Source organism: Streptomyces sp. NPDC052079, from assembly GCF_040680275.1.
Classification (GTDB): Bacteria; Actinomycetota; Actinomycetes; order Streptomycetales; family Streptomycetaceae; genus Streptomyces.
The window spans coordinates 56,026-106,084 of the sequence record NZ_JBFAWL010000022.1 but is presented as its reverse complement, the minus strand read 5'-3'; the positions used below and the strand labels follow the sequence as shown (position 1 = coordinate 106,084).

Here is a 50,059-nt window from a genome sequence, read left to right as displayed (position 1 = left end):
GCTGTTGAGTTCTCAAGGAACGGACGCTTCCTTTGTACTCACCCTCTCGGGCTTTCCTCCGGGCGCTTCCCTTCGGTGTTTCCGACTCTATCAGACCCTTTCGGTTCCGAAATCCCGGCCGGCGGGTTTTGCCGTCGAGCCCCCGGCTTTCGCCGTCGGCCTTTCGACATTCACTACGTTAGCCGATTCCCTCGCCCGATTCATAATCGGGCTCTGCGGTGCTGAATTCCGACATGCGGACATGACGAATTCGGCCCCGCTGAGGGGTGATCGTAGGTAGTGGGTTGGCCGCTTCGGGCTGCTGGCGATCGCCCTACCCGGTTCAAGCGGCTCGGGCTACATTACGCACCTTCCAAGGTGGAGTCAACCCCGTCGGCGCCGCGGGACGTGGGCCCGGTACGGGCTCACCGTGGCGTCGTCGGCGATCCAGTAGCGCCAGCGGTGCACGGCTCCCTCGCCGGAGACTCCCGTGCGCGGACCGTTCCTGATCTGCTCGGAGGGTGTGGCGGTGCCGGTCAGGATACGGAGGGGGGTGTCGCCGGTGGCGCAGGCGTCGGTGCCGTTGAGAGCACGGCCGACGCCGAGGGCTGTCGTCAGGCGGGCCGGGCCTTTGGCCAGTTCCTTGTCATTGCGGGCCGAGAGTCGGCGGGTGCGGGCCAGCTCGGCGCCCTCGATGATCTCGCCCGCCCGCAGCAGCACCGCGCTCGCCCGGCCCTCGGGACCGCAGACCAGGTTCATGCAGAACCACATGCCATAGGTGAAGTAGACGTACACATGGCCGGGCGCACCGAACATCACCTCGTTGCGGGCCGTGCGGCCGCGATAGGCGTGGGAGCCGGGATCGCTCTGCCCGTCGTAGGCCTCCACCTCGGTCAGGCGGAGCGCGATCGGACCGTCGGGGGTGCTGCGCACCAGGATCCGGCCGAGGAGGTCGGGGGCTACCTCGAGGACGGGGCGGTCGAAGAACTTCCTGGGCAGGGGCGTACGGTCGGGGGTCGCGATCATGCCGTCCGAGGGTACTGGAGACGGCCTGTGCCGCGGGGTGGTCACCGGGCCCCGCACTTGTCAGGGTGAGGGGCGAGGGAACCGGCCACGGCCGGATCGCGTTGTTAGGGATCAAGGGTCCTAGCGAAGCGATAGCGACAGGGCGACAAGGGGAGAGACATGGCGTTCAAGAAGCTGCTGGCGAGTCTGGGTGCCGGCGGGGCCTCGGTCGAGACCGTGCTGCACGAGGTCAACGTCGTTCCGGGCGGTGTCGTCCAGGGCGAGGTGCGGATCCAGGGCGGGTCCGTCAACCAGCAGATCGAGGGTCTGTCGGTCGGGCTGCAGGCAAAGGTCGAGGTGGAGAGCGGCGACCAGGAGTACAAGCAGGACATCGAGTTCACGAAGTCGCGGCTCGGGGGTGCCTTCGAGCTCCAGGCGGGTGCCGTGCACGCGGTGCAGTTCGGTCTGGAGATCCCGTGGGAGACGCCGATCACGATGATCGACGGCCAGCCGCTGCGCGGGATGAACATCGGTGTGTCCACCGAGCTGGAGATCGCGCGCGCCGTGGACTCGGGCGACCTGGACCCGATCAACGTGCACCCGCTGCCGGCGCAGAAGGCGATCCTGGACGCCTTCATCCAGCTGGGCTTCCGGTTCAAGAGCGCCGACATGGAGCGCGGCCACATCCGGGGCACCCGGCAGAAGCTGCCCTTCTACCAGGAGATCGAGTTCTTCCCGCCGCAGCAGTACCGCGGGCTGAACCAGGTGGAGCTGAGCTTCGTGGCCGACGAGCACGCCATGGACGTCGTGCTGGAGATGGACAAGAAGCCGGGTCTGTTCAGCGAGGGCAGTGACACCTTCCGGTCCTTCAAGGTGGGGCTGAACGACTACCAGGGGACCGACTGGACGGCGTACCTCAACCAGTGGCTGTCGGAGGTCGGCAGCAAGCGCAACTGGTTCTAGGCTCGGTTCCGACCGAAAGCCGACGATCAGGAGGTACCGAGGTGACCGAGCTCAGGCGGCGGCCGCTCCCCCACGACTTCCATCCGCCCGTGCCGTCCTTCACGGTGACGAGTGACGATGTGAAGGAAGGGGCCACGCTCAACGACGCTCAGGTTCACGGGGCCGGCAACACCTCACCGCACCTGCGATGGGAGGGCTTCCCGCCGGAGACCAAGAGCTTCGCCGTGACCTGCTACGACCCGGACGCCCCGACGGGCAGCGGGTTCTGGCACTGGGTGCTGTTCGACATCCCGGCCTCGGTCACCGAGCTGCCGGCGGGCGCGGGCAGCGGCTCGTTCGAAGGGCTGCCGGAGGGCGCGGTCCACGCGCGCAACGACTACGGCAGCAGGGAATTCGGCGGTGCCGCGCCGCCGCCCGGGGACGGGCCGCACCGGTATGTGTTCACGGTGTACGCGGTGGACCAGGAGAAGCTGGGTCCGGACGCAGACGCGTCTCCTGCCGCCGTGGGCTTCAACCTGCGGTTCCACACGCTCGCCCGCGCCCATCTGATCAGTGAGTACGAGGTGCCCGCGGAGTCCTGAGCGGTCCGAGTGGCTCCGGATCGTTCATGGAACGTTTGCCCGCCCCTGGTCTTGGAATTGATCAGGGGCGGGCATTTTTGTTGCCGGGGGTCGCGGGAGTCACCTCCCGTACGAGCAGCAGATATTGCGTTGTCCATCTCGGCGTGCCCGGCCAGAGTTGATCCCAGCCCGCCGAGGGGTGGGCCGGTGCACACGGGAGGTGGGCTGGTATGCGGGACACGCTGGTGCTGAACGCGAGCTTCGAGCCGTTGTCGACGGTGACGCTGAACCGAGCCGTCGTTCTGGTGCTTCAGGACAAGGCCGTCGTCGAGCAGGCCCACCCCGAACTGCGGATGCGCGGAGCCGCGGTCGACATACCGGCGCCTCGGGTGATCAGGCTCTGCCAGTACGTAAGGGTGCCGTTTCGAAGACAAGCGCCGTGGTCGAGGCGGGGTGTCCTGGTGCGGGACCGGCACCGGTGCGCGTACTGCGGGCGGCGGGCGACGACCGTGGACCACGTGGTGCCCCGGTCGCAGGGCGGGCAGGACACGTGGCTGAACACGGTGGCGTCGTGCGCGGAGGACAACCACCGGAAGGCGAACCGGACGCCGGAGCAGGCGGGTATGCCGTTGCTGCGCGAGCCGTTCGAGCCGACGCCCGCGGACGCGATGCTGTTGGCGCTGGGCGCGGAGGAGTTCGACGCGTTGCCCGAGTGGCTGGCGTCGGCCGCGGCGTGACGGCTTCGCCGTAGGGGCGTGAGCGGACACCGGCTGCGGGATGTCTGTCCGTCTGTCCGTTTTCTCGCGCCCACGCGGCGGAGCCGCATATCGATGGAGCCCCGCGCCCCTGAGGGGGTGCGGGGAACCCGTGATTTCGGCGTGCTCTCAGTCGATCGAGGGCTTTTCGCGGCGTTCCTGGGCGGGGACGGTGCCTGCTGCGGTGCCGTTGCCGCCCATGGAGCCGAAGTTGCCCACGGCTCCGGAGAGGCCCTTGAGGGCGTCGCCGATTTCGCTGGGGACGATCCAGAGCTTGTTGGCGTCGCCCTCGGCGATCTTCGGGAGCATCTGGAGGTACTGGTAGGAGAGCAGCTTCTGGTCCGGGTCGCCGGCGTGGATGGCCTCGAAGACCGTGCGGACGGCCTGGGCCTCGCCCTCGGCGCGCAGTGCGGCGGCCTTGGCCTCGCCCTCGGCGCGCAGGATCTGGGACTGCTTCTCGCCCTCGGCGCGCAGGATCTCGGACTGGCGGACGCCTTCGGCCTGGAGGATGGCGGCGCGCTTGTCGCGGTCGGCGCGCATCTGCTTCTCCATCGAGTCCTGGATGGAGGTGGGCGGTTCGATGGCCTTGAGCTCGACGCGGTTGACGCGGATGCCCCACTTTCCGGTGGCCTCGTCGAGGACGCCGCGCAGGGCCGCGTTGATCTCCTCGCGGGAGGTGAGGGTCCGCTCGAGGTCCATGCCGCCGATGATGTTGCGCAGCGTGGTCACGGTGAGCTGCTCGATCGCCTGGATGTAGCTGGCGACCTCGTAGGTGGCGGCGCGGGCGTCGGTCACCTGGTAGTAGATGACGGTGTCGATGTTGACGACCAGGTTGTCCTGGGTGATCACCGGCTGCGGCGGGAACGGCACGACCTGTTCACGCAGGTCGATGCGGTTGCGGATGGTGTCGATGAACGGGACGACGATGTTGAGGCCCGCGTTGAGTGTCCGCGTGTAGCGGCCGAAGCGCTCGACGATGGCGGCGCTGGCCTGTGGGATGACTTGGATCGTCTTGATCAGGGCGATGAAGACCAACACCACCAGAATGATCAGGACGATGATGATCGGTTGCATCGTCGGTTCCCCGAACCCTTCTTCGCCTCGGCGCCTACGGCAGATCCTGTGCCTGCGGAAGATCTCGCTGTTGAAGATCTTTCCGGTCGAGTCTGACAGACCATCGGTGCAACTGGGGAGTTGTTCGGCCCAGTTGTGTCGCGGCGGGTCACATGACGATCGCCGTGGCCCCCTCGATGTCCACGACGTCCACTTCCTGGCCTACGTCATAGGCGCGGTCGGCGTCGAGGGCGCGCGCCGACCAGACCTCGCCGGCCAGCTTGATCCGGCCGCCGGAGGCGTCGACGCGCTCCAGCACGACGGCCTGTTTCCCCTTCAGGGCGTCCACACCGGTGGCGAGTTGGGGCCGCTGGGCCCGGTGTCTGTTGGCGATGGGCCGTACGACGGCGATGAGCGCGGTGGAGACGATCGCGAAGACCGCGACCTGGGCGACCGCGCCTCCTCCGAAGAAGCCCGAGACCACTGCCGCGGCGACGGCACCCACCGCGAGCATGCCGAGTTCGGGCATCGCGGTGATCACGAGTGCGATGCCGAGTGCCGCCGCGCCGATCAGCCACCACAGCCATGCGTCGATGTCCACGTGGCCATGGTAGGACCGCGCACCCGGTCGCCGACAGGGCGCCGACCAGTTTGAACGCGCCGCGCGGCGCGCGTTTTTGCCGGGGAAGGGCTCAGGTCATCGGGAGGCCCTGGGCGGTCCAGCGGTCGCCGACCTGTTCCACGACAAGCGGGAGGCCGAAGCAGAGGGAGAGGTTGCGGGAGGTGAGTTCCAGCTCCAGCGGGCCGGCCGCGAGGACCTTGCCCTGACGGATCATCAGGACGTGGGTGAAGCCGGGGGCGATCTCCTCGACGTGGTGCGTGACCATGATCATGGAGGGGGCGATCGGGTCGCGGGCGAGCCGGCCGAGGCGGCGGACGAGGTCCTCGCGGCCGCCGAGGTCGAGTCCGGCCGCGGGCTCGTCGAGGAGCAGCAGCTCGGGGTCGGTCATCAGGGCGCGGGCGATGAGGGTGCGCTTGCGCTCGCCCTCGGAGAGGGTGCCGAACTTGCGGTCCAGGTATTCGGACATGCCGAGGCGGTCGAGGAAGGCGCGGGCGCGCTGTTCGTCGACGTCCTCGTACTCCTCCTGCCAGCCGGCGGTCATGCCGTAGGCGGCGGTGAGCACGGTCTGCAGGACGGTCTGCTTCTTGGGGAGTTTGTCGGCCATGGCGATACCGGCGATGCCGATGCGGGGGCGCAGCTCGAAGACGTCCGTGCCGGGTTTGCCGAGGGTCTCGCCGAGGATGGTGGCGGTGCCCTTGCTGGGGTAGAGGTAGCTGGACGCGACATTGAGGAGGGTTGTCTTGCCGGCCCCGTTGGGGCCGAGGATGACCCAGCGCTCGCCCTCCTTGACCGACCAGGAGACCTGGTCCACCAGAGCCCGGCCCTCGCGGACCACGGATACGTCCTGAAGCTCCAGAACATCGCTCATGAGCGCGTTGTCTCCCCTTGCAGTGTGGCCGGGTCTCGGCTGTCGCGTACGCCTGTGGGCTGGTCCGCCGCACCCGTGGGCGCAGCCCTCCATGAAATCTACGCCACCGGTCGTGGCGGGCATCCCATCGGTCCGGTTCTTGGGCTCTGTCTAGGGTGGACGCATGCTCTCGGAACCTCGCTCTGGACGCCTTGCCGCTTGGGGAAACGCCCTGCTTGCCGGACTTGTCCCGCCGGATGACGCCGTGGTCGCCATCGTCGGGGAGGACGCGGTGCACCGGGTGGAGGGGGTGCCCGGGGAGTCCGCGCCGGTGGGGCTCACGCTGGCGTTGGGGCGGCTGCGGGCGCTCGGGGCGACCGGGCTGCGGGTGGCGTTGCCGGCGCCGGGGCATCCGCTGGGGCTGAGCGGGCCGCCGGAGTTCAATGCGCGGGCGCTGGAGGCGGAGGAGGCGGTGGTCTGTTCCGGGGCCGCGCTGGGGCTGGTGCCGGAGGTGTACGAGGCCGGGCCCTCGGGTGATGTGCATGTGGAGGTGGTCTGGCACTGTCTGCCGGTGCGGGAGGCGCCGCCTGCGGATGTGCCGTCGCTCGGGGAGGCGGAGCGGGAGTTGGCGGAGGCGTTGCGGGAGGCGACGGAGGTGCTGACGCGGCTGGATGTGGCCGGGTCGGGGCCGGTGGCGGAGGCGGCGATCGAGGCGTATCGGGCGCGGGCGCTTCGGGGGCGGGAGGTGCTGGCGCCGGGGTATCCGCCTCGGGCGGTGCGGGTGCTGGAGTTGGCTCAGCGGGTGGGGGCGTTGGTGTCGCTGGCGGGGGCGCGGGGGCATGGGGGTGCGGTGAGTGCGTCGGAGATGGCGGCGCGGGCGGGGGCGTTGCGGCCGGTGGAGCGGACGGCTCGGCGGGCGCAGGTGGCCGCGTACAACTCCGTTGTGGAGGAGCGGGGGGTGGGGTGAGGGTGGCCCGGTGCTGTTGAGGTGCGCCGGCGTTGGTGTGGGCCGGGGGGTGTCTGCGCAGCCCGGCGCCCGCGGGGTGCCGTCGCGCCCACCCGTGCCGCCCCAGCGGCACGACTGCCCGCGGATCGCGGGAGCGGGCCGCGGGAGCGGTGGCGTGACCGCCCGCGGATTGCGGCAGCCCCGGCGCTCGGTGGGGGCGGGCGGCCGGGGCTGGGCGGGGGTGTGTCAGTGGTTGACGGCGGTGTTGCCGAAGGCCGGGTTGAGCAGGCCGATGACGTTGACGCTGTTGCCGGACACGTTGACCGGGACGTCGACCGGGACCTGGATGACGTTGCCGGAGACGACGCCCGGGGAGCCCACGGCCTCGCCGTGCGCGTGGGTGCCGTCGGTGGCGGAGGCCATGCCGGTACCGGCGGCGAGCAGACCGCCGGCCACCATCGTCACGGCCGCTGCCTTCTTCATGATCTTCACTTTCGGAGCCCTCCTTGCGATCGCTGCGGCAGGCGCCGCAGCGTGCACTGGAGAACGGTCGGCGCCGACGAGGGATACGGCCGTCCGGGGGACATTCCCACTACGGTATGAATCTCGGATCGGAGGGGAACCTTCCGTCCGGCCGCGGCGTCCGGGTCAGCCGCTGAGGCCGTGACGTACGGCCCACAGGGCGGCCTGGGTGCGGTCCGCCAGGTCGAGCTTCATCAGGATGTTCGAGACGTGGGTCTTCACGGTCTTCTCGGAGAGCACCAGGGCCCGGGCGATCTCCCGGTTGGCACGGCCGTCCGCGATGAGGCCGAGCACTTCGCGCTCCCGTTCGGTGAGGGAGCCCGGGCGTCCCGGGCCCGAGCCGGTCTCCTCCTGTGACAGCAGCGCGCCGGCCACCTCCGCCTGGAGCAGCACATGCCCGGCGTGCACGGAGCGGATGGCCCCGGCGAGTGCGTCGGGGTCGACGTCCTTGTACACATAGCCGGCGGCGCCCGCGCGCAGGGCCGGGACCACGGTGCGCTGTTCGGTGAAGCTGGTGACGACCAGCACGCGCGCGGGGTGGTCGAGTTCGCGGAGCCGGCGCAGGGCGTCGACGCCGTCCATGCCCGGCATCTTGACGTCCATGAGGATGACGTCGGGTCCCAACTCCTGCGCCAGGGCAACTCCTTCGGCGCCGTCCGCGGCCTCGCCGACGACCTCGATGTCGTCCTGCACCTCGAGGAAGGTGCGCAGGCCCCGGCGTACCACCTGGTGATCGTCGACCAGCAGAACCTTGATTGCGTCAGCCACCGGGGACCTCCATCTCGATCGTGGTGCCCTTGCCGGGCGCCGATTCCACGGTCAGCGTGCCGCCGACCCCGCTCGCCCGGTCCCGCATGGAGACCAGGCCCAGATGGCGGCCCGCGCGACGGACGATCCGCGGGTCGAACCCGCTGCCGTCGTCGGTGACCCGCAGGACCGCTCCGCCGCCCCGGCGGTCCAGGGTGACGTCGACATGGTCGCCCCCGGAATGGCGCAGGGCGTTGTGCAGCGCCTCCTGGGCGACCCGCAGCACCGCCTCCTCCTGGGCGGCGGGCAGGGCGCGCACGCCGTGGCCGGTGAAGGTCACGCGCGCGGTGTGGGCGCGGTCCAGAACCTGTATCTGGGTGCGGAGGGTGGCGACGAGGCCGTCCTCGTCGAGGGCCGCGGGGCGCAGCTCGACGACCGCCGCGCGCAGTTCGTCGGCGGCTTCCGCGGCCAGGGCGGCGACCTGCTGGAGCTCGCCCTTGGCTCGGGAGGGGTCCCGGTCGACGAGGCGGGCGGCGGCCTGGGCGGTGAGCCGCAGGGAGAAGAGCTTCTGGCTGACGGCGTCGTGGAGTTCGTGGGCGAGCCGGGAGCGCTCCTCGGCGATGGTCAGTTCGCGGCTGCGTTCGTAGAGCCGGGCGTTGGTGAGGGCGATCGCGGCGTGCTGGGCGAGGATGCCGAGCAGTTCCTCGTCGTCCTGGGTGAAGCCGCAGGTGCCCTCGGGCTTGGGGCACCGCTTGTTGGCCAGGAACAGAGCACCGATGACCTCGTCGCCGTCGCGGATGGGCAGGCCGAGGAAGTCGGCCAGGTCGGGGTGGGCGCTGGGCCAGCCCTCGAAGCGGGGGTCCCGGCGCACGTCGGCGAGACGCTGCGGGGTGGCCTCGTCGAGCATCGCGGCGAGGATGCCGTGCCGGCGCGGGAGGGGGCCGATGGCCTTCCACTGGTCCTCGCTGACGCCGTCGACCACGAACTGGGCGAATCCGCCGTGGTCGTCGGGCACGCCGAGAGCGGCGTACTGCGCGTCGAGGAGTTCGCGGGCCGAGGCGACGATCGTCTTGAGGACGTCGCGCACCTCGAGGTGCCTGCTCATGGCCAGCAACGCGGAGCTGACCGCGGCGAGGCCGGACCGGGGACCGTGGCTCATGTTCCTCACCGTACCGGCGGGCTGTGACAGTGCGGATCGGGCAGGTGGCGGCCCTCGGCCGGGCGATGGTCCTAGGTCCGCGGTCCCGCGTCCCGTCCGGTGGCGTAGGACCAGGGGCCCGGGGACGGCGGCGTAGGCCGAACGGACCCGGGTCGCTGCGTCCCCGGCCCGAGGCGACGGCGGGGGGCCGGTCCGTAGGTTGAGGGGCACGCCGATCACGCGGCGTCGACGACGAGGGGACGGGTGACCATGCCGGTTGCGATCATCACGGGGGCTTCGAAGGGGCTGGGGGAAGCGCTCGCAGGGGCGCTGGCGGAGCGTGGCTGGGATCTGGTGCTGGACGCGCGGAGTCCGGTGCCTCTGGCCGAGGCGGCGGGGCTGGTGTCGTCGCACGGCACGCGCGTGACCGCGCTGCCCGGGGATGTCACGGACGCCGGGCACCGCGCGGAGCTGGTGGCGGCGGCGTGGCGGCTGGGCGGGGTGGACCTGGTCGTGCACAACGCCAGCGCGCTGGGCGCCGAGCCGCTGGTACGGCTGGAGGACCTGCCGCTGGAGGGCCTGCGGCGGGCGCTGGAGGTGAACCTGGTGGCGGCGCTGGGGCTGGTGCAGGAGGCGCTGCCGCTGCTGCGGGCGGCGCCCGCGGGGGCGGTGCTCGCGGTGAGCTCGGACGCCGCCGCGGAGGCGTATCCCACCTGGGGCGGGTACGGGGCGTCCAAGGCGGGGCTGGACCAGCTGGCGGCGGTGCTGGCGGTGGAGGAGCCGGGGCTGCGGGTGTGGTCGGTCGATCCCGGCGACATGGCGACGGACCTGTACGCCGCGGCCGTACCGGACGACGACGATCCGCGGCCGGAGCCGGACCGTGTGGTGCCCGCGTTTCTGCGGTTGCTGGACGAGCGGCCGGCGAGCGGTCGCTACGCCGCTCCCGCGCTGCTGGAGGAGCGGCGGTGACGCTGACGGTCCGGGTGCCCAAGGAGCTGTCCGCGCGGGTGCCGGTGGAGCAGCGCGGGCCGGGGCTCGACCGGGACGCGGTGCGGCTGCTGGTGTCGCGGGGTGCGGAGGTGTCGCATCACGCCTTCGCGGAGCTGCCGGACCTGCTGCGCGCGGGGGACCTGCTGGTGGTGAACACCTCGCCCACGCTGGCGGCGGCCGTCGGCGGGTGGATTGGGCACGCGCGCGTGGTGGTGCACTTCTCCACGCGCGGTGACGACGGTCGCTGGGCGGTCGAGCTGCGGGATCCCGACGGACGCGGCACCACGCGTGCGCGCGCGGGTGCGCCCGCGGGTACGGAGGTGCGGCTGACCGGGGGCGCACGGCTGGTGCTGGAGGAGCCGCTGAGTGCCCGGGGCGAGCGGTTGTGGTGGGCGCGTGTGTCGCGGGACGTGCTCGGGCTGCTGCGGGAGCACGGGCGGGCCATCCGGTACGCCTATACGGAGCGGGACCAGCCGTTGTCGGCGTACCAGACGGTGTTCGCGCTGCCGTCGCCGGACGGTGCGGGCAGTGCGGAGATGCCGAGCGCGGGGCGTCCGTTCACCGCGCGGATGGTGGCGGAGCTGGTGAGCCGTGGGGTGCAGTTCGCGCCGGTCACGCTGCACACGGGGGTGGCGTCGGCGGAGGTGCACGAGCCGCCGTATCCGGAGCGGTACGCGGTGCCGGAGGCGTCGGCGCGGCTGATCGGCGCGGTGCGCGCGGGGGGCGGCCGGGTGATCGCGGTGGGGACGACGGCCGTGCGGGCCGTGGAGTCGGCCGCCGGGCCGGACGGGGTGGTGCGGGCCCGGTCGGGGTGGACCGGTCTGGTGGTGACTCCGGAGCGTGGGGTGCGGGTGGTGGACGGTCTGCTGACGGGGCTGCACGAGCCGGAGGCGTCGCATCTGCTGATGCTGGAGGCGGTCGCGGGGCGGGCGGCGATCGACCGCGGGTACGAGGAGGCGCTGCACGGGCGCTATCTGTGGCACGAGTTCGGGGATGTGCATCTGCTCCTTCCGGAGTGATCCAAACCGCTTACCGAGAGCATTGCTGGAGCAACTATCGGTGAGGGCCATGGGTGGCCCGTGTGAGGCCTGGCATAGGACGTACATCACGTACGAAGGGGAGTAGGAGAGACATACCGGGCATATGAGCGGGCCATACGGCCCGCTCTGACCCTGTTTGTCCCTCCCTGATCCACTACCCGGCTTCGTACGTCACACCTTTGCTCTGCCATTTTGCGACCGCTAAGAATGGCTGCGTCGCTCGGCGCCGTGGGTGGTGAACCCGCGGCGTTTGTGCCGGAAGCACCAAGTCCCCACCGGACGTTGAGCGACCTCCGCGCTATTCGAAGAGGTCCATTCCGCATGTCCAAGAACATCCGCATGTCCAAAAACTTCCTCACCCGTGGTCATAGTCGTGCCCTGACCCGTCACCACAAGCTCGCCGTTGCCGGTGTCGCCGCCCTCGGCGCCGCCGCGATCGGTGTCTCGGCCGTTCCGAGCGACGCGGCCACGACCAGCACGCCCAAGGCCTCCGCCGCTTCCACGGCGAACGTCACGTACAGCACCAAGCCGATCCAGGGCGTCAAGGCGGACGTCAACGACCAGCTCGCCGGCACCAGCGTGAAGGTCGAGCAGATCGCCGCCAAGAAGGAGGCCGCGGCCTCGGCCGCCGCCGAGAAGAAGGCCGCCGCGGCCGCCGCGAAGGCCAAGGCGGAGAAGGCCCGCCAGGTCAAGGAGGACGCGAGCCGCGCCGCCGAGCGCACCGCGGTGAAGAAGGCCGCCGCCAAGTCGTCCCCGAAGAAGTACAGCAACACGCTCGACGGCTGGATCCGTGAGTCCCTGGACATCATGAAGAAGCACGGCATCCCCGGTTCCTACGAGGGCATCCACCGCAACATCATGCGGGAGTCCTCCGGCAACCCGAAGGCGATCAACCTCTGGGACATCAACGCCCAGAACGGCATCCCGTCCAAGGGTCTGCTGCAGGTGATTCCTCCGACCTTCGAGGCGTACCACGTCCCGGGCACCCCGAAGGACATCTACGACCCGGTCGCCAACATCACCGCCGCCTGCAACTACGCGGCGGACAAGTACGGCAGCATGGACAACGTCGACAGCGCGTACTGAGGTCGGCGCGGACCTCTGACGCGAACACAGACGCCGAAGGGCGGCACCCTCCTGACGGGGTGCCGCCCTTCGGGGTCGTACGGCGCGGACTACTGTCGTACGGCCCGGACTACTTGCGCATGACCTCGGGCTCGTGGCGACGCAGGAACCGGGCCACGAAGAAGCCGCAGATCACGCCGAGCACGATGAGCGCGCCCATGTCCATCGCCCAGGCCCCGACCGTGTGCTCCCACAGCGGGTCGGTGTCCCCGGCCGTCTCCGGCGGGCTGATCTTGTTGAAGTCCAGCGTGGCGCCCGAGGCGGCGACCGCCCAGCGCGACGGCATCAGGAACGAGAACTGGTTGACGCCGATCGAGCCGTGCAGCGTGAACAGACAGCCGGTGAAGACGACCTGGATGATCGCGAACATCACCAGCAGCGGCATGGTCTTCTCGGCGGTCTTCACCAGCGCGGAGATGATCAGGCCGAACATCATCGACGTGAAGCCGAGCGCCATGATCGGCACCGAGAGCTCCAGCAGCGTGAAGCCGCCGAAGACCAGGCCCTCCTCGGGGATCTCCCGGCTGGAGAAGCCGATCACACCGACCAGCAGGCCCTGCAGCACGGTGATCATGCCGAGCACGAACACCTTGGACATCAGATACGCCGAGCGGGACAGGCCGGTGGCGCGCTCCCGCTCGTAGATGACCCGTTCCTTGATCAGCTCACGCACGGAGTTCGCGGCGCCCGCGAAACAGGCGCCCACCGCGAGGATCAGCAGGACCGTGGTCGCCGTGCCGTTCGGGATGATCCGGCCGGTCTGCGGGTTCGGCGGGTTGGGCAGCAGGCCCTTGTCCGCGTCGATGAGCAGACTGACCGCGCCGAGAACCGCCGGGAGGATCACCATCAGGGCGAGGAAGCCCTTGTCGGAGACGATCACCGAGACGTAGCGGCGCACCAGTGTGGCGAACTGCGACATCCATCCCTGCGGCTTGGGCGGCTTCATCGCCTGCATCGCCGGAACCTGTACGGACTGCGGCGCGACCGCGTCGATGTCCGCGGCGTACATCTGGTAGTGCTGCGAGCCCTTCCAGCGGCCGGCCCAGTCGTAGTCGCGGTAGTTCTCGAAGGCGGAGAAGACATCGGCCCAGGAGTCGTAGCCGAAGAAGTTCAGCGCCTCCTCGGGCGGACCGAAGTAGGCGACCGAGCCGCCCGGCGCCATCACCAGCAGCTTGTCGCAGATCGCCAGCTCGGCCACCGAGTGGGTGACGACCAGGACGGTGCGGCCGTCGTCGGCGAGGCCGCGCAGCAGCTGCATGACGTCGCGGTCCATGCCCGGGTCGAGGCCGGAGGTGGGCTCGTCCAGGAAGATCAGCGACGGCTTGGTGAGCAGTTCCAGGGCCACGGAGACCCGCTTGCGCTGGCCGCCGGACAGGGAGGTGACCTTCTTGTCCTCGTGGATGTCCAGCTTGAGCTCGCGGAGCACCTCGTCGATGCGGGACGCGCGCTCCGCGGCCGTGGTGTCGGCGGGGAAGCGGAGCTTGGCCGCGTAGGTGAGGGCCTTCTTGACGGTCAGCTCCTTGTGCAGGATGTCGTCCTGCGGGACCAGACCGATGCGCTGGCGCAGTTCGGCGAACTGCTTGTAGAGGTTCCGGTTGTCGTAGAGGACCTCGCCCTGGTTGGCGGGGCGGTAGCCGGTGAGCGCCTTCAGCAGGGTGGACTTGCCGGAGCCGGACGGGCCGATGACCGCGATCAGCGACTTCTCCGGGACGCCGAAGGAGACGTCCTTGAGGATCTGCTTGCCGCCGTCGACCGTGACGGTCAGATGGCGTGCGGAGAAGGACACCTCACCGGTGTCGACGAACTCCTCGAGCCGGTCCCCCACGATCCGGAACGTCGAGTGACCGACGCCCACGATGTCGGTGGGGCCGAGCAGTTGGGAGCCGCCCTTGGCGATCGGCAGACCGTTGACGTACGTGCCGTTGTGCGAGCCGAGGTCGCGGATCTCCATGCGGCCGTCGGGCGTCGAGTGGAACTCGGCGTGGTTGCGGGAGACCTGGAGGTCGGAGACGACCAGGTCGTTCTCCAGCGCACGGCCGATCCGCATCACGCGGCCCAGGGAGAACTGGTGGAACGTGGTGGGGCTGCGGTCGCCGTAGACCGGCGGCGCCCCCGCGCCGCTGCCGGGTCCCTGCTGCTGCGGGATGTGCGGCGCGGGCTGCTGCGGCGACGCCTGCTGCGGCTGCTGCCAGCCGGGCTGGGCGGGCGGCTGCTGTTGCGGCGCCTGCTGGGCCCAGCCGGCGTTCGCGCCCTGCGCGGCGTACGGCTGCTGCGGCTGGGCCTGCGGCGCGGCGGCCGCGGCGCCGACGCCGGACAGCGTCACGCGCGGTCCGTCGGTCGCGTTGCCCAGGTTCAGCACCGTGTCGGAGCCGAGCTCCAGATGGTGGATCCGTTGCCCCTGCACGAACGTGCCGTTGGTGCTGCCGTGGTCCTCGATGACCCAACTGCGCCCGTTGAAGCTGATGGTGGCGTGACGCCAGGAGACCCTGGCGTCGTCCAGTACGACGTCCCCCTGCGGATCACGTCCGAGGGTGTAGGCCCTGGACGGATCGAGCGTCCAGGTACGTCCGTTTGATTCCAGTACGAGTTCCGGCACTCCATGCCCCACTGAGTTGTCCCCCGAGTTTCCCCCATCGCAGGGAGTCTAGGGATGTCGAACATCGGGGGGAACTATTTCAGGCGCGGCCCTCTGACCGAAAGTCGGGCCTTGTCACGAGCGCGCACCAACGCGTCCACAGAGCGACTCCCGCGGGGTTGAAATCGGCCCGGAGAGTGGTAAACCACGCGAGGGGGACATGCGCGGTCTTCTCACCGCGCCGCGGATCGGGGGGTCTGCCATGAGTACTGCGACGGGTGTTGGCGCCGCGGGGGCCGGCACACGCGTGCCGTGGGTCGATGTGGTGGTGTCCGCGGTCGCCGCGGTGAGCTGGTCCCTGATCGGGATGGCGGGGACGGCGGCGGCCGGACTGCATCTGCTGGGCGCGGACGCGGCCGGGTCGCTGGGGCCGATGACGGCCGCGGTGGTGGCGCTGGGGGCGGGCGGCTCGGTCACGCCGTCCGGCGATGTGTCGGTGTTCGGGCTGTCGGGCGCGGAGGCCGCAACGGCCATCGATGTCACACCGCTGGGCGTGAGCCTGGTGGGGGCGCTGCTGCTGTCGACCTTCTTCCTACGGTCCCTGCGGGCGGCGGGAGTTGTGGTCTCCCCCGCCGAACTCCTCGCCCGCGCGGGCACGGTGGTGGCGCTGTTCGTGGCGATGACGGGCGGGCTGGTCTGGGCGGGGCACGACGTCATCACCCTCGACGGGGGCTCCCTGGGGCTGGACGATCTGCCGGGCGTGGGCGGTGGCGGGGTGGAGATCCCCGGGCTGGGCGATGTCGGGGGGCTGCTGCCGGACCGGGTGGGTGACCTCGTCGAGGCGAAGGCCGCGGTCGGGTTCACCGTGGACGCGGTGCCGACGGTCCTGGGTGGTCTCGGCTGGTCGGCCGGCGTACTGCTCGTCGCACTGCTGGCGTCCCGCCGTACGCCGCTGCCGCGCGGCTGGGACGCCGTGCACCGGGTCGTGCGGCCGGCGGTCTCCGCGGTGGTCACGGTGCTGCTGGTGGCCGTGGCGGCGGGCTGCGCCGCGGCGGCGTACGCGGCGATCGGCGACGACCACCCCCGGCGGATCGCGGGGGCGGCGCTGCTGGGGGCGCCGAACGGGGTCTGGCTCGGGGTTCCGCTCGGGCTGTTCGTCCCGTGGGACGGGCGGGCGAGCGGGGCCCTGCTCGATGTGCTGCCGCATCCCGTGGACGACCTTCTGCGGGTCGGCTCCGAGGAGCCCGTCACGCTGGGGCGGCTGGCGGAGATCGACGGGCGGGTGTGGCTGCTGGGGGTGGCCGCCGGGCTGATGATGCTGCTCGCGGGGGTGCTGACGGCGTTGCGGACGCCGGTGGCCGGGGGGCGGCGGGGAGCGGGGGGCTTCGCGGGGCGGTGTGCGGTGCGTCTGGGGGCCGCGATGGCGCTGACGCTGCCATTGCTGGTGTGGGTGACGGAGGTGTCTGCGGATGCGTCGCTGTCCGTGCTCGGGTTTGACGCGTTCGGGGCGGGGATCGAGGTGGGCGGGCATCTCGGTATGGCGCTGCTGCTGGGTGCGGTGTGGGGGGCGGGGGCGGGTGGGGTCGGGGGGCTGCTGACGTGGGCGAGCGGTGCGGCGGGGGTGCGGGTGGCGGGGTTGGCGGGAGGTGACGGGGTGGCCGAGGGGGCCAGGGGGGCTGAGGGGGCCGGGGGTGCCGGGGGCGCGGGGGGTGCCGGGGAGCAGGGGCGGGGAGTGGCGGTGCCGGCCGGGGCGGGGCCGTACGCGCCGGGGGCTCCTTATCGGCCGCCGAATCCGGACACCAACCCGTATCTGCGGGTGCCGGCCGAGTCGTTGAGGGAGCCGCCCGAGGATTCCCGGCCGCCTGTTCCGTCGGCTGCGGGCGCTGACGACGGTGGGGGGCCGGACGATGTCTACGGTGCGCCGACCGTGATCGGGCCCGTTGCGCCGCCGGGGCGTGGTCCGCGGCGCGGTTCGCGTGACCGGCGTGACGAGGCGTCTGCGGGCGGGGAACGGCCGCCGCTGTGGCCGGACGAGGGGCCGCCTCCGCCGCCACCGCCGCCGCCGGCTCCGCGCAGGCCGGGGGGTGGTCGGTGACGGGTGAACGCCGCCCGGCGATACGGCTCGCGTACGGGGTTTCACTTACGGCGCTTGCCGGTGCCGCTGCGACCACCTGTGCCGCCCTGGGGGTACCTCCCAGGCCCTTAAGGCACTGGGGGAGGCACGACTGCCCGCCGCCTCCGGCTCCGCGCAGGCCGGCGGGCGGTCGCTCACGGATGAACGCCGCCCGGCGATACGGCTCGCGTACGGGGTTTCACTAACGGCGCTTGCCGGTGCCGCTGCGCCCACCCGTGCCGCCCCAGCGGCACGACTGCCCGCAGCTACGGCGGGTGGGCGTAGGGGTGGGGGGTGGCCTCGGCGGCACGACTGCCCGCAGCTGCGGCAGGTGATCGCAGCTGTGGGGGGCGTCCGGGTAGTGGACCTGGGGGGCGGGGGGTGGGGTGTGGTGGATACGGTGGGAGGCACCATGAGCGCATCGCAGACCTCCGACGTTCCCACTCTCCTGGTCAAGATCTTCGGAAAGGACCGGCCTGGCATCACGGCCGGCCTCTTCGACACCCTCGCCGCCTACGCGGTCGACGTGGTCGACATCGAGCAGGTTGTCACCCGTGGCCGTATCGTGCTGTGCGCGCTGGTGAGCGAGCCGGCCAAGGGGCTTGAAGGAGATCTGCGGGCGACCGTCCACAGCTGGGCGGAGTCCATGAGGATGCAGGCGGAGATCATCTCGGGCAGGGGCGACAACCGTCCGCGCGGACTCGGCCGTTCCCTGGTCACCGTGCTGGGCCACCCCCTCACCTCGGAGGCGACCGCGTCGATCGCCGCGCGGATAACCAAGGCCGGCGGCAACATCGACCGTATCTTCCGGCTCGCCAAGTACCCGGTGACGGCGGTGGAGTTCGCGGTGTCCGGCGTGGAGACGGAGCCGCTGCGGACCGCGCTGGTGACCGACGCGGCGCGGCTCGGGGTCGACATCGCCGTGGTCGGGGCCGGGCTGTACCGGCGGGCGCAGCGCCTGGTCGTCATGGACGTGGACTCCACACTGATCCAGGACGAGGTGATCGAGCTCTTCGCGGCGCACGCCGGGTGCGAGGACAAGGTCGCCGAGGTGACGGCGGCCGCGATGCGCGGGGAGCTGGACTTCGAGCAGTCGCTGCACGCGCGCGTGGCGCTGCTGGAAGGACTGGACGCCTCCGTGGTGGACAAGGTGCGCAGCGAGGTGCGGCTGACGCCCGGCGCGCGCACCCTGATCCGTACGCTGAAGCGCCTCGGCTACCAAGTGGGTGTGGTCTCGGGCGGCTTCACCCAGGTCACGGACGATCTCAAGGAGCGGCTGGGGCTGGACTTCGCCCAGGCGAACACGCTGGAGATCGTCGACGGGAAGCTGACCGGCCGGGTGACCGGCGAGATCGTGGACCGGGCGGGCAAGGCACGGCTGCTGCGCCGGTTCGCGGCCGAGGCGGGGGTGCCGCTGTCGCAGACGGTGGCGATCGGTGACGGTGCGAACGACCTGGACATGCTGAACGCCGCGGGGCTCGGTGTCGCCTTCAACGCCAAGCCGGTGGTGCGGGAGGCCGCCCACACGGCGGTGAACTTCCCCTTCCTCGACACGGTCCTCTACCTGCTGGGGGTCACGCGCGAAGAGGTCGAGGCGGCGGACACGCTCGACGTGGGCTGAGCCGCGGGGCCGGATCCGTCACCCTGCCCCGCGGCCGGGTGTCACTCGGTCGGCGCCCAGTAGTCGACCAGGGTGCAGACGCCGGGCTCCAGGGACTTCCAGGAGCCGGTGAAGGACAGCACGGCGAACGCGGCGGCCGGGAAGCCGCGGCGGCTCATGCGCTCGCGGGCGTCGCCCTCGGCCGTGCCTGCCAGGATGTCAGCGAGCCCCTGGATGCCCGGGTTGTGGCCGATCAGGAGGACGTTCTGCGCGTCGTCGGGGGTTTCGTTGAGCAGGGCGATCAGCTCGCCGGGCGAGGCCTCGTAGATCCGCTCCTCGTAGACGGTTTTCGGCCGCTGCGGCAACTCGTGGACCGCGAGTTTCCAGGTCTCGCGGGTGCGGACCGAGGTGGAGCACAGGGCCAGATCGAAGGCGATGCCGGTATCGGCGAGCTTGCGTCCGGCGACCGCGGCATCCGTTCGGCCCCGCTCGGCGAGCGGGCGCTCATGATCGGACACCGGGGGCCAGTCGGCTTTCGCATGCCGGAAAAGGACAATCCTGCGGGGTTCTGCGACGCTCATGCACCCCAGCTTCGCACGAAACAGGCCACGAGGCGCAGGGAGTTGACCAGCGCTTCCGGGGGTGTTCAGCGGCTTATGAGCTCCCGCGCGCGCTCGAGAAGATGCGCGATCGCGGGCTCACCGGCAGCGGCGTGGGCCTCGGCGGGGTTGAGGATCACGGTCAGCAGCGCGACGAAGGCCAGCGTGGGCAGGGCCAGGGCCCACCACGGCAGCCGCGTGTCGACGCAGCTCCGGGGGGCCGGGTCGGGCCGGGTGTGCGTGCGCGCCGGCATGGGGGCCTCCGCTCCTCGTACGGTCCGTGCCCGCGATGCGCGGCCACATCTCGAAGCTACGGACCGTCCGGGCGCCAACCCATCCGGTGACCCACCCACTTGACCCTGAGCCTGGCCCCCTAGGGGATGGGGGTGCCGGCACCACCACGGGCGCCGGGGGGTGGGCGACGTCAGGGTGCGAGGACGGTGGCGACCACGCCGATGACGATGAAGATGGCGAAGAACGCGCCGAGGACGAGCAGCATCTTCTTCTGGCCGTTCTGGGGGTTCGGGTCGAGGACTGGCATGGGGCAAGTTTCGCACCCTTGTCGCCTGCGGCAGGCTTCGGGGGCTCTCGGCGGGGCCGTGGGGTGCCCTGGTGGGCAGTCGGGCGATGCCGGCGTGCAGATGTTTCGCCCCCGCCGCACCTTCCCGTCCCGTCCCCCGGGCTCTGCCCCCGGACCCCCGTTCGCGCAGTTCCCCGCGCCCCTGGGGGGTCAGGGGGCCGTTGCTTCCTCTTCCACCGTGCGGTCGCGGCCGGCCAGGATGCCCGCGAGCGTCTGGGGGATCATCAGGCACGCCATCAAGGCGATCGGCAGGTCCCAGCCGCCGCTGTGCTGGTAGAGGACGCCCACCAGGAGTGGGCCCGGGATGGAGATCAGGTAGCCGGTGCTCTGCGCGAAGGCCGACAGCTGGGCCACGCCCGCGCTGGTCCTGGCCCGCATCCCGACCATGGTGAGCGCCAGCGGGAAGGCGCAGTTGGCGACGCCCAGCAGGAGGGCCCAGGCCCAGGCGCCGGCGGCCGGTGCGAAGTACAGGCCCGCGTATCCGGCGAGGCCGCTCAGGCCCAGGGCCAGCACGATCGGGCCCTGGTGGGGCAGCCGGGTGGCGAGGCGGGGTATGACGAAGGCCAGCGGTACGCCCATCACCATGGTGACGGCGAGGAGCAGCCCGGCCGTGCCCGCGGGGACGCCCGCGTCGCGGAAGATCTGCGGCATCCAGCCCATGGTGATGTAGGCGGCGGTGGCCTGGAGGCCGAAGAAGAGGGCCAGAGCCCACGCGGTACCGCTGCGGGTGATGCGCAGCGGGGGCGCGGGGGCGTCCCCGTCCCGCGCGGGTGTGCGCTCGGCGGACGCCCCCGCCCCGCCCCGTTCCCGTACGAACGGGATCCACGGCAGTACGGCGGCGGCCGCCAGGGCCGCCCACAGGGCGAGGCCGGACTGCCAGTTCCCGCCCAGCGCGCCGGTCAGCGGCACGGTCACCGCCGCCGCCGAGGCGGTACCCAGGGCGAGGGCCATGGAGTACAGGCCGGTCATGGAGCCGACCCGGTCGGGGAACCAGCGCTTGACGATGACCGGCATCAGGACGTTGCTGACGGCGATGCCCATCAGCGCGAGAGCGGTGGTGGCCAGGAAGGCCGCCGTACCGCCGGTGTACGGACGTATCAGCAGGCCGGCGCCGATGGCGATCATGCCCGCGCACACCACGGCTCCGGCCCCGAAGCGGCGGGCCAGCCGGGGCGCGGTGACGCCGAAGACGGCGAAGCACAGCGCGGGCACGGAGGTGAGCAGTCCGGCGACGCTGCCGCTCATGCCGAGTCCGTCGCGGACCTCCTCGAGCAGCGCGCCCAGGCTGGTGATGGCGGGGCGGAGGTTCAGTGCGGCCAGCACGATGCCGACGACGATCAGCCGCGTCCGCCACCCCCGCCCGGCGCCGTCCCCGGGGGTCTTCCGCGACGGCGGCGCGGCCGGCGCGCGTACGGTCGTGGACGTGAGCGTCCGGGTTTCCTCGCTAGCCATGAGGTCCATCATAGAATCATGGGATGATTGGTTGTCGATGTCGATGCCGAGGTCGCCATGCGGTGCCCCCGTCGTGCGAAGGTGTGTCATGCCGCTGAGCCATCCGCGTCGTTCCGCGCTGTCCGAGCAGGTCATCGCCGCTCTGCGGGCGCAGATCACCTCGGGCGAGTGGCCGGTCGGCGCGCGCATCCCGACCGAGCCGGAGCTGGTCGAGCAGCTGGGTGTGGCCCGGAACACGGTCCGCGAGGCCGTGCGCGCGCTGGCGCACAACGGGCTGCTGGACATCCGCCAGGGTTCGGGCACGTACGTCGTGGCGACGAGCGAGCTGGCGGGCGTGATGCACCGGCGCTTCGCCGGCGCCGACCCCCGGCATATCGCGGAGCTGCGTTCCACCCTGGAGTCGGCCGCGGCACGGCTGGCCGCCGAGCGCCGTACGGAGAAGGACCTCAAGCAGCTCGACACCCGGCTGCTGCGCCGCGAGGAGGCCTGGGAGTCGGGTGAGGCGGAGGCGTTCGTCGCGGCGGACGCGACGTTCCACCTCGCCGTGGTGGCCGCCTCGCACAACGACGTGATGACCGCGATGTACGCGGACCTGAGCGAGGTGCTGCGGGACTGGCTGCGCGAGGACGTGGGCGAGGACATGTCCCCGGAGACGCACATGGACCACGGGCGGCTGGTGGACGCGATCCGCGCGGGCGACGCGGCGACGGCGGCCGAGGAGGCCGCCTCCTATCCGTTCGTGTGCCGTCCTGGACGCCTCGGCCCGTCCTCCGGCGGCTGACCGACGCCGGGGCCGCCCCTCTCCGCGGTGACATGCCGAAGGGCCCGCTCCCCTGCGGGACGCGGGCCCTCGTGAGGCGTCCGTCAGGCGCCGATGGCGTGCAGACCGCCGTCCACGTGGATGATCTCGCCCGTGGTCTTCGGGAACCAGTCGCTCAGCAGGGCGACGATGCCGCGGCCGGCCGGCTCGGGGTCCTTCAGGTCCCACTCCAGCGGGGAACGGGTGTCCCACACGGAGGCCAGCTGGCCGAAGCCCGGGATGGACTTGGCGGCCATGGAGCCGAGCGGGCCCGCGGAGATGAGGTTGCAGCGGATGTTCTGCTTGCCCAGGTCACGCGCGATGTAGCGGCTGGTGGCCTCCAGGGCGGCCTTGGCCGGGCCCATCCAGTCGTACTGCGGCCAGGCGAACTGCGCGTCGAAGGTGAGGCCGACGACCGAGCCGCCGTTCTGCATCAGCGGCAGACAGGCCATGGTCAGCGACTTCAGGGAGTACGCCGAGACGTGCATGGCCGTGGCCACCGACTCGAACGGCGTGTTGAGGAAGTTGCCGCCGAGGGCGTCCTGCGGGGCGAAGCCGATGGAGTGCACGACGCCGTCGAGACCGCCGAGCTCCTCGCCGACCACGTCGGCCAGTCGGCCCAGGTGCTCGTCGTTGGTGACGTCGAGCTCGATGACCTTGGTGGGCCGCGGGAGCTTCTTGGCGATGCGCTCGGTCAGGGTCGGCCGCGGGAACGCGGTCAGGATGATCTCGGCGCCCTGCTCCTGGGCCAGCTTGGCGGCGTGGAAGGCGATGGAGGACTCCATCAGCACTCCGGAGATCAGGACGCGCTTGCCCTCGAGAATTCCGCTCATGGTGTTCAGTGACCCATTCCCAGTCCGCCGTCAACGGGAATGACGGCTCCAGTGATGTACGAGGCGTCGTCCGAGGCAAGGAACCGCACGGCCGCGGCGACCTCCTCGGGCTTCGCGTACCGGCCCAGCGGCACCTGGGACACGATGCCCGTCCGCTGCTCCTCGGTGAGCACCTTGGTCATGTCGGTGTCGACGAAGCCGGGCGCGACGACGTTGAAGGTGATGTTGCGCGAGCCCAGCTCACGGGCCAGGGAACGCGCGAAGCCGATGAGGCCGGCCTTGGAGGCGGCGTAGTTCGCCTGCCCCGCGGAGCCGAGCAGCCCGACGACCGACGAGATCAGCACGACACGGCCCTTCTTGGCGCGCAGCATGCCGCGGTTGGCCCGCTTGACGACCCGGTAGGTGCCGGTGAGGTTGGTGTCGACGACCGAGGTGAAGTCCTCCTCGGACATGCGCATCAGGAGCTGGTCCCTGGTGATGCCGGCGTTGGCCACGAGCACCTCGACGGTGCCGTGCGCCTCCTCGATCTCCTTGTAGGCCTGCTCCACCTGCTCGGGGTCGGTGATGTCGCACCTGACGGCGAGGCAGCCCAGTTCGGCGAGGGCGGCCGGCGGCTCCCCCGAGCGGTATGTGATGGCGACCTTGTCGCCGGCGTCGGCGAACGCGCGGGCGATGGCGAGGCCGATGCCCCGGTTGCCTCCGGTGACGAGAACCGAGCGGCTCAACGGATCACCCTTTCGATAGCGGTCTGGTCCACCCGCCCGGACACCTGGATGACAGGCGGCTTCACCGAAACCTATCGGTCCCGGTACGGCCCGGGACATTCGGGCACCCACAGTGGCTCCCGCGGCCTCCTGTCGGGTTCCTACAGTTCGTGGCCCCGGTCAGTCCGCCATACCCGGTGCGTGAGCCAACAGCCCTTCGGCGCGAGCGGTCTCGAGCATCCTGCGGTCGTAGGTCACCACGGCGGTGAGGTCGTCCCTCAGGGAGAGGGCACTCGCCACATGAACCGCGTCCAGCGTCCTCAGACGTCCGACCAGCAGAGCCGCCGCGTCACGGACCTCACGGGTGAGGAGGATCTCCGTGATCCGGGCGTCCAGATCCTCCATGGCCTTCGGGAAGTGCCCCATGAGGTCCAGCGTCCGTACGGTCTCCACGAAGCCGAGCGTGCTGGTGGCGAGCGGCTCCGTGGCCCGTTCCTGGAGGAATGCGTCCAGCGCGCCCCAGTGGCTGCGCCGGGTCATCCAGGTGACCAGCGCGGACGTGTCCATGTAAATCAACGGTCGCCCTCTTCGCGCTCGGCCAGTAGGAGCGCCACGGGGTCGACGTGTTCCGGCACCTCGTAGTGCGGCATGCTGTGACGCTCGGCGGCGGTGACCGGCTTCAGCTTGATCTTCCCCTGCGCCACCAGGTGCGCATACCGCTCCATGGGGCTGCCGGCTGGTGACAGTATCGCGATCACGTTGCCGTGCCGGGTGACCTCGATCGCCTCGCCCATCTCGACGCGGGCGAAGACCGCGCTGGGGTTGTACGAGAACTCGCGGACGGAAATGGTGCTCATACCGCGCTCACCTCACAGCAGGCAGATTGTGCGTACACATCCCCGAGGGTACCTACATCTGGCCCGTAGCGGCCGCTTTCACGGAGTGCCGCCGCCACGCGCGGTGTCGACCGACTCGGCCAGGGCTTCGATGTCCGCGGCCAGGTTTCGCCAGGGCCGCGAGAGGTCGACGATGTGCCGCCAGATTCCAGGGAGAAGTTGCGGTCCTGCGGCTCGGGCCTGCCCCCGATGCGCAGGCGCAGGGCCTCGCCGACGGCGGGAGACCATGCCGTCCTGGGGTGCTTCCTCCCGCAGGACGGTCGCTGCGGTGTGCAGGGCCTGGGCGACGACGGTCGTCATGCTGGGCGCGACGTCCCTTCTTCGCAGGGTGCGCGGGTGAAGGCCGCGGCCGGGCTCACTCCAGGCCGACTGGGGTGACCGGGGTGTCGTCGGGCCGTTCGTCTGGACGAGCAGGAGGTCACCGACCGTGGCGTCACGCCCGAGGCCGAGGCGGGAGACCGGGACCGCGCCGGGGGCCTGTGCGGTGCCGACCGGCTGGAGACGTAGCTCGCTCTCCAGGTGATCGTCAACTACGGCTGAACCGGACGCTGGCCGCCCGCGACGCCGACCGCGCACTCGGCCCACACAGTCTTGCCCGGCCCCCTCCGTCCGGCCACGCCCCAGCAGTCGGCGACGGCTTCCACCAGGAGCAGGCCCCTCCCGCCGTCGGTGTCCGCGGACGGCTGGCCCGCCGGCTCGGGAATCTCCGGGCGCCCCGGGTGGGTATCGGACATCTCTACGCGGACGAGGCCCGCGGACCTGTCGTACGTAAGCCGCAACTCGAAGTCCCGTCCCGGGACGTGGCCGTGGAGGACCGCGTTGGAAGCGAGTTCGGCCACGACGAGGGTGACGGTGTCGGAGGCCGGGCTGCCGTAGGGCAGGCCCCACAGGTCGAGGCGGTGCGTGGCGAGTCTGCGGGCGAGTCGCGCGCCGCGGCGGGTCGCGGAGAACCGCTGGGCGAACACACTTACGGTTACGGCCTCTTGGGCCCGTGGTGCTGGCATGCGGCCAGCGTTCCGGGCCGCTCCCGGCCCTCAACAGGGACGACACCCATACACGCGCGACTGTATCGGTGCACACTCTGGACTGGGTGGGTAACTCCCCGTGACTCCTTGCGGGTCGCGCGGGGTTGAGCGAGGCGTGGAGACGCGGACACGGGAGGCACGCGGCGATGAGGGCGGACCACGGCGGAGGCGGGAACGGCGGCGCGATCGCGAACGGCACGGAGGCGGAACTCTCCGACAGTCTGAAGACCTTCTGCGCGGTCCTCAAGGCCCTGCGCGAGGAATCCGGCCTGACACAGGAGGAGTTCGCGGTGCGGGTACGGTACTCGGCCGCGTACGTCGCCAAGATCGAGCAGGGGAAGCGGTTCCCGCCGGCGGACCTGCCCGCGCGGGCGGAGGAGGCCTTGGGGTCGGCCGCGGTCAAGGTCCTGACTGCGGCGGCGAAGAGTCTCACGCGGAGGGCGGTGTTGGCTTCCTGGTTTCGACAGTGGGCGGAGATTGAGGAAGATGCGGTCTCTCTGTATGCCTACGAGTGCCGAGCGATTCCAGGGTTGCTGCAACCTGAGGCTTACATCCGGGCCATCTTCGACCGGCGACTACCACCGGCGTCCGAGGAACAGATCGAACGTGAGGTCGCGTCTCGGCTGGAACGGCAGCAGCTCATCTCCGCCAATCAGAACACCGCGTTCAGCTTCGTCATCGAACAGAGCGTCGTAGCCCGGCGCATGGGAGGACGCGATGTCACCAGGCAAGTCATCGATCGCCTGCTTGAGATGGGCACGCGACGCAATGTCGAGATTCAGATCATGTCCACTGTCCAAGAGGACCACTGCGGCATTGACGGTCAGATGTACCTCGCGGAGACAACCGCTCATCAGTGGCTCGGTTACACCGAAGGCCAGCGGTCGAGCAGCCTGATCTCCGCACCCAAGGATGTAAGTGTCCTGCTCCAGCGCTATGGCAAGCTGCGTTCCCAAGCCCTGGACTGTCGGGCTACCGTGACGCTGCTGGAACAGATGCGAGGAGCGCTATGACTACCGCCTACGAGCTGAGCTGGTTCAAGAGCAGCTACAGCGGCAGCGAGAACGACAACTGCGTCGAGGTCGCCGTGCGCCCCGAGGCCGTCCACATCCGCGACTCCAAGGACAAGCGCGTCCGTCCTCTCGTTGTCGCGCCGGGGGCTTGGGCAGCGTTCGCGACACTCGCGGCCGACGCCTCTCTGGACGGCGAGGTCGCGTAGCACGTGACGCCGGCGGGCGGGTACGGAAGTTGCTCGGGAAGCGCAGGCCGCGAGGGGCGTCGATCAGCTCCCGCCGTTCGTGGGGCGGGTGAGGACTGAGCCGCACTTCTTCTTCACCGCGTGGGTGCTGGCCGGGGGGGTGTCTGCGCAGCCCGGCGCTAGCGGGGTGCCGTCGCGCCCACCCGTGCCGCCCCAGCGGCACGACTGCCCGCGGATCGCGGCGGCGAGCGGCGGGCGGCTGCGGGCCCACCGCGCGGTAGTAATCGCCGCCCTCCTTCCTTCCGCCGGATCCCTTTTCCGGAGGATCTCGAGTGGCGTGACATGGTTCACTGCCTCCGATGGTCACCGCAGGCAGGCCCCGGAGGGATGCACCCGTGCCCCATGAAGTCGATCAGTCGTTCCTGGCGCTGCCACTGCGCGCCCTCGCCGACGCCGCGCTCGCTCGCGCGCGGTCGCTGGGGGCGGAGCACGCGGACTTCCGCCTGGAGCGGGTGCGCAGTGCCTCCTGGCGGCTGAGGGACGCCAAGCCCTCCGGGTCGTCGGACACCACCGACCTGGGCTACGCGGTGCGCGTGGTGCACGGCGGGACCTGGGGATTCGCGTCCGGGGTGGATCTGACCCCGGACGCCGCCGCCGGGGTCGCCTCGCGGGCCGTGGCGATGGCGAAGCTGTCCGCGCAGGTGATCCGGGCGGCCGGGTCGGACGAGCGGGTGGAGCTGGCCCCCGAGCCGGTGCACTCCGAGAAGACCTGGGTGTCGTCGTACGAGATCGATCCGTTCACCGTGCCCGACGGGGAGAAGACCGGGCTGCTGGCCGAGTGGAGCATCCGGCTGCTGGCCGCGAGCGGGGTGGACCATGTCGACGCCTCGCTGCTCACGGTGCACGAGAACAAGTTCTATGCCGACACGGCCGGGACCGTGACGACGCAGCAGCGGGTGCGGCTGCACCCCGTGCTCACGGCGGTGTCCGTCGACGACTCCAGCGGCGAGTTCGACTCCATGCGCACGATCGCGCCGCCCGTCGGCCGTGGCTGGGAGTATCTGCGGGGCACCGGCTGGGACTGGGACGAGGAGCTGGAGCGGATCCCGGAGTTGCTCGCAGAGAAGATGCGGGCACCGAGCGTCGAGCCGGGGCTCTACGACCTCGTGGTGGACCCGTCCAACCTGTGGCTGACCATTCACGAGTCCGTGGGGCACGCCACCGAGCTGGACCGCGCGCTCGGCTACGAGGCGGCGTACGCCGGTACCTCGTTCGCCACCTTCGATCTGCTGGGCAAGCTGAAGTACGGCTCCGAGCTGATGAACATCACCGGCGACCGCACCGCCGAGCACGGACTGGCCACCATCGGCTACGACGACGAGGGCGTCGAGGCGCAGTCCTGGGACCTGGTGAAGGACGGCACGCTGGTCGGTTACCAGCTGGACCGGCGGATCGCGAAGCTGACCGGCTTCGAGCGGTCCAACGGGTGCGCGTTCGCGGACTCCCCCAGTCATGTGCCGGTGCAGCGCATGGCCAATGTGTCGCTGCGTCCGGATCCGGCGGGGATGTCGACGGAGGACCTGATCGGGGGTGTGGACCGGGGCATCTACGTCGTAGGTGACCGGTCGTGGTCGATCGACATGCAGCGGTACAACTTCCAGTTCACCGGCCAGCGCTTCTACCGGATCGAGAACGGGCGGCTGGCAGGGCAGCTGCGGGACGTCGCGTACCAGGCCACGACCACCGACTTCTGGGGTTCCATGGCGGCGGTCGGCGGCCCGGGGACCTATGTCCTGGGCGGCGCGTTCAACTGCGGCAAGGCCCAGCCGGGACAGGTCGCGGCGGTCTCGCACGGCTGCCCGTCCGCCCTCTTCAAGGGAGTCAACATTCTGAACACCACGCAGGAGGCCGGGCGATGAGCGCACGCACCAACAAGCCGCACGAGATCGTCGAGCGCGCTCTCGAACTGTCCCGGGCGGACGGCTGTGTGGTGATCGCCGACGAGGAGTCGACCGCCAATCTGCGCTGGGCGGGCAACGCGCTGACTACGAACGGTGTGACGCGCGGGCGCACGCTCACGGTGATCGCCATGGTGGACGGTGCCGAGGGCACGGCGTCCGGGGTGGTGTCCCGGTCCGCGGTGACCGTGGACGAGCTGGAGCCGCTGGTGCGGGCCGCCGAGGACGCCGCGCGCGCCGCGGGCCCCGCCGAGGACGCGCAGCCGCTGGTCACGGGCGTGGACCCGTCCCCCGAGTTCACCGAGGCACCCGTGGAGACCTCCTCCGCGGTGTTCGCCGACTTCGCCCCGGCACTGGGCGAGGCGTTCGCACGCGCGCGGGCCGGCGGCCGGGAGCTGTACGGGTTCGCGAACCACGAGCTGGTCTCCACCTACCTCGGCACATCGGCGGGGCTGCGGCTGCGGCACGACCAGCCGAACGGAACGCTGGAGCTGAACGCCAAGTCGCCGGACCGTACGCGGTCGGCGTGGGCGGGGCGTGCCACGCGGGACTTCAAGGACGTCGACCCAGCGGCGCTCGACGCCGAGCTGGCCGTACGGCTGGGGTGGGCGCAGCGGCGGCTCGAGCTGCCCGCGGGCCGGTACGAGACGCTGCTGCCGCCGACCGCGGTGTCGGATCTGCTGATCTACCAGCTGTGGTCGGCCTCGGGGCGGGACGCGGCCGAGGGGCGCACGGTGTTCTCCAAGCCGGGCGGTGAGACCCGGGTCGGCGAGAAGCTGGCCGAGCTGCCGCTGACCCTGCGGAGCGATCCGCACGAGCCGGGTCTGGAGTCGGCGCCGTTCGTGATCGCCCACTCCTCGGACGGCGACCAGTCGGTGTTCGACAACGGGCTGCCGCTGTCGGCCACGGAGTGGATCCGCGAGGGTGAGCTGAACCGGCTGACGACCAGCAGGCACAGCGCGGGCCTGACCGGGCTGCCGGTGGCGCCCGCGATCGACAACCTGATCCTGGACGGCGGCGGCGACCGCTCCCTGGAGGACATGGTCGCGGCCACGGAGCGCGGACTGCTGCTGACCTGCCTCTGGTACATCCGGGAGGTCGACCCGGCGACGCTGCTGCTCACGGGCCTGACCCGGGACGGTGTCTATCTCGTCGAGAACGGCGAGGTGACCGGCGAGGTGAACAACTTCCGGTTCAACGAGTCGCCGGTGGGCCTGCTGGGCCGGGCGACGGAGGCGGGCCGTACGGAGAAGACGCTGCCCAGGGAGTGGGGCGACTGGTTCACCAGGGCGGCGATGCCGGCGCTGCGCGTCCCCGATTTCAATATGAGCTCTGTCAGCCAGGGCGTATAACCTCGTAGGCGTTGGCAAACGGCCGTCACCCGACCGGCCGACGATCATCGAGGAGACACGAGAACCGTGACGGACATCGTCGACGAGCTGAAGTGGCGCGGGCTGTTCGCCCAGTCCACTGACGAGGACGCTTTGCGCAAGGCGCTCGCGGACGGTCCCGTCACGTTCTATTGCGGCTTCGACCCGACCGCGCCATCGCTGCACGTGGGGCATCTGGTGCAGGTGCTCACCGTGCGCCGGCTCCAGCAGGCCGGGCACCGGCCGCTGGCGCTGGTCGGCGGGGCCACGGGGCAGATCGGCGACCCGCGCCCGACGGCCGAGCGCACGCTGAACTCGCCGGAGACGGTCGCGGGCTGGGTGGAGCGGCTGCGCGGCCAGATCGAGCCGTTCCTGTCCTTCGAGGGCGAGAACGCGGCCGTCATGGTGAACAACCTCGACTGGACCGCGAACCTGTCCGCGATCGAGTTCCTGCGGGACATCGGCAAGCATTTCCGCGTCAACAAGATGCTGACCAAGGACTCGGTCGCCCGGCGTCTGGAGTCCTCCGAGGGCATCAGCTACACGGAGTTCAGCTACCAGCTGCTCCAGGCGATGGACTTCCTGCAGCTGTACCGGCGCTACGGCTGCACGCTGCAGCAGGGCGGCAGCGACCAGTGGGGCAACCTCACGGCCGGTCTCGACCTGCTGCACCGGCTGGAGCCGGACGCGTCCGTCCACGCCTTCGCGACGCCGCTGATGACGAAGGCGGACGGCACCAAGTTCGGCAAGACGGAGGGCGGGGCCGTCTGGCTGGACCCGGAGATGACGACGCCGTACGCGTTCTACCAGTTCTGGCTGAACGTGGACGACCGGGACATCTCGGGTTACATGCGGATTCTCTCCTTCAAGTCCCGCGAGGAGCTGGAGGAGCTGGAGCGGCAGACCGAGGAGCGGCCGCAGGCCCGGGCCGCGCAGCGCGCGCTGGCGGAGGAGCTGACGACGCTGGTGCACGGCGCCGACCAGACGGCCGCCGTGATCGCCGCGTCCAAGGCGCTCTTCGGCCAGGGCGAACTCAGCGAGCTGGACGACCGGACGCTGGCGGCGGCGCTCTCCGAGGTGCCGCACGTCCGGGTGGCCGAGCTCGGCCCGGTCGTCGATCTGTTCGCCGAGGTCGGTCTGGTTGCGAGCAAGTCGGCCGCGCGGCGCACGGTGAAGGAGGGCGGCGCCTACGTGAACAACGTGAAGGTCACCGCCGAGGACGCCGTGCCGGCGAAGGAGGACCTGCTGCACGGGCGCTGGCTGGTGCTGCGCCGGGGCAAGAAGAACCTGGCCGCGGTGGAGGTCACGGGCGGCTGAGCGAGGGCTGGTTCAGGGGCGGTTTCCGGCGGGCGCCGGAGGCCGCCCTTCGTCGGCGGCGGGCCGGGGGATCAGGTCCGCTGCCGTTCGTACTTTCTGCGCTGCCTCGCGTTGTACAGCATTTCCGCGAACAGGACGATGACGATGGCGGCGCCCAGCTGGAAGATGTGCCGGCCCCAGTCGATGCCGCGCGTCTCCTCGATGCCGAAGCCCCGCGCTATGGCGTTGCCGATGACGGCACCGATCATGCCGCAGATGGTGGCCAGCCACAGCGGGAGGTGCTGCTTGCCGGGGATCACCGCCTTGGCGAGAAGACCGAGCACGAAACCCACGATGATCGCCCACAGCCAGCCCATGGATGCCTCCTAGTACGGCTTCACTCGAGCCTTGCGACCAGTGTCGGACGAGAAGCGGTACGCCGCATGTCGGCCGGCACGTACGTGCGACGGCGCAGGCGGTGCGGCCGGGAGGAGGGGCGACCCGGGCTCGTGGCCCGGGTGGGGGCGGCGTACCGTGGACGTGTCCGGGCCCGAGTTCCCCGACCGGGTCGCGGGGGCGGTCAGGGCGGGAACGGTCCTCTGCGGGCGGAGGGTGGAATGTGATGCGGAAGCAGCGTGGCGGCGGCAGCGTCCAGGTGTTCCGGATCACCGGAGCCCGGACGGGCCTCCAGGAAGATGTGCGCGGGCGGCAGCGCCGGTATGTGATCTCGATGGTCATCCGTACGATCTCGGTCATCCTCGCGGCGACCCTGTGGAACGTGGAACGGCATGTGGCGATCGTCGCGCTGGTGCTCGGAGCGGTCCTGCCGTACATCGCGGTGGTGATCGCCAACGCCGGGCGCGAGAACGCGCCGTCGCTGCCGTCGACCTTTGTGACGACGCCGATGAAGCCGACGATCGGACCGGGGCGGACGAATGACGGTTCCGCGGAACCCGATGCGGAAGATGCGGCGTCGGAGCGCGTGCCGGGCGCACGAACGGAGCGGCCCGAGCGGTCGTGAAGATCGGGGCGTGAGGGGAAACGACGCCGAGCGGAAGGCATTTCCCCGCCAAGCTCAAGAAAACCTCAGATCAATCATGTGCTTCCGGTGCCGGGGCCGGGGTGACCCGTGACATACTGCGTACGCGCTCCGCATCCCCCGTCGGAGCGACGGACCGACGCCGGGCAGCTCCCCCCGTGGCTGCTCGGCGTCGCCTTTTCCCACCGGGTTAGGGTCGGTGTGTGATGCTCCCCGATCCTGAGACGCCGATCTGTTCCGCCAAGGGCTGCCGTGCCGCAGCGGTCCATGTACTGGCGTGGAACAACCCCAAGATCCACACTCCCGAGCGCCGCAAGACCTGGCTCGCCTGCGAGGAGCACCGGGAGCATCTGTCGCAGTTCCTGGGGGTGCGCGGCTTCCTGAAGGAGGTTGTTCCCCTGGAGGAGTGGGAAGCGCGAGGCGTCTGAACGGCCTGGCCGCCGATCTAGCCGCCGATCGCGGACATCGGGCGGTCCGGCTGGACGAAGCCGGGGTCGTCCAGGCCCGCGCCCGCCTTCTTGCCCCACATGGCGAGTTTCCAGATGCGGGCGATCTCCTCGTCGGGGGCGTCGGAGCGCAGGGCCGCGCGCAGGTCCGTCTCCTCGGTGGCGAACAGACATGTGCGGACCTGGCCGTCGGCGGTGAGGCGGGTGCGGTCGCACGCGGCGCAGAACGGGCGGGTGACGGAGGCGATCACCCCGACCCGGTGCGGGCCGCCGTCCACCAGCCAGCGCTCGGCCGGTGCGGAGCCGCGCGCCTCGCCGCCTTCGGGGGTCAGCTCGAAGCGGGTGCGCAGGGAGGTCAGGATGTCCCCGGCGGTGATCATGCCGTCCCGCTTCCAGCCGTGCTGGGCGTCGAGGGGCATCTGTTCGATGAAGCGCAGCTCGTAGTCGTGCTCCACGGCCCAGGCCAGGAGGTCGGGGGCCTCGTCGTCGTTGAGCCCCGGCATCAGGACCGAGTTGACCTTGACGGGGGTCAGGCCGGCCTCGCGGGCCGCGTGGAGGCCGTCGATGACGTCCCGGTGGCGGTCGCGGCGGGTGAGCGTCTTGAAGACGTCGGGACGGAGGGTGTCCAGGGAGACGTTGACCCGGTCCAGGCCCGCCGACTTCAGGGCGGCCGCGGTGCGCCGCAGGCCGATGCCGTTGGTGGTGAGGGACATCTGCGGGCGGGGCTCCAGGGCGGCGACCCGCTCGACGATGCCGACCAGGCCGGGGCGGAGCAGGGGCTCGCCGCCGGTGAAGCGGACCTCCTCGATACCGAGGGAGGTGACGGCGACGCCGATGAGGCGGACGATCTCGTCGTCGGTCAGCAGGTCGGGCTTGGCCAGCCACTGCAGCCCCTCCTCGGGCATGCAGTAGGTGCAGCGCAGATTGCACCGGTCGGTCAGCGAGACCCTCAGGTCGGTGGCCACTCGGCCGTAGGTGTCGATGAGCACGTGGGCCCCCTCCCTCGACGCGAATCAGTCCTGTCTCGTACCAGTGAGCCTACGTGACGCCACCGACAACCCACATCGACCCGATGTCACGAGATGCCAACGGCCGCGTCGTAGGGACCTACAAGGTCCGTACGACGCGGCCGTCCGGGGCGGGTGGATCAGTGGGCGCCGGTGCCGGTCAGGGACCGGACCTCCAGCTCCGCGTACTTCTTGGCGTCCGGCTCCTCCTTGGACAGGACGGTGCCGAGCCAGCCCATCAGGAAGCCGAACGGGATGGAGATGACGCCCGGGTTCTTCAGCGGGAACCAGGCGAAGTCGACGTCCGGGAACATCGCCTTGGGGTCACCGGAGACCACGGGCGAGAAGAGCACCAGGCCGACGGCGACGATGAGGCCGCCGTAGATCGACCACAGGGCGCCCTGGGTGGTGAACCGTTTCCAGAACAGGCTGTAGAGGATGGTCGGCAGGTTGGCGGACGCGGCGACCGCGAAGGCCAGCGCGACCAGACCGGCCACGTTGAGGTCGCGGGCGAGGGCGCCGAGCGCGATGGAGACGACGCCGATGAGGACGGTCGCCCAGCGGGCCGCCTTCATCTCCTCCTTCTCAGTGGCCTGCCCCTTGCGGATGACGTTGGCGTAGATGTCGTGCGCGAAGGAGGACGACGAGGCCAGCGTGAGTCCGGCGACCACGGCGAGGATCGTCGCGAAGGCGACCGCCGAGATGGTGGCGAGCAGGATCGCGCCCCACGCCGAGTCGACGCCGCCCAGGTGCAGGGCCAGCAGCGGCGCGGCCGTGTTCCCGGACGGGTTGGACGCGATGATCTCGTCCTGTGAGATCAGTGCGGCGGCGCCGAAGCCGAGGGCGATGGTCATGAGGTAGAAGCCGCCGATGATGCCGATGGCCCAGTTCACGGACTTACGGGCGGCCTTGGCGTTGGGCACCGTGTAGAAGCGGATCAGGATGTGCGGCAGACCGGCGGTGCCGAGCACCAGGGCGATGCCGAGAGAGATGAAGTCCAGCTTGGTGGTGCCGTCGGCGCCGTACTGGAGGCCGGGCTCGAGGAAGGCGTCGCCCTTGCCGCTGTTCTCGGCGGCGCTGCCCAGCAGATCGGAGATGTTGAAGTTGAACTTCAGCAGCACCAGGAACGTAATGAGGATCGTGCCGCCGATGAGCAGCACGGCCTTGACCATCTGGACCCAGGTGGTGCCCTTCATGCCGCCGATGGAGACGTACACGATCATCAGGACACCGACGAGCGCGACGATGAGGATCTTGCCGGCGTCGGAGGTGATGCCGAGCAGCAGCGAGACGAGGACGCCCGCACCCGCCATCTGGGCCAGCAGGTAGAAGATCGACACGACGATGGTGGAGGTGCCTGCGGCGGTGCGCACCGGGCGCTGGCGCATGCGGTAGGCGAGGACGTCGCCCATCGTGTAGCGGCCGGAGTTCCGCAGCGGCTCGGCGACCAGGAGGAGGGCGACGAGCCAGGCGACCAGGAAGCCGATGGAGTACAGGAAGCCGTCGTAGCCGAAGAGGGCGATGGCGCCCGCGATACCGAGGAAGGACGCGGCCGACATGTAGTCGCCGGAGACCGCGAGTCCGTTCTGGAAGGCGCTGAACTGGCGTCCGCCGGCGTAGAAGTCCGCGGCGTCCTTGGTCTGCCGGCCCGCCCAGACGGTGATGCCGAGGGTGGCGAGGACGAACAGGGCGAACAAGGTGATGATCAGGGCCCGGTGTTCGCTCGCCTCGTTGGCGGCGAGGGTGACATGGGTGATCGACGGGCTCATGCGCCGCCCTCCATACGGGTCTTGATGGCCTCGGCCTTGGGGTCGAGCTTGGCGGCGGCGTGCCGGGAGTACCACCACGCGATGAGGAACGTGGTGGCGAACTGCAGGACGCCGAAGACGAAGGCGACGTTGATGTTGCCGAACAGCTTGGCGCCCATGAAGCCGCCCGCGTAGTTGGAGAGCAGGACGTACAGCAGGTACCAGATGATGAAGGCGATGGTCAGCGGGAAGGCGAACGAGCGGTGGGAACGGCGCAGTTCACCGAACTCAGCGCTCTCCTGCACCTCGGTGAACTCCTCGGGCGTGGGGAGTTTGTGTTGTTCTGTCGAGGGGGGCGGTGCTTCGGCGGCCACGGAGTCTCCTCGCGTTGCTGTGGTTCGGGCGGGGACGAAAGGCGAGTCTGCTCGCCCTTCCTGCCCAAGGGCACGGCGCCACGCGAAGACCGGTTCAACTGCCGGCGTTTCTTTTCCGCAGCCGTTTTCCGAAGACGTTTCCGGCAAATGATTGCTGGCCAGCGAGCGCGCGGGATAGCTTCACCCTGCACTACCCGTCATGTACCTGCCCGAGCACCACCCTGGGTCTCGGGCCGGTTTCGTTTCCGGATGATGTGGAGACCCCATGGCTCATCTGCGTTCCAGACGCCGGCTCGCCCTCGCCGTGCCCGTCGTGCTGTCCCTGACCGCCTCGCTCGGCTTCCTGCCGACGGCGGCGTCGGCGGCCCCGCAGACGGTGTCGGAGGAGCAGGCGACGGACGCGCCCGCCCTGGCGTACGTCGTCAACACCAAGGCGGACGGCCGCACGATCGCCTCCGTCAAGCGGGCGATCGCCGCGGCCGACGGGACCGTCGTGGTCTCGTACGACAGGATCGGCGTCATCGTCGTCCACTCGGCCAACCCCGGTTTCGCCGAGGAGATCCGCGGGGCGCGGGGCGTGCAGTCGGCCGGCGCCACCCGCACCGCGCCGCTGACCCGCGCCGGGACGACGGACGAGGGCGCCGCCGACTATGTGACGGCCGCCGAGGCCGCGCGGACGAAGGCCGCCTCCGCGGACGTTCCCGGCAGCGAGCCGCTCGAGGCCGACCAGTGGGACCTGCGGGCGATAGGCGCCGACAAGGCCGCGAAGATCAACCCGGGCAGCAGCAAGGTGACCGTCGCCGTGATCGACACCGGCGTCGACGACACCCACCCCGACCTCGCCCCGAACTTCTCCGCCGCCCAGTCGGCCAACTGCGTCGGCGGCAAGGCGGACACCAGCGAGGGCGCCTGGCGGCCCTACACGGACGACGACTACCACGGCACCCATGTGGCCGGTGAGATCGCCGCGGCCCGCAACGGCATCGGCGTCGCCGGTGTCGCGCCCGGCGTCAAGGTGGCCGGCATCAAGGTCAGCGACCCGGACAACGGTCTCTTCTACCCGGAGAACGTCGTCTGCGCGTTCGTGTTCGCCGCCGACCACGGCGTGGAGATCACGAACAACAGCTACTACGTGGACCCGTGGCTGTACAACTGCATGGACGACCCCGACCAGCGGGCGATCGTCGACGCGGTCAACCGGGCCCAGCTGTACGCGCAGCGCAAGGGCACCCTGCATCTGGCCTCGGCCGGCAACTCCAACCACGACCTGGCCTCCGACGCGATCGTCGACGACTCCAGCCCCAACGACACCACGCCGGTGACGCGCACCATCGACCCCAGCGAATGCTTCGACGTGCCGACCCAGCTGCCGGGCATCGTCACGGTCAGCGCCACGGGTGTGCACAACCTCAAGTCGTACTACTCCACGTACGGCAAGGGCGTTGTGGACATCGCGGCGCCGGGCGGCGACCGCCGCTACCAGTTGCCGGACACCCCGTCCAAGGACGGCCGCATCCTTTCCACCATGCCGAACGGCGAGTACGCCTTCCTGCAGGGCACCTCGATGGCCTCGCCGCACGCGGCCGGTGTCGCCGCGCTGCTGAAGTCCAAGCACCCGTGGGCCTCCCCCGCGATGCTGCAGGGGCTCCTGAAGGCACAGGCGAACAATCCGGGCTGCCCCGAGTCGTACGACCAGGACGGCGACGGGACGCAGGACGCGACGTGCGAGGGCGGCGACCGGGTCAACGGTTTCTACGGCTTCGGCATCGTCGACGCGCTGCGCGCCGTCAAGTGAGCGCGCGCTCCCACGGTTCCCGCCCTTTGCTCCGCAACAGTGAACGAACTGGAGACTTCATGACAGCGCCTCACCCGCGCCATCGCCGCGCGCTGGTCGTCCCGGCCGGGATGGCCATGGCGACCGCGCTCGCGTTCCTGCCGAACACCGCGGCCACCGCCGCCCCGGCCGACGGGCGTCCGGCCGCGGCCACCGCGGACGCCGGCTCGCTCAGCTATGTGGTCAACGTCCGCGGCGGGCACGGGGCGCCGGCGCATGTGAAGCAGGCGATCGCCAAGGCCGGCGGCACGATCGTGACGTCGTACGACAGGATCGGCGTCATCGTCGTCCACTCCTCGAACGCCGACTTCGCGAAGACCGTCCGCAAGGTGCCCGGTGTGGAGTCGGCGGGTGCCACCCGCAACGCTCCGCTGCCGTCGGCGGCCACCACGGACATGGGAGCCCCGAAGGTGCTCAGCGCCTCCGAGGCCGCCGAGGCGCAGGCGGAGGCCGTCGAGGGGCAGGACCCGCTGCAGGGCCTGCAGTGGGACCTGCCCGCCATCAAGGCGGACCAGGCGCACGAGAAGTCGCTGGGCAGTGCGAAGGTCACCGTCGCCGTCATCGACACCGGTGTGGACGACACCCACCCGGACCTCGCGCCCAACTTCGACCGGGACGCGTCGGTCAACTGTGTGTCGGGCAAGCCGGACACGAGCGACGGCGCCTGGCGGCCGGGCGCGGGCGAGAGCCCGCACGGCACACATGTCGCCGGTGAGATCGCCGCCGCGAAGAACGGCGTCGGCATGACCGGTGTCGCTCCCGGGGTGAAGGTCTCGGGCATCAAGGTGTCCAACCCGGACGGGTACTTCTACACCGAGGCCGTGGTGTGCGGCTTCATGTGGGCGGCCGAGCACGGGGTCGACGTCACCAACAACAGCTATTACACCGACCCCTGGTACTTCAACTGCAAGGACGACCCGGACCAGAAGGCGCTCCTCGAGGCGGTCACCCGGGCCACGCGGTACGCGGAGCGCAAGGGCGCGGTCAACGTGGCCGCGGCCGGCAACGAGAACTACGACCTCGCGGCCGACGAGATCACCGACCCGGTGTCCCCGAACGACGGCACCCCGTCGGACCGGGTGATCGACCCCACCGAGTGCCTCGACATGCCGACCCAGCTGCCGGGTGTGGTGACGGTCGCGGCGACCGGCGCAAAGGGGCTGAAGTCGTCCTTCTCCAACTACGGACGGGGCGTTGTCGACATCGCCGCGCCCGGCGGCGACTCCACGGCCTACCAGAGGCCCGCCCCGCCCGCCACCAGCGGTCTGATCCTGGGCACGCTGCCCGGCGGCAAGTGGGGCTACATGGCGGGTACGTCGATGGCGTCCCCCCATGTCGCGGGCGTGGCCGCGCTGATCAAGTCGACGCACCCCTACGCCCCGCCGGCGATGGTGAAGGCGCTGCTGTACGCGGAGGCCGACGCCACCGCGTGCACGGACCCGTACGACATCAACGGCGACGGCAAGGTCGACGCGGTGTGCGAGGGCCCGAAGAACCGCAACGGCTTCTACGGCTGGGGCACCGCCGACGCGCTGGACGCGGTGACGCGGTAGTTCTGCGGGAGTACGGAGAGCGGAGGGCCGGGCGGATGCGCCCGGCCCTTCCGCTGTCCGGTGCGCCCGGCCGATCCCACTGTATTGATCGAGTCAATACTGCATAGTGTCAGTCATGAGCGACATGACATCCGTCTGGTCCGCCCTGGGCGGCGATCCCGCCCTTCTGCGCCGTGTGTCGGCCGTCGAACGACCCGGTGTGCTGCGGGCCCGGCTGCCGGTGCGGGAGGCGGCGCGTGCCTGTGTGGGCGCCTGCGCGCTGGCCGCCGCCGAGCTCGGGGCACGGCGCGCGGGCGGGGAGGTGCCGGCGGTGCGGGTGGACGACGGGGCGGTGGCGGCGGCGTTCACCGGCGAGCGGCATCTGCGGGTCGACGGGCGGGCGCCGGAGACCTTCGCCCCGCTGTCGCGGTTCTGGCGCACGGCCGACGGGTGGGTGCGCACGCACGCCAACTATCCCCACCACCGGGCCCGGTTGCTGACCGCGCTCGGCGTGGCGGAGGACCCGGCCGCGGTGGCGGCGGCGCTCGCGGAACGCTCCGCGCGGGAGGTGGAGGAGACGGTGTTCACGGCGGGAGGCCTCGCCGTCGCCGTGCGTACGCCCGAGGAGTGGGTTGCGCACGGCCAGGGCGCGGCGCTGCGGGCCCGTCCCCTGGTGGAGCGCGCGCGCCTGGACCGGTCCCCCGCGCGGGCGTTCACCCCGCTGGGCCGGGATCCGCTGTTGCCGGCCGCGGGGCTGCGGGTGCTGGACCTGACCCGGGTCATCGCGGGACCGGTCGCCACCCGCACGCTCGCCCTGCTCGGCGCGGACGTCCTGCGCCTGGACTCCCCCGGGCTGCCCGAACTTCCCGACCAGCACGCCGACACCGGCTTCGGGAAGCGGTCGGCGCTGCTGGACCTCGGCGCGGACCGGGACACCTTCGAGGAGCTGCTCGCGGCGGCGGACGTGGTGGTCACCGGATACCGTCCGGGCGCCCTGGACCGCTTCGGGCTGACCGCGCGGGAGCTGGCCGGGCGGCGCCCGGGGGTGGTGGTGGCCGAACTGTCGGCGTGGGGAGGGGACGGACCCTGGGGCGGCCGGCGCGGCTTCGACAGTCTGGTGCAGGCGGCCACGGGCATCGCCGCGGCCGAAGGGACCCGGGGGCAGCCGGGTGCGCTGCCGGCGCAGGCGCTCGACCACGGCACGGGGTACCTGCTGGCGGCCGGTGTGCTGCGGGCGCTCACCGAGCAGACGGAGGAGGGCGGGAGCAGGCTCGTACGGGTGGCACTGGCGCGGACGGCGGGGTGGCTGCTGGAGGCGGCGGACCGCGCGGGCGCCGTGGACGGACCGGATGCCGGTGAGGTGGCCCCGGAGGCCTGGCTGACCGAGACGGACGGCCCGCTGGGCAGGCTGCGTCATGCCCGGCCGGCGGTGACGTTCGACGGCGGCCCGCGTGACTGGGCGCGACCGCCGGGCAGTTGGGGAGCGGATCCGGCGCGATGGCGGTGACGCCGTGACGCGGTGACGCGCGCGGAGACAACCGGAAGGGCAAAGTTCACATTCCGCCCGTCACTTGCCCAGAAGTGTGTGATCTTGTGAAGATCCTGGGGTGACGCTGACCAAACCCAGGGCCGGGAGGACCGGTACGCACAGGGGCTTCAGGCGCCCGGGCGCCGGGCGGGCCACTGCCGTACTCGTACTGGTGGCGCTGGGCGCGCTGATACCGCTCCTCGGCCCGTCCCCGGCGCTGCACGGCACCGGGGAGGCCGACGCGCCCGGCACCGGCGGCATAGCCCTGCTGCGCACGGTGCTGTTCGCGGCGCTGTCCATACCCGTCGGCGAACTCTTCGTGCGACGGCTGGCCCGCTCCGTGCCCGGCGCTCCGGACACGCTGCCCCACGGCTGGTCCACGGCCGCGAACATCGCCGGTTTCGTGGCCGCCCTCGGACTCGCCTCCGTCGTGGCCACCGGCAACCTGGTGCCCGGCAGCCTGGCCGACATCGACGTCGGCGGCCTCTACGACTCCCGGGACGGCAAACTCGCCCTGCTGGAGGTCAACGGCTTCCTCGCGGCGGCCCTGTGCGCCGCGTCCGGACGCCCCGGCACGCAGGTGTGGCCCCTGGCCGCGATCGTCGTCGCGGAGGCACTGCGCGCCCACCCGACCACCGAGTACAGCCCGATGATCGGCTCCGGGCTGACGGTGATTCACCTGACCTGCGCGTCGCTCTGGGTGGGCGGACTGGTGTACGTACTGCGCACGCTGACGGTGTTGCAGAACGCGCAGGCGGGCGCCGCCCTGCTGGGCCGCTACGCGCGTGTGGCGGCCGGGCTGCTCGCCGCCATCACCGCGACCGGCGTGTGCAGTTCGCTGCGCCGGATGCCGTCGGAGACGATCCTGGAGCAGCTGACGGACACGGCGTACGGACGTGTGCTGCTCGCCAAGGTGATCCTCATGGTGGGCGTCGCCGCGTTCGCGCTGTGGGCCCGGATCCGGCTGGCCCGCGCGGCCGACCCGCTGAGCGCGAACTCACCCGCGCGGGCGGAGGTGTACCTGCTCGCCCTCGTGGTCGCGGTGTCGGGACTGCTGACGGCGCTGCCGGTGCCGATCCGCTGGTGACCGGGTGCCGATGAGCGGACCCCGCACCCTTCCGGACATGTCCGATATCCGAACGGGCGGCCCGTGCGGGGCACCTGACGGACAGCAGTGTCAGTCGGGGCCCGTATCCTCATGAACCATGCTCGAAGACCTCACCGCAACCGCCTCCTCCCCCACCGCGTGGCCGGCCGCGTATCCCCAGGGATACGCGGTCGTTGACGTGGAGACCACGGGGCTGGCCCGGGACGACCGCATCATCTCCGCGGCCGTCTACCGGCTGGACGCGCGCGGCGAGGTCGAGGACCACTGGTACACGGTGGTCAACCCGGAGCGGGACCCGGGCCCGGTGTGGATCCACGGTCTGACGAGCGACGTACTCGAAGGGGCGCCTCTCTTCGGGGACATCGCCGCGGAGTTCGCGACCCGGCTGGAGGGCCGGGTGCTGGTGGCGCACAACGCGGTCTTCGACTGGCAGATGATCGCCCGGGAGTACGCCCGCGCGCGCGGCGAGGCGCCGGTGAAGCAGCGGCTGTGCACCATCGCCCTCTCCAAGGAGCTGAAGCTTCCGCTGCCCAACCACAAGCTGGAGTCGCTCGCCGCGCACTTCGGTGTCGTACAGCGGCGGGCGCACCACGCGCTGGACGACGCACGCGTGCTGGCGGAGGCGTTCCGGCCCAGCCTGCTGGCCGCGGCCGCGGGGGGCGTACGGCTGCCGCTGCACGAGTGCCGGCCGCTGACCGAGTGGACGGACCGGCCCCGCATCGGGCAGCAGGCGGGTCCCGGGGGCTACCGGCCGGCCAGTTGGCGCCCCTCCCGCAAACGGCCCGCGTGCCCCTATCCCAACCCCGGGCGCTACGAGCCGGGCAAGCGCCTCAAGCAGGGGATGCGGGTGGCGTTCTCCGGGGACACCTCTATCGAGCGGGACCTGCTGGAGGACCGCGCGACCGAGGCGGGCCTGCATGTGGCCTCCAGTCTGTCCCGGCTGACGAGCCTGCTCGTCACCAACGATCCGGACTCGGGCACGTCCAAGGTGGTCAAGGCCCGGCAGTACGGCACCCCGGTCGTCGACGAGGCGGCGTTCGGCCAGCTGCTCGGGGACGTGGAGCCGGCGGACCGTACGGACGGGTGATTGGCGGGCGACTCGCCCGCCGCCCGCTCGCCCCCGCCGGGCCGACGGCTCACGCTGTGGCGCATGGCGACATGCGAAGTTTGCGGCAACAGTTACGGAATGACCTTCGAGGTGCACGCGCAGGGCGCGGCGCATGTCTTCGACTGCTTCTCCTGTGCGATCCACCGCATGGCCCCGGTCTGCGAGCGCTGCGGGGTGCAGATCCTCAACCAGGGCGTGGAGGCGGAGGGCCACTGGTACTGCGGCGCCCACTGCGCCCGCGCGGCGGGAAAGGAAGGGATCGTCGACCGGGTGTGAAGGGACGTACCCGCCTGAATGCACCCCGCGGCCGGGTTGTACCGTCGTGGGGTGTACCGCTTCCTGTTGTCCCGCCAATGGGTGATCATCACACTGGTCGCCCTCCTTCTCATCCCCACGATGATCTGGCTGGGCACCTGGCAGATGGACCGCCACGGGGAGCGCTCCGCGCGGAACCAGCTGGTCGCCGACGCACTGGCCGCCGATCCGGTGCCCGTGCAGCAGCTCGCCGCGCCGGGGGACGCCGTGACCCGCGCGGAGCGGTACCGCACCGTGACCGCCCAGGGGCGCTTCGACACGGATGACGAGGTCGTCGTGCGCCGCCGCACCAACGCCGCCGACAAGGTCGGCTTCCATGTCCTCACCCCCTTCGTGCTCGACGACGGCAGGGTGCTGCTCGTCAACCGGGGCTGGGTCCCCGCGGACGGGGCGAGCCCGACCGCATTCCCCGAGGTCCCCGCGCCGCCGCGCGGCGAGATCACCATCAAGGGCCGGCTCATGCCCGACGAGACGACCGAGGCGAGCGGCATCAAGAACCTCGAGGGCCTGCCCGACCGGCAGATCATGCTGATCAACAGCGACCAGGAGGCGGAGCGCCTCGGCGCCCGGGTGCTCGGCGGCTATGTGGCGCAGACGGCGCCCCAGCCGGAGAGCGGCACCCCGGAACCGCTCGGGGACCCGGGCAAGGAGAACGCGGCCCTGAACCTCGCGTACGCCGTACAGTGGTGGCTGTTCGCGGCGGCCGTGCCGGCCGGCTGGGTCGTCCTGGCCCGCAGGGAGGCCCGGGAGCGCGCGGCGGACGGGACAGCGGACGCCGAGGAGACGGAGCCGGCGGCGGTGTAGCCGGTCCCGGAGACACGATTAGTGGCCGGGAACGACCGGTGCGTGCGGTGACCTGCGCCGCCCTCCCGGTGCACGGCGTTCTGTGCGAGAGTGGCGCACCGGTCGGGTGGGGTGACGTCACGTTCCGGACGGGTGTCCCTCCGGTTTCTGTCATCCGGACGGCCCGTCCGCGCAACTCTCCCCCGAGGGCACAGCACACCAAGGACGGTGATTCATGGCCGGCACAGCCATGACCGCGACGTTCCTCGCCGTGATCGGCGGGGCGTCGCTGCTCGCCGTCACCGCGCGGCGGCTCCGCCCGAGCGACCGGCTGCCCTCGCTGGAGGGCTGGGCGCTCGCCGACCGGAGCCTCGGCGCCGGCTGGACCTGGCTGCTGCTCGGCGGGACGATCTACACGGCGTACACCTTCACCGCCGTACCGGGCCTGGCGTACGGCAACGGCGCGCCCGCGTTCTTCGCCGTGCCGTACACGGTGATCGTCTGCCCGCTCGCGTTCGTCCTGCTCAGCCGGCTGTGGAGCGTGGCGCGGCGGCACGGCTACATCACCGCCGCCGACTTCGTGCGCGGCCGGTACGGATCGCCCCCGCTGGCCCTGGTGGTGGCGCTGACCGGCATCCTGGCGACGATGCCGTACCTGGCGCTCCAGCTGCTAGGCATCCGCGCGGTGCTCACCGCGGGCGGGCTGTATCCGCGCGGAGCCACCGGTGACCTGGTGATGGTGGCCGTGTTCGCGGGGCTTGCCGTCGCCACCTACCGGCACGGGCTGCGGGCACCCACCGTGATCTCCGCCCTCAAGGCGGTGGCGGTGTTCGTCTCGCTGACCGCCGTCTGCTGGCTGGTCCTGCGGCGCTTCGGCGGTTTCGGCGCCGTCTTCGACGGGGCGGCGCGCGCCCTCGGCGGCACGGACGCGGCGCACTCCCCGCTGCTGCTGTCGCCGCAGCAGCAGCCCGCCTACGCCACGCTCGCGCTCGGCTCCGCGCTCGCCCTGCTGATGTACCCGCATGTGCTCACCGCCGGATTCGCCGCCGACGGCGGCCGCACCCTGCGCAAGGTGTCGGCAGGGCTGCCCGCCTGGACCGCGCTGCTCGCACTGTTCGGCTTCCTCGGCATCGCGGCCCTGGCGGCTGGTGTGCGGGCGCCCGAGGGCAGCGCCGAGGCGGCCGTGCCGATGCTGGTCGACCGGCTGATGCCGGGCCCGCTGGCCGGACTGGTGTTCGGCGCGATCGTCGTGGGGGCGCTGGTGCCGGCGGCGGTGATGTCGATCGCCGCGGCGACCAGCTTCGTACGGAACGTGTATGTCGAGTACGTCCATCCGACGGCCACGCCGAAACGGCAGGTGCGGGTCGCCAAGGCGGTGTCGTTGACCGCGAAGCTCGGTGCCGTCGCGTTCGTGTTCGGACTGCGCGACCAGGACGCGATCAACCTGCAGCTGCTCGGCGGGGTGTGGATCCTGCAGATCTTCCCGGCGGTGGCGGTCGGGCTGTACACGCGGTGGCTGCATCCGCGGGCGCTGCTGGCCGGATGGGCCGTGGGCATGGCCTCCGGGACATATCTGGTGGTGCGGGAGGGGTTCTCCTCGATCGTGCCGCTCGACACCGGCGCCGGCCCCCTGGAGATCTACGCCGGTGTCGCCGCCCTGCTGCTAAATCTGACCGTCGCGGTCGCCGGCACCGCGGCCCTCGCCCGGCTCGGCGTCGCGCGCGGCGCCGACGCCACCGACCTGCCGTCCCGCCTGTTGGCCGGGCGACGTCCGCAGACGGGAGCGAACAACACGTGAGACGCAGACAGCAATCCCGCACCACTCTGTCCCCGGCCCCGGCCCCGGCTCCGCCGTCTCCTCCTCCGGCAGCGGTCCCGGCCGGGCCGCTGGGTCCCGCCGTCGGCGACCCGGCCGATCTGGAGCGGGAGGCCGGCGTCGCCCGCCTCTTCGAGCTGCACTACTCCTCGATGCTGCGGCTCGCCGTGCTGCTCGGCGCCGACGACCCGGAGAACGTGGTGGCCGAGGCGTACTACCAGATCTACCGCAAGTGGCGGCGGTTGAAGGACGTGGCCGCGGCGGAGGCGTATCTGCGGTCCACCGTCTGCAATCTGACCCGGATGCGGATACGCCACCTCCAGGTCGCCCGCCGGCACGAGGAGCGCCCGCCGGCCCCGGCCGACGAGACCGTGGCCTCCGCCGAGAACACCGCGCTGCTCCACGACGATCAGCGGGTGCTGATCGACGCGCTCCAGCACCTTCCGGCGCGGCAGCGCGAGGCGCTGGTGCTGCGGCACTGGCTGGGGCTGAAGGAGAGCGAGATAGCGGCCGCGATGGGAATCTCCCGTGGTTCCGTCAAGACACACACCTCGCGCGGCATCGCCGCGCTGACCCAGGCGATGGAGGCCCGGCGATGACGCATCGAGAGGCGACTCCGTCGCGTGGCACCCGTCCGGACCGCACGGACCACGACCGGGCCGAGCCGCCCCGCCCGCCGGGCACGGCGCGCACCGAACGGGAACTGCGCGACGCCCTGCAGGCGCTGGCCGGCGGGGTGCTGCCCGACCCGGACGCCTACCGCACGGCGCGCGGCGAGTGGCTGCGCCGGGAACGCCGGCGGCGGCTCGTCCTCACCGTGCTCGTCGCGGTCGTCTTCACGCTGGCCACACTGATCGGCCTGTGGGTGCTCAACCAGGCACCCTCCGACCCCGGTGTGATCTTCAACGGCCACGGTGCCGCGGCGGCCGACGGTCCGTCACTCCCCCGGCTTCGCCCCTGATTGCGGCCCCCGATGGCCGGGAACCCGCACCCCGTGCACCGTATCGAGGACTACGCGCTCATCGGCGACGAACAGACCGCTGCCCTGGTGGGCGCGGACGGCTCGGTCGACTGGCTCTGCCTCCCCCGCTTCGACTCGGCGGCCTGCTTCGCCCGGCTGCTCGGGGACGAGAGCAACGGACACTGGCGGATCGCGCCGGTCGGCGCGGACCGGTACACCCGCCGGTCCTATCGCGAGGACACCCTGGTCCTGGACACCGAGTGGACGACCCCGCAAGGAACGGTGCTGGTCACCGACCTGATGCCGCAACGGCACCGCGCCCCCGACCTGGTGCGGATCGTGCAGGGCGTACGGGGTGAGGTGACCGTGCGCAGCACCCTCCGGCTGCGTTTCGACTACGGCTCGGTCGTGCCGTGGGTGCGCAGGGCCGACGGGCACCGGGTGGCGGTGGCCGGACCCGACTCGGCGTGGCTGCGCAGCGTGCCGGAGGTGCCGACGTGGGGCGAGGACATGGGCACGTTCTCGGAGTTCACGGTGAAGGAGGGCGAGCGGGTCGCCTTTGTGCTCACCTGGCACCCCTCCCACGAGCCGAGGCCCCCGCTGGTCGACCCGTACGCGTCGCTGCGGCACAGCGTCAAGGACTGGCAGAGCTGGGCGGCGCACTGCCGTTACGACGGCCCGCACCGGGACATGGTGGTCCGCTCGCTGATCACCCTCAAGGCGCTCACGTACCGCCCCACGGGCGGCATCGTCGCCGCGCCCACCACCTCCCTGCCGGAGGAGCCGGGCGGCGTCCGCAACTGGGACTACCGCTTCTGCTGGCTGCGCGACTCCACGCTGACCCTGAAGGCGCTGCTGGCCGCCGGGTACCAGAGCGAGGCGGAGGCCTGGCGCAACTGGCTGCTCCGCGCGGTCGCGGGCGATCCGGCGGACCTGCAGATCATGTACGGGCTCGCGGGTGAGCGACGGCTGCCGGAGTTCGAACTGCCGTGGCTCTCCGGCTTCGGCGGCGCCCGGCCGGTGCGGGTCGGCAACGACGCCGTGAACCAGCTCCAGCTCGACGTGTATGGGGAGGTCGTGGACTCGCTGACGCTGGCCCGCCGTTCGGGGCTGTCCCCGCAGCCGGACGTGTGGGCGCTGCAGGCGGTGCTGCTGGACTTCCTGCGCACGGCGTGGCGGCAGCCGGACGAAGGGCTGTGGGAGGTCCGGAGCGGTCGGCGCCATTTCGTGCACTCCAAGGTGATGGTGTGGGTGGCCGCCGACCGCGCGGTGCGCGCCATGGAGGAGTTCGCGGATCTCGAGGGTGACCTGGACGGCTGGCGGGAGCTGCGGGACGAGGTGCACCGGGAGGTGTGCGACAAGGGGTTCGACCCCGAGCGGAACACCTTCACGCAGTCCTACGGTTCCCGGGAACTCGACGCGGCGCTGCTGCGGATTCCCCGGGTGGGCTTCCTGCCGCCCGACGACCCCCGAGTGCTCGGCACCATCGAGGCGGTCCGTGCCGAGCTGGGACAGGACGGGTTCGTACGCCGCTACACCCCGGACGCCACGGCCGTCGACGGGCTGCCCGGCCAGGAGGGCACCTTCCTGGTGTGCTCCTTCTGGCTGGCGGACGCCCTGCACATGTCCGGCCGGAGGAAGGAGGCCCGGGAGCTGTTCGAACGGCTGCTGGGGCTGGCCAACGACGTGGGGCTGCTGGCGGAGGAGTACGACCCGGTGGGCGACCGGCTGCTGGGCAACTTCCCGCAGGCGTTCAGCCACATCGGCCTGGTGAACACCGCCCTCGCCCTGTTCGGGGAAGAGGGGGCAGGATAGGGCCATGGATCTTGGACTGAAGGACCGGGTGTACGTCGTCACCGGGGCGACCCGCGGCCTGGGCAACGCCGCCGCGCGGGAGCTCGTCGCCGACGGTGCGAAGGTGGTCGTCACGGGGCGGGAGGAGAAGTCCGTCGCGGAGGCGGCGTCCGCGCTGGGGCCGGACGCGGTCGGGGTGGCCGCCGACAACGCCGACCCGGGGGCGCCGGCGCGGCTGATCGCGACCGCGCGGGAGCGGTTCGGGCGCTTCGACGGCGTCCTCGTCAGTGTGGGCGGGCCGCCGCCGGGGTTCGTCGCCGACATCACCGACGAGCAGTGGCGGTCGGCGTTCGAGTCGGTGTTCCTGGGTGCGGTGCGGATGGCCCGGGCGGCGGCGGAGGAGCTGGGCGAGGGGGGTGTCATCGGCTTCGTGCTGTCGGGGTCGGTGCACGAGCCGATTCCCGGGCTGACGATCTCGAACGGGCTGCGGCCCGGGCTGGCGGGGTTCGCGAAGTCGCTGGCGGACGAGTTGGGGCCGCGGGGCATCCGGGTGGTGGGCCTGCTGCCGGGCCGGATCGACACGGACCGGGTGCGCGAGCTGGACTCACGCTCCGCGGACCCGGAGGCCACCCGCCAGGCTGCCGAGTCACGAATCCCGCTGCGCCGCTACGGCACCCCGCAGGAGTTCGGCCGAACAGCAGCATTCCTCCTCTCACCGGCGGCTTCCTACCTGTCGGGCGTAATGCTCCCAGTGGACGGCGGCTACCGCCACGGCTTCTGACGCCGGCGTCCTCGCGGGCAGTCGTGCCTCCCCCAGTGCCTTAAGGGCCTGGGAGGTACCCCCAGGGCGATGGGGGTCCCCCCGCCCGAGCGAAGCCGAGAGTGGGGGAGGGTGGGCGCGACGGCACCCCGCCGGCGCCGGGCTGCGCAACCACCCCCGCCCCTCGCGATCCGCGGGCAGTCGTGCCTCCCCCAGTGCCTTAAGGGCCTGGGAGGTACCCCCAGGGCGATGGGGGTCCCCCGCCCGAGCGAAGCCGAGAGTGGGGGAGGGTGGGCGCGACGGCACCCCGCCGGCGCCGGGCTGCGCAACCACCCCCGCCCCACACCCACGCCGGGCACCCGGTAATGCGCGGGCTACGCCACTCGCTCCGGGCGGTGTTTCACCGCGTGCAGGCGGGCCTCCGCCGGGAGGGTGGTCAGGCGCGAAGAGTCGCGGGCGTGGGCAAGGGCGCCCGTGGTGAGGACATGCAGCGCGGTGCCCGGCTCCACGTCGGGTTCCAGGGTGAGACGCACCCGCGCCGCCGGACTACCACGCCGCCCGGTCAGCACAACACGCGCCCGCGCAACCCCCTCCTGACGGCTCACCTCCTCAGCGA

At 71.3% G+C, this 50,059-nt stretch carries 52 protein-coding genes (1 of these 52 cut by a window edge); 29 read left to right on the top strand and 23 right to left on the bottom strand.

The annotated features are described in order from the left end of the window. Positions 1–363: 363 nt before the first annotated feature. A complete protein-coding gene (locus AB0L56_RS26235; RefSeq protein WP_361035354.1) occupies positions 364–1,005 on the bottom strand; it encodes a DNA-3-methyladenine glycosylase in 642 nt (213 codons plus the stop codon). A gap of 159 nt (positions 1,006–1,164) precedes the next feature. Here AB0L56_RS26235 and AB0L56_RS26230 point away from each other — a divergent pair, with 159 nt between their 5' ends. The 3 genes from AB0L56_RS26230 (at position 1,165) to AB0L56_RS26220 (ending at position 3,244) form a co-directional block, all read left to right on the top strand. Further along, positions 1,165–1,947 carry a sporulation protein gene (locus AB0L56_RS26230; protein ID WP_361035351.1) on the top strand — a complete coding sequence of 261 codons (783 nt, stop codon included), beginning with the start codon at positions 1,165–1,167 and terminating at the stop codon, positions 1,945–1,947. Between the two features lie 41 nt (positions 1,948–1,988). After that, positions 1,989–2,528, top strand: a complete 540-nt coding sequence (locus tag AB0L56_RS26225) for a YbhB/YbcL family Raf kinase inhibitor-like protein (protein ID WP_361035348.1) — start codon at positions 1,989–1,991, stop codon at positions 2,526–2,528. A 209-nt stretch (positions 2,529–2,737) separates the two neighbouring features. Beyond that, positions 2,738–3,244 carry an HNH endonuclease gene (locus tag AB0L56_RS26220; RefSeq protein ID WP_361035345.1) on the top strand — a complete coding sequence of 169 codons (507 nt, stop codon included), beginning with the start codon at positions 2,738–2,740 and terminating at the stop codon, positions 3,242–3,244. A 147-nt stretch (positions 3,245–3,391) separates the two neighbouring features. Here AB0L56_RS26220 and AB0L56_RS26215 read toward each other — a convergent pair whose 3' ends face one another. From AB0L56_RS26215 to AB0L56_RS26205, 3 genes are all read right to left on the bottom strand, one after another. Continuing rightward, positions 3,392–4,336, bottom strand: coding sequence for an SPFH domain-containing protein (locus tag AB0L56_RS26215; protein WP_361035342.1), 945 nt, complete (start codon positions 4,334–4,336; stop codon positions 3,392–3,394). A 148-nt stretch (positions 4,337–4,484) separates the two neighbouring features. Then, a complete protein-coding gene (locus AB0L56_RS26210; protein ID WP_361035339.1) occupies positions 4,485–4,916 on the bottom strand; it encodes an NfeD family protein in 432 nt (143 codons plus the stop codon). Between the two features lie 91 nt (positions 4,917–5,007). Continuing rightward, the gene (locus tag AB0L56_RS26205) at positions 5,008–5,805 is read right to left on the bottom strand and encodes an ABC transporter ATP-binding protein (RefSeq protein ID WP_365427156.1); all 798 of its coding nucleotides are present in this window, start codon (positions 5,803–5,805) and stop codon (positions 5,008–5,010) included. 163 nt (positions 5,806–5,968) lie between these two features. Here AB0L56_RS26205 and AB0L56_RS26200 point away from each other — a divergent pair, with 163 nt between their 5' ends. Beyond that, on the top strand, positions 5,969–6,751 hold the full coding sequence (locus AB0L56_RS26200; protein WP_365427153.1) for a hypothetical protein: 783 nt from the start codon (positions 5,969–5,971) through the stop codon (positions 6,749–6,751). Positions 6,752–6,976: 225 nt separating this feature from the next. On the opposite strand, the gene AB0L56_RS26195 is transcribed toward AB0L56_RS26200, so the two are convergent. From AB0L56_RS26195 to AB0L56_RS26185, 3 genes are all read right to left on the bottom strand, one after another. Then, entirely contained in the window at positions 6,977–7,222 is a 246-nt protein-coding gene (locus tag AB0L56_RS26195) for a chaplin (RefSeq protein WP_361035331.1), read from the bottom strand. Between the two features lie 156 nt (positions 7,223–7,378). Next, positions 7,379–8,020 carry a response regulator transcription factor gene (locus AB0L56_RS26190; RefSeq protein WP_361035328.1) on the bottom strand — a complete coding sequence of 214 codons (642 nt, stop codon included), beginning with the start codon at positions 8,018–8,020 and terminating at the stop codon, positions 7,379–7,381. Then, positions 8,013–9,158 (bottom strand): GAF domain-containing sensor histidine kinase, encoded by a 1,146-nt coding sequence (locus AB0L56_RS26185; RefSeq protein ID WP_365427149.1) that lies wholly within the window; start codon positions 9,156–9,158, stop codon positions 8,013–8,015. Before AB0L56_RS26185 ends, AB0L56_RS26190 begins: the two co-directional genes overlap by 8 nt. A gap of 249 nt (positions 9,159–9,407) precedes the next feature. On the opposite strand from AB0L56_RS26185, the gene AB0L56_RS26180 reads away from it, so the two are divergent. From AB0L56_RS26180 to AB0L56_RS26170, 3 genes are all read left to right on the top strand, one after another. Beyond that, positions 9,408–10,106, top strand: a complete 699-nt coding sequence (locus AB0L56_RS26180) for an SDR family oxidoreductase (RefSeq protein ID WP_365427146.1) — start codon at positions 9,408–9,410, stop codon at positions 10,104–10,106. After that, entirely contained in the window at positions 10,103–11,146 is a 1,044-nt protein-coding gene (locus AB0L56_RS26175) for an S-adenosylmethionine:tRNA ribosyltransferase-isomerase (RefSeq protein ID WP_365427143.1), read from the top strand. Before AB0L56_RS26180 ends, AB0L56_RS26175 begins: the two co-directional genes overlap by 4 nt. Positions 11,147–11,506: 360 nt before the next feature. Next, positions 11,507–12,253 carry a transglycosylase SLT domain-containing protein gene (locus AB0L56_RS26170; RefSeq protein WP_361035372.1) on the top strand — a complete coding sequence of 249 codons (747 nt, stop codon included), beginning with the start codon at positions 11,507–11,509 and terminating at the stop codon, positions 12,251–12,253. A gap of 109 nt (positions 12,254–12,362) precedes the next feature. Here AB0L56_RS26170 and AB0L56_RS26165 read toward each other — a convergent pair whose 3' ends face one another. Then, entirely contained in the window at positions 12,363–14,888 is a 2,526-nt protein-coding gene (locus AB0L56_RS26165; RefSeq protein ID WP_365427140.1) for an FHA domain-containing protein, read from the bottom strand. Between the two features lie 241 nt (positions 14,889–15,129). Between AB0L56_RS26165 and AB0L56_RS26160 the strand changes: the two genes are divergently transcribed. Next, positions 15,130–16,962: a streptophobe family protein gene (locus tag AB0L56_RS26160; RefSeq protein WP_365427137.1), complete on the top strand. Its 1,833-nt coding sequence runs from the start codon at positions 15,130–15,132 to the stop codon at positions 16,960–16,962. A gap of 430 nt (positions 16,963–17,392) precedes the next feature. Further along, complete coding sequence (gene serB / locus AB0L56_RS26155; RefSeq protein ID WP_361035316.1) at positions 17,393–18,601, top strand: phosphoserine phosphatase SerB; 1,209 nt, start codon at positions 17,393–17,395, stop codon at positions 18,599–18,601. 41 nt (positions 18,602–18,642) lie between these two features. Here serB and AB0L56_RS26150 read toward each other — a convergent pair whose 3' ends face one another. The 4 genes from AB0L56_RS26150 to AB0L56_RS26135 all read right to left on the bottom strand — a co-directional run bounded on the left by AB0L56_RS26150 (position 18,643) and on the right by AB0L56_RS26135 (position 21,220). After that, a complete protein-coding gene (locus AB0L56_RS26150) occupies positions 18,643–19,161 on the bottom strand; it encodes a histidine phosphatase family protein (RefSeq protein WP_361035313.1) in 519 nt (172 codons plus the stop codon). A 65-nt stretch (positions 19,162–19,226) separates the two neighbouring features. Continuing rightward, positions 19,227–19,433 carry a hypothetical protein gene (locus tag AB0L56_RS26145; protein ID WP_361035310.1) on the bottom strand — a complete coding sequence of 69 codons (207 nt, stop codon included), beginning with the start codon at positions 19,431–19,433 and terminating at the stop codon, positions 19,227–19,229. Between the two features lie 170 nt (positions 19,434–19,603). Next, complete coding sequence (locus AB0L56_RS26140; RefSeq protein ID WP_361035307.1) at positions 19,604–19,720, bottom strand: SGM_5486 family transporter-associated protein; 117 nt, start codon at positions 19,718–19,720, stop codon at positions 19,604–19,606. A 189-nt stretch (positions 19,721–19,909) separates the two neighbouring features. Beyond that, positions 19,910–21,220 carry a CynX/NimT family MFS transporter gene (locus AB0L56_RS26135; RefSeq protein ID WP_365427131.1) on the bottom strand — a complete coding sequence of 437 codons (1,311 nt, stop codon included), beginning with the start codon at positions 21,218–21,220 and terminating at the stop codon, positions 19,910–19,912. Positions 21,221–21,299: 79 nt separating this feature from the next. Between AB0L56_RS26135 and AB0L56_RS26130 the strand changes: the two genes are divergently transcribed. Further along, positions 21,300–21,992, top strand: coding sequence for a FadR/GntR family transcriptional regulator (locus AB0L56_RS26130; RefSeq protein ID WP_365427128.1), 693 nt, complete (start codon positions 21,300–21,302; stop codon positions 21,990–21,992). An 83-nt stretch (positions 21,993–22,075) separates the two neighbouring features. On the opposite strand, the gene fabI is transcribed toward AB0L56_RS26130, so the two are convergent. The 6 genes from fabI to AB0L56_RS26100 form a co-directional block, all read right to left on the bottom strand. Beyond that, positions 22,076–22,843 carry an enoyl-ACP reductase FabI gene (gene fabI / locus AB0L56_RS26125; RefSeq protein ID WP_365427125.1) on the bottom strand — a complete coding sequence of 256 codons (768 nt, stop codon included), beginning with the start codon at positions 22,841–22,843 and terminating at the stop codon, positions 22,076–22,078. A gap of 5 nt (positions 22,844–22,848) precedes the next feature. Next, positions 22,849–23,568, bottom strand: a complete 720-nt coding sequence (gene fabG, locus AB0L56_RS26120) for a 3-oxoacyl-[acyl-carrier-protein] reductase (protein WP_365427122.1) — start codon at positions 23,566–23,568, stop codon at positions 22,849–22,851. A gap of 159 nt (positions 23,569–23,727) precedes the next feature. Continuing rightward, a complete protein-coding gene (locus AB0L56_RS26115) occupies positions 23,728–24,114 on the bottom strand; it encodes a type II toxin-antitoxin system VapC family toxin (protein WP_361035290.1) in 387 nt (128 codons plus the stop codon). A gap of 5 nt (positions 24,115–24,119) precedes the next feature. Beyond that, complete coding sequence (locus tag AB0L56_RS26110; protein ID WP_365427119.1) at positions 24,120–24,404, bottom strand: hypothetical protein; 285 nt, start codon at positions 24,402–24,404, stop codon at positions 24,120–24,122. Between the two features lie 78 nt (positions 24,405–24,482). Then, positions 24,483–24,743 (bottom strand): hypothetical protein, encoded by a 261-nt coding sequence (locus AB0L56_RS26105; RefSeq protein ID WP_365427116.1) that lies wholly within the window; start codon positions 24,741–24,743, stop codon positions 24,483–24,485. Positions 24,744–24,973: 230 nt separating this feature from the next. Continuing rightward, on the bottom strand, positions 24,974–25,447 hold the full coding sequence (locus AB0L56_RS26100) for an ATP-binding protein (RefSeq protein ID WP_365427113.1): 474 nt from the start codon (positions 25,445–25,447) through the stop codon (positions 24,974–24,976). 167 nt (positions 25,448–25,614) lie between these two features. Between AB0L56_RS26100 and AB0L56_RS26095 the strand changes: the two genes are divergently transcribed. The 5 genes from AB0L56_RS26095 (at position 25,615) to tyrS (ending at position 31,311) form a co-directional block, all read left to right on the top strand. Further along, positions 25,615–26,481, top strand: coding sequence for a helix-turn-helix transcriptional regulator (locus AB0L56_RS26095; RefSeq protein WP_365427110.1), 867 nt, complete (start codon positions 25,615–25,617; stop codon positions 26,479–26,481). After that, positions 26,478–26,687 carry a DUF397 domain-containing protein gene (locus AB0L56_RS26090; RefSeq protein WP_365427107.1) on the top strand — a complete coding sequence of 70 codons (210 nt, stop codon included), beginning with the start codon at positions 26,478–26,480 and terminating at the stop codon, positions 26,685–26,687. Before AB0L56_RS26095 ends, AB0L56_RS26090 begins: the two co-directional genes overlap by 4 nt. A gap of 374 nt (positions 26,688–27,061) precedes the next feature. Next, entirely contained in the window at positions 27,062–28,585 is a 1,524-nt protein-coding gene (locus tag AB0L56_RS26085; protein WP_365427104.1) for a TldD/PmbA family protein, read from the top strand. After that, a complete protein-coding gene (locus tag AB0L56_RS26080; RefSeq protein ID WP_365427101.1) occupies positions 28,582–29,976 on the top strand; it encodes a metallopeptidase TldD-related protein in 1,395 nt (464 codons plus the stop codon). The genes AB0L56_RS26085 and AB0L56_RS26080 overlap by 4 nt, the downstream gene beginning before the upstream one ends. Before the next feature lie 66 nt (positions 29,977–30,042). Then, positions 30,043–31,311 carry a tyrosine--tRNA ligase gene (gene tyrS / locus AB0L56_RS26075; RefSeq protein WP_365427098.1) on the top strand — a complete coding sequence of 423 codons (1,269 nt, stop codon included), beginning with the start codon at positions 30,043–30,045 and terminating at the stop codon, positions 31,309–31,311. Positions 31,312–31,382: 71 nt separating this feature from the next. On the opposite strand, the gene AB0L56_RS26070 is transcribed toward tyrS, so the two are convergent. After that, a complete protein-coding gene (locus AB0L56_RS26070; RefSeq protein ID WP_361035266.1) occupies positions 31,383–31,667 on the bottom strand; it encodes a GlsB/YeaQ/YmgE family stress response membrane protein in 285 nt (94 codons plus the stop codon). A gap of 245 nt (positions 31,668–31,912) precedes the next feature. On the opposite strand from AB0L56_RS26070, the gene AB0L56_RS26065 reads away from it, so the two are divergent. Both AB0L56_RS26065 and AB0L56_RS26060 read left to right on the top strand, forming a co-directional pair. Further along, the gene (locus AB0L56_RS26065) at positions 31,913–32,311 is read left to right on the top strand and encodes a DUF3099 domain-containing protein (RefSeq protein WP_365427095.1); all 399 of its coding nucleotides are present in this window, start codon (positions 31,913–31,915) and stop codon (positions 32,309–32,311) included. Between the two features lie 224 nt (positions 32,312–32,535). After that, on the top strand, positions 32,536–32,757 hold the full coding sequence (locus AB0L56_RS26060; protein ID WP_361035366.1) for a hypothetical protein: 222 nt from the start codon (positions 32,536–32,538) through the stop codon (positions 32,755–32,757). Positions 32,758–32,774: 17 nt separating this feature from the next. Here the strand turns inward: AB0L56_RS26060 and moaA are convergent, their stop codons facing one another. The 3 genes from moaA to AB0L56_RS26045 form a co-directional block, all read right to left on the bottom strand. Further along, positions 32,775–33,764 carry a GTP 3',8-cyclase MoaA gene (moaA, locus tag AB0L56_RS26055; RefSeq protein ID WP_365427092.1) on the bottom strand — a complete coding sequence of 330 codons (990 nt, stop codon included), beginning with the start codon at positions 33,762–33,764 and terminating at the stop codon, positions 32,775–32,777. A gap of 158 nt (positions 33,765–33,922) precedes the next feature. Next, positions 33,923–35,551, bottom strand: a complete 1,629-nt coding sequence (locus AB0L56_RS26050; protein ID WP_361035257.1) for a cation acetate symporter — start codon at positions 35,549–35,551, stop codon at positions 33,923–33,925. After that, positions 35,548–35,904 carry a DUF485 domain-containing protein gene (locus AB0L56_RS26045; protein ID WP_361035254.1) on the bottom strand — a complete coding sequence of 119 codons (357 nt, stop codon included), beginning with the start codon at positions 35,902–35,904 and terminating at the stop codon, positions 35,548–35,550. The genes AB0L56_RS26050 and AB0L56_RS26045 overlap by 4 nt, the downstream gene beginning before the upstream one ends. A gap of 265 nt (positions 35,905–36,169) precedes the next feature. On the opposite strand from AB0L56_RS26045, the gene AB0L56_RS26040 reads away from it, so the two are divergent. The 12 genes from AB0L56_RS26040 (at position 36,170) to AB0L56_RS25985 (ending at position 49,464) form a co-directional block, all read left to right on the top strand. Continuing rightward, positions 36,170–37,699 (top strand): S8 family serine peptidase, encoded by a 1,530-nt coding sequence (locus AB0L56_RS26040; RefSeq protein ID WP_365427088.1) that lies wholly within the window; start codon positions 36,170–36,172, stop codon positions 37,697–37,699. A gap of 59 nt (positions 37,700–37,758) precedes the next feature. After that, positions 37,759–39,291 carry a S8 family serine peptidase gene (locus AB0L56_RS26035; RefSeq protein WP_365427085.1) on the top strand — a complete coding sequence of 511 codons (1,533 nt, stop codon included), beginning with the start codon at positions 37,759–37,761 and terminating at the stop codon, positions 39,289–39,291. Between the two features lie 115 nt (positions 39,292–39,406). Next, the gene (locus tag AB0L56_RS26030; RefSeq protein WP_365427082.1) at positions 39,407–40,777 is read left to right on the top strand and encodes a CoA transferase; all 1,371 of its coding nucleotides are present in this window, start codon (positions 39,407–39,409) and stop codon (positions 40,775–40,777) included. A gap of 190 nt (positions 40,778–40,967) precedes the next feature. Then, a complete protein-coding gene (locus tag AB0L56_RS26025) occupies positions 40,968–41,885 on the top strand; it encodes a CopD family protein (protein ID WP_365427167.1) in 918 nt (305 codons plus the stop codon). Between the two features lie 118 nt (positions 41,886–42,003). Next, positions 42,004–42,993: a DEDDh family exonuclease gene (locus tag AB0L56_RS26020; RefSeq protein WP_361035242.1), complete on the top strand. Its 990-nt coding sequence runs from the start codon at positions 42,004–42,006 to the stop codon at positions 42,991–42,993. Between the two features lie 63 nt (positions 42,994–43,056). After that, a complete protein-coding gene (locus AB0L56_RS26015) occupies positions 43,057–43,290 on the top strand; it encodes a hypothetical protein (protein WP_361035240.1) in 234 nt (77 codons plus the stop codon). A 51-nt stretch (positions 43,291–43,341) separates the two neighbouring features. After that, a complete protein-coding gene (locus AB0L56_RS26010; RefSeq protein ID WP_365427078.1) occupies positions 43,342–44,133 on the top strand; it encodes an SURF1 family protein in 792 nt (263 codons plus the stop codon). 214 nt (positions 44,134–44,347) lie between these two features. Beyond that, positions 44,348–45,910: a sodium:solute symporter gene (locus AB0L56_RS26005; RefSeq protein ID WP_361035234.1), complete on the top strand. Its 1,563-nt coding sequence runs from the start codon at positions 44,348–44,350 to the stop codon at positions 45,908–45,910. Continuing rightward, entirely contained in the window at positions 45,907–46,527 is a 621-nt protein-coding gene (locus tag AB0L56_RS26000) for a sigma-70 family RNA polymerase sigma factor (protein ID WP_361035231.1), read from the top strand. Before AB0L56_RS26005 ends, AB0L56_RS26000 begins: the two co-directional genes overlap by 4 nt. Then, positions 46,524–46,889: a hypothetical protein gene (locus tag AB0L56_RS25995; protein WP_365427075.1), complete on the top strand. Its 366-nt coding sequence runs from the start codon at positions 46,524–46,526 to the stop codon at positions 46,887–46,889. The genes AB0L56_RS26000 and AB0L56_RS25995 overlap by 4 nt, the downstream gene beginning before the upstream one ends. Positions 46,890–46,901: 12 nt before the next feature. Continuing rightward, on the top strand, positions 46,902–48,704 hold the full coding sequence (locus tag AB0L56_RS25990; RefSeq protein ID WP_365427072.1) for a glycoside hydrolase family 15 protein: 1,803 nt from the start codon (positions 46,902–46,904) through the stop codon (positions 48,702–48,704). Between the two features lie 4 nt (positions 48,705–48,708). Then, positions 48,709–49,464 carry an SDR family oxidoreductase gene (locus tag AB0L56_RS25985; RefSeq protein WP_361035222.1) on the top strand — a complete coding sequence of 252 codons (756 nt, stop codon included), beginning with the start codon at positions 48,709–48,711 and terminating at the stop codon, positions 49,462–49,464. A 353-nt stretch (positions 49,465–49,817) separates the two neighbouring features. On the opposite strand, the gene amaP is transcribed toward AB0L56_RS25985, so the two are convergent. Further along, positions 49,818–50,059: the 3' end of an alkaline shock response membrane anchor protein AmaP gene (gene amaP / locus AB0L56_RS25980; RefSeq protein WP_361035360.1), read on the bottom strand. It continues 343 nt past the right edge of the window; only the last 242 of its 585 coding nucleotides appear in the window; its start codon lies beyond the right edge, outside the window; the stop codon is at positions 49,818–49,820.

Coding starts and splice junctions, on each gene's coding strand:
- AB0L56_RS26235 (WP_361035354.1), bottom strand. CDS start 1,005: ATGATCGCGACCCCCGACCGTACGCCCCTGCCCAGGAAGTTCTTCGAC.
- AB0L56_RS26230 (WP_361035351.1), top strand. CDS start 1,165: ATGGCGTTCAAGAAGCTGCTGGCGAGTCTGGGTGCCGGCGGGGCCTCG.
- AB0L56_RS26220 (WP_361035345.1), top strand. CDS start 2,738: ATGCGGGACACGCTGGTGCTGAACGCGAGCTTCGAGCCGTTGTCGACG.
- AB0L56_RS26215 (WP_361035342.1), bottom strand. CDS start 4,336: ATGCAACCGATCATCATCGTCCTGATCATTCTGGTGGTGTTGGTCTTC.
- AB0L56_RS26205 (WP_365427156.1), bottom strand. CDS start 5,805: ATGAGCGATGTTCTGGAGCTTCAGGACGTATCCGTGGTCCGCGAGGGC.
- AB0L56_RS26200 (WP_365427153.1), top strand. CDS start 5,969: ATGCTCTCGGAACCTCGCTCTGGACGCCTTGCCGCTTGGGGAAACGCC.
- AB0L56_RS26185 (WP_365427149.1), bottom strand. CDS start 9,158: ATGAGCCACGGTCCCCGGTCCGGCCTCGCCGCGGTCAGCTCCGCGTTG.
- AB0L56_RS26180 (WP_365427146.1), top strand. CDS start 9,408: ATGCCGGTTGCGATCATCACGGGGGCTTCGAAGGGGCTGGGGGAAGCG.
- AB0L56_RS26170 (WP_361035372.1), top strand. CDS start 11,507: ATGTCCAAAAACTTCCTCACCCGTGGTCATAGTCGTGCCCTGACCCGT.
- AB0L56_RS26160 (WP_365427137.1), top strand. CDS start 15,130: ATGAGTACTGCGACGGGTGTTGGCGCCGCGGGGGCCGGCACACGCGTG.
- serB (WP_361035316.1), top strand. CDS start 17,393: ATGAGCGCATCGCAGACCTCCGACGTTCCCACTCTCCTGGTCAAGATC.
- AB0L56_RS26150 (WP_361035313.1), bottom strand. CDS start 19,161: ATGAGCGTCGCAGAACCCCGCAGGATTGTCCTTTTCCGGCATGCGAAA.
- AB0L56_RS26145 (WP_361035310.1), bottom strand. CDS start 19,433: ATGCCGGCGCGCACGCACACCCGGCCCGACCCGGCCCCCCGGAGCTGC.
- AB0L56_RS26140 (WP_361035307.1), bottom strand. CDS start 19,720: ATGCCAGTCCTCGACCCGAACCCCCAGAACGGCCAGAAGAAGATGCTG.
- AB0L56_RS26135 (WP_365427131.1), bottom strand. CDS start 21,220: ATGGACCTCATGGCTAGCGAGGAAACCCGGACGCTCACGTCCACGACC.
- AB0L56_RS26130 (WP_365427128.1), top strand. CDS start 21,300: ATGCCGCTGAGCCATCCGCGTCGTTCCGCGCTGTCCGAGCAGGTCATC.
- fabI (WP_365427125.1), bottom strand. CDS start 22,843: ATGAGCGGAATTCTCGAGGGCAAGCGCGTCCTGATCTCCGGAGTGCTG.
- AB0L56_RS26115 (WP_361035290.1), bottom strand. CDS start 24,114: ATGGACACGTCCGCGCTGGTCACCTGGATGACCCGGCGCAGCCACTGG.
- AB0L56_RS26110 (WP_365427119.1), bottom strand. CDS start 24,404: ATGAGCACCATTTCCGTCCGCGAGTTCTCGTACAACCCCAGCGCGGTC.
- AB0L56_RS26105 (WP_365427116.1), bottom strand. CDS start 24,743: ATGACGACCGTCGTCGCCCAGGCCCTGCACACCGCAGCGACCGTCCTG.
- AB0L56_RS26100 (WP_365427113.1), bottom strand. CDS start 25,447: ATGCCAGCACCACGGGCCCAAGAGGCCGTAACCGTAAGTGTGTTCGCC.
- AB0L56_RS26095 (WP_365427110.1), top strand. CDS start 25,615: ATGAGGGCGGACCACGGCGGAGGCGGGAACGGCGGCGCGATCGCGAAC.
- AB0L56_RS26090 (WP_365427107.1), top strand. CDS start 26,478: ATGACTACCGCCTACGAGCTGAGCTGGTTCAAGAGCAGCTACAGCGGC.
- AB0L56_RS26080 (WP_365427101.1), top strand. CDS start 28,582: ATGAGCGCACGCACCAACAAGCCGCACGAGATCGTCGAGCGCGCTCTC.
- AB0L56_RS26070 (WP_361035266.1), bottom strand. CDS start 31,667: ATGGGCTGGCTGTGGGCGATCATCGTGGGTTTCGTGCTCGGTCTTCTC.
- AB0L56_RS26065 (WP_365427095.1), top strand. CDS start 31,913: ATGCGGAAGCAGCGTGGCGGCGGCAGCGTCCAGGTGTTCCGGATCACC.
- AB0L56_RS26060 (WP_361035366.1), top strand. CDS start 32,536: ATGCTCCCCGATCCTGAGACGCCGATCTGTTCCGCCAAGGGCTGCCGT.
- AB0L56_RS26050 (WP_361035257.1), bottom strand. CDS start 35,551: ATGAGCCCGTCGATCACCCATGTCACCCTCGCCGCCAACGAGGCGAGC.
- AB0L56_RS26040 (WP_365427088.1), top strand. CDS start 36,170: ATGGCTCATCTGCGTTCCAGACGCCGGCTCGCCCTCGCCGTGCCCGTC.
- AB0L56_RS26035 (WP_365427085.1), top strand. CDS start 37,759: ATGACAGCGCCTCACCCGCGCCATCGCCGCGCGCTGGTCGTCCCGGCC.
- AB0L56_RS26030 (WP_365427082.1), top strand. CDS start 39,407: ATGAGCGACATGACATCCGTCTGGTCCGCCCTGGGCGGCGATCCCGCC.
- AB0L56_RS26020 (WP_361035242.1), top strand. CDS start 42,004: ATGCTCGAAGACCTCACCGCAACCGCCTCCTCCCCCACCGCGTGGCCG.
- AB0L56_RS26015 (WP_361035240.1), top strand. CDS start 43,057: ATGGCGACATGCGAAGTTTGCGGCAACAGTTACGGAATGACCTTCGAG.
- AB0L56_RS26005 (WP_361035234.1), top strand. CDS start 44,348: ATGGCCGGCACAGCCATGACCGCGACGTTCCTCGCCGTGATCGGCGGG.
- AB0L56_RS25995 (WP_365427075.1), top strand. CDS start 46,524: ATGACGCATCGAGAGGCGACTCCGTCGCGTGGCACCCGTCCGGACCGC.
- AB0L56_RS25990 (WP_365427072.1), top strand. CDS start 46,902: ATGGCCGGGAACCCGCACCCCGTGCACCGTATCGAGGACTACGCGCTC.
- AB0L56_RS25985 (WP_361035222.1), top strand. CDS start 48,709: ATGGATCTTGGACTGAAGGACCGGGTGTACGTCGTCACCGGGGCGACC.